Source organism: Vibrio qinghaiensis, from assembly GCF_002257545.1.
Taxonomy (GTDB): Bacteria; Pseudomonadota; Gammaproteobacteria; order Enterobacterales; family Vibrionaceae; genus Vibrio; species Vibrio ordalii.
Genome location: NZ_CP022742.1, coordinates 1,038,089 through 1,095,759, shown reverse-complemented (window position 1 = coordinate 1,095,759; position 57,671 = coordinate 1,038,089). Strand labels below are relative to the sequence as shown.

Sequence of the window (57,671 nt, the reverse complement as noted above, 5' to 3'; positions counted from 1 at the left end):
GGCTCATTTTGGTTGATCGCGACTTGAGCACGCAGGGCATTGAATTCGCCTTGTTCTTTGGTGCTGAGCTGAACATTGAGCGCTTTCATCTCGTTGGTCGATTTAGTCAGCAGATCCCCAACGTCAAAGTAGCGGTGCTGACTTTGAGCCAGCCAAGCTTGTAACATACACAGTTTAGGCTCGCGATAGAGCTGAGTGGGGGAGAGTTGGTTAATGGCCTCTTCGAGAGCCAAAAGCTCGCCTTGGTTGAACATCTTCCAGCCAAATTGCGTCAAGATAGTAGCGAGTAAGTCAGTATCGTTGGCGAGCGTGGCGTGACGCAACGCTTGATGAGGAGTAGCTTCTTGCAACCAAGCGTACGCGGCGGCACGATGCAGATCTTGCTCCTGCTGCGGGATGCGAGCCAAGCGTTCATGAGAGAGGAATTCCGCAAATAAGTTGTGGAACCGGTACCAGTTGTGCTCACCTTCCAATGGATAAATGAATAAACCATAGCGGTTGAGCGACTCAATCATGCTCAGCGCGTCGTCACGTTTGGTGAGTGCAGAGACTAACACGTCATTAAAGTGATCGAGCACTGAGCATTGCATCAAAAATTGGCGCGTTTCTTTATCCAGCAGATCAAACACTTCCTCAACTAAATAATCCCATAAATGTGCATGATTAAATTGCGATACTGACTCCGCTGTTTGCGCCAACGTGCGCTTTTGGTGCTGTGCTTGTAAGGCAATCAATTGCAGTGCGGAGGGCCAGCCTTCGACATAGGTGCACAAGTTGTTGGCAGTATCATCATCCACGCCATCAGAGACCCGTTGATTAAAGAAGCGTGTTGTTTCTTCGGTATCAAAGGCGAGTAGCTCGTTACCAATTTCGATCATCAAATCGCGTACGCGCAAGTTGGCCGTGCCTAATGGTGGAGTGGCACGGCTAGTGACGACCAGCGTTAGGTTGTCTGGCATGTGTTTGAGGAAAAAGCGCATCGCTTCATGGATATCGTCATCGGCGATCAAATGGTAATCATCGAGAACCACATAGCACTCTTTGTTAAAGCCAGACATTTCCGAAAACACTTCACTAAATAGTGAATGTAGAGAAGAGAACTGGCGTCGCTCGGCCAGTTTTTGGGCATTTGGACAACTTTGCTGAGTCGCTTTATTAATCGCTTGCAGTAAGTAGTTGATAAATCGGAACGTATCATTATCGCTTTCATCGATGCTATACCAACCCACATTGGTCTTGTCTGATAACCATTGCGCTGCCATGGTGGTTTTTCCATAACCAGCAGGCGAGCGAAATAGCACGAGTTTGTAGCAAGGTGCTTGGGCAAGCAGCTCTAACACACGTGGGCGAACGATGGCGTTGTGTAGGCGGCCGGGGCGAGTAAGCTTAGAAGGTATCCACATCTTCCAGATTCCATTTATTGTTCTTGTTACTGACTTAAAAGCTGATCGTAGCTTTGGAGGTGCTTAGTAAGAAGAGCATCATTATTTAGGAGTTCACAAGTGAACTATCACTCATTTTGTATGGATGTTACTTGATGTCGTGACGCACGTTTATTGATCCATCCCGAGATTCTTGCAGGATTCACATTTACTTATCATCTACGCCCCATAATTGTGATTTTAATCACTAAAACTTCTTTGTTATGCGCTATATAAAAACTGAGCATGTACAAAATCTCATGTGATTTGTAAATGAAGCTCATTTTTTTGAGAGCCAATTCTCATATTGAGAGATTGATATTCCTGATCGAAACCTGAGCGTCATGAGCAGTATTTAGGCTAGTGAGCAAGGTGATGTGATCACAATCACTGCTTATGAACCGCTATGTGCAACGAATGAGAGATAGATCACTGCGACTCTGGTGCTCGCTCTCTACGCCCTGAGCCCTCCTCCTAAACGAGGTCATTTTTAGGAGGATGCCGACCTTGCGTAGCTGATGCACGATATGCTGAAGATGAATTAAAACGACTAAGTGAGATTTCGCTAATGAAACCTACGCAACAGAAGAAGTTTGATAAAGCCTCGTTCCAAGAAAACGTAAAGAAACACCTGACTGCTACCTATGCAACCACCATTGAAAATGCAGATAGCCGTTCATGGTATCTCGCAATGGGGCGCGCACTGGCTGAACTAACGACGTTTGATCTACTCGAAACTGAGCAAGACCAGCGCATTGTTAACGCTAAGGGTCTGAACTACTTATCACTTGAGTTCTTGATTGGCCGCTTAACTGGCAACAACCTCATCAGCATGGGTCTGTATGAGCAAATCACGGAAGCGATGGCTGGTTTAGGCCAGAATCTAACGGATTTATTAGAAGAAGAACGCGACCCATCCTTAGGCAATGGTGGTTTAGGACGACTTGCGGCATGTTTCATGGATTCGTGCGCTGCGCAAGAGTACCCAACCGTAGGTTATGGTTTACATTATGAATATGGTTTATTTAAGCAATCTTTTAATGAAGGCCACCAACAAGAAGCTCCTGATGCGTGGCGTTGTGTTGAAGGCTACCCGTGGGAAGTGGCACGACCACACCTAGCACAAGAGATTGGTTTTTACGGCCATGTTGATGTTATCAATGATAATGGTGTTGAAAAGCGTCATTGGGTTCCGGGTATGTTTGTCCAAGCAATGCCTTGGGATTTACCCATTGTTGGTTATGAAAGCGATACGGTGTATCCATTGCGTCTATGGGAGTGCCGCGCGATTGCACCTTTCTCACTGGCGGATTTCAACAACGGTAACTACTTTGAAGCGCAGCATGCTTTGATTGATGCGGGCAACATTACCAAAGTGCTTTATCCAAATGATAACCACGAAAAAGGCAAGACGCTGCGTTTGATGCAGCAATATTTCCACAGTGCGGCGTCAATGCGAGACATTTTACGTCGTCATGCGGCGGCGGGTCATGCCATTGCGGATCTTCCTAAATATCAAACCGTTCAGCTAAACGATACTCACCCAACGATTTCCATTCCTGAATTGATGCGTATCTTAATTGATGAGAAAGGCATGGGCTGGGATGAGGCATGGGCGATCAGCTCAAAAACGTTCGCTTATACCAACCATACGTTACTGCCTGAAGCACTCGAAACGTGGAGCGAGTCGTTGATCCAGCGTCTGCTTCCTCGCCATATGGAAATCATTTACGAAATCAACCACCGCTTCTTGCAAGAAGTACGTGCTAAGTGGCCGGGTGATGTGTCGAAACAGCAAAAACTCTCCATCATCCAAGATGGTTTCCACCGCGTAGTGCGCATGGCAAACCTTTCTGTGGTTGGCTCTTACGCTGTTAATGGTGTGGCGGCGCTGCACTCGGAGTTGGTAAAACGCGATCTTTTCCCAGAATTCCACGAGCTTTACCCAACACGTTTGCACAACGTAACAAACGGCATTACGCCGCGTCGCTGGCTGAAATTTTGTAACCCAGGTTTGTCTGCGCTTATTTCGGACAAGATTGGTACTGAGTGGCCAGCGCACCTTGATCAGCTAGAAGAGATTGCTCAATACGCGGACGATGCGAAATTCCAAAAAGAGTTTATGGCGGTCAAGAAACACAACAAGCAGCGTTTGGCTGATTGGGTCGCAGAGCACATGGGTATTGAGCTTGATACCAATGCCATCTTTGATGTGCAGATCAAACGCTTGCATGAATACAAACGTCAGCATTTGAATATGTTACATATTCTTTCTTTGTATCATCGCTTAGTGAATGACCCAACGTTCGATATGACGCCGCGCGTGGTGTTCTTCGCGGCTAAAGCGGCACCGGGTTACCACCTAGCTAAAGAGATCATCTACGCCATCAATAAAATTGCGGAAAAAGTAAATAGCGATCCGCGCATTGGCAACAAGCTAAAAGTGGTTTTCATTCCTGATTACCGTGTGAGCATAGCTGAAATCATCATTCCTGCTGCCGATGTATCCGAGCAAATTTCTACCGCAGGTAAAGAAGCATCTGGTACCGGTAATATGAAAATGGCGCTAAATGGTGCTTTAACCATAGGTACGATGGATGGTGCAAACGTGGAAATTCGTGAGGAAGTGGGTGATGACAACATCTACATCTTCGGTTTGGAAGTGGACGGAGTCGAAGCATTAAAAGCCAGTGGTTATAACCCATATGATTACTACAATGCGGATCCGCTGCTTAAGGCTTCGCTGGATTTGTTGGTGGGTGAAGAGTTTACCCCAGGCGCTCCGGGCAAATTGAAAGCCACGTTCGATAGCTTGCTTGATGGTGGTGATCCATACCTAGTGCTGGCTGATTTCGCCTCGTATGTACAAGCGCATCAGGCGATGGACAAGCAGTACCGTGACCAGGCTGGCTGGGCGAAGAAAGCGATTCTTAACACCGCGTTGGTGGGTAAGTTCAGCTCTGACCGCAGTATCCGTGACTACGTTGACAATATCTGGAAATTAGAAACCGTTAAGCGTTAATTTTCAAGTAAGCCAAGGCCTTAGTGCCTTGGCTCTATGTGACTCATTATAATAAAACCCTACCCATTTGAAGGGGAAAGAAGTCCCTTCGGAGAAAGCGATGAAACAACTAAACGCATTGAAACAAGTAGCGGCAATGGCGAACATTGCCGACAGCTACATAAGCGCGTGGGGCGACGAAGCGAAAGTGGAAGATGAAACCATTATCCGCTTATTGGCGTCTTTGGGCTATGACACAACCAATGATGAAACGCTGCTGAAATCAGCAGAAAAGAAACACAAGAAAGATGTATTAGATCCTGTTCTCGTTATTCGTGAAGGTGAAACGGTAGAAGTGCCACTTTATCTAGGTGCCAGCGCACGTGAAAGCGAATTTAACTGGCGCTTAGAAACCGAGCAAGGAGAGGTACTTGAAGGCTATCTTCAATCGCAAGTCGTTCGTGATGAACGCGCTGAGGGTGGCCCTTTAGTGTTTGCATTGCCAAGCGATTTGGCATGGGGATATCACAAACTGTTGGTGACACGGAAACGCCGTAAAGCACCGTATGAGCTCACGCTGATAGTGACGCCAAAAGCCTGTTACAAACAAGCGCCTATTATCGAAGGTAAAAAGTTATGGGGCCCGAGTGTACAGCTTTACACGCTGCGTACTCAGCACAACTGGGGTATTGGTGATTTTGGTGACTTAAAACAGTTAGTGGCGGATATTGCTTCTCGTGGCGGCGATTTTGTCGGCCTTAACCCGATTCATTCTCTCTTTCCTGCAAACCCGGAAGGGGCGAGTCCTTACAGCCCATCGTCACGCCGTTGGCTTAATATTTTATACATTGACGTGAGTTCAGTGCCTGAATTTGCTTTGAGTGCGGATGCGCAGCAAAAAGTAGGCAGTGCGGAGTTTCAGCAACGTCTGCAGAAAGTACGTGAAGCGCATTGGGTAAACTATACCGAAGTTGCAACATTAAAAATGAGTGTCTTGCCACTCCTGTTCACCGAATTTAAAAAACGCCATTTAGATAAAAATAGCGATCGCGCACAAGCCTTTTTGAATTTCGTTGAAGAAGGTGGTGAGAGCTTAGTGCACCAAGCGGCATTCGATGCGCTGCATGTCGATTTACATGCCCAAGATCCGAATGTATGGGGTTGGCCGGTTTTTCCTGAAAAATATCGTCGGTTTGAAAACAGTGCAGTACAGAAATTTATCGAGGACAATCAAGATAAAGTTCATTTATACATGTACTTGCAGTGGATTGCTGATGGTCAAATTAATGAAGCCCAAGCACTTGCGGAAGAGAAAGGCATGGCGGTCGGCTTATACCGCGACCTTGCGGTGGGTGTGGCTGATTCTGGCTCTGAAACTTGGGCTGATGCCGGTAACTTGATTTTAGACGCCAGCATTGGCGCACCACCGGATATTCTTGGGCCATTGGGGCAAAATTGGGGCTTACCACCGCTTAATCCACAAGTCTTACAAGCAACCGCTTACGATGCTTATATCAAACTGCTGCGCGCCAATATGAAACATTGTGGTGCGCTGCGTATTGACCATGTACTTGGTTTACTGCGCTTATGGTGGGTACCCAAAGGTGAAAATGCCACTAAGGGTGCTTACATCTACTACCCAGTACAAGATATGCTCGCGATTTTAGCGTTGGAATCTCACCGCCATCAATGCAGCGTGATTGGTGAAGATTTGGGCACAGTACCTGATGAAATCATCGATATTTTAGCCGATGCGGGTGTTCACTCTTATAAAGTGTTCTTCTTTGAAACCGCAGAAGATGGCGGCTTTATCTCACCGAAACATTACGCCGCTCAGTCGATGTCGGCACTGTGCACACATGATATGCCAACGTTGCGTGGTTTCTGGCATTGCGATGATCTCAAAATGGGCAGCGAAATTGGTTTGTACCCGGATCAAGCTCAGCTCGAAACCTTGTTTGAGGATCGTTTGAAATGTAAACAAGGCATTTTGGATTCGGTGGCATGGCATGGTTATTTGCCTGAGGGTGTGGGGCGCGACGCAAGCCTTGTTCCAATGGATTCATATTTAAGTGAGGCGCTGCAACTGCACGTTGCATCTGGTGCATCGACCTTGTTAAGTATTCAGTTAGAAGATTGGTTGGAAATGGATAAACCCGTTAATATTCCGGGCACCGTTAATGAGTACCCTAACTGGCGTCGTAAACTTTCAATGAATTTGGATGAAGTATTTGCGCGTGATAATGTCAATCGCATTGCTGCACGTTTAACGGAAGTGCGAGCGAGTGTAAGTAAATAATCACTTACTGAATAAACCTTGATGTGACTTAGTGTTATCTTTCTTAATCATGGCATGAAGAATTTTAGTCTAGGTCACTCAATGTAACAGCAGAGTTCGGTACACTGAACTTCGCTAGTATGCCCGCCATTTTAGCGGGCATTTTTATACGTTTAAAGAAAGTTAGGTTAGGAGTAGGGATATGAAAACAAAAAAGCTTTCAAAGCTAAAGCAGGCATATAGCCAACTTTCCCATGCATCATTTACAGATCCATTCTCATTTTTAGGCCCTTACCTCGCACCCGATCAAGGTTCGCTACGCGTTTGGGTGCCGGGTGCCGAAAAAGTTGAGCTGGTGGTGGAAAATCAACCCCGCATTCTGCTTGAGCGTGAAGATGAGTCGGGTTTCATCCTAAAATCAGATATTGATTTACGTTTTACCCACTACCAATTGGCGGTCGATTGGGCTGGTGTCGAGCAACTCATCGATGACCCATATCAGTACCATGGCTTGTACGCCGAGTATGATGATTTACATACGCCGAAATCGATGTATCACCACATGGGTTCGCAGTTCGTGACCATGGAACGTGGTGGTAAACAAATCTCAGGTATCCGTTTTTTAGTCTACGCACCGCATGCAAAAGCGTGCAGTTTGATTGGCGCATTTAATCAATGGGATGGACGTCGTAATCCAATGCAGCGCCTTGATTACGGTATTTGGGGGATTTTCATGCCCAACTTACCCGAAGGTACGCAATACAAATTTGAATTGAAAGGGCCTCATGGTGAAGGGTTACCGCATAAAGCCGATCCTTGGGGTCACTATGCTGAGCAGTACCCTTCATTTGCCTCGGTAACATACGATCATCGTCGCTATGAATGGCAAGACCGTTCGTGGCAAGCTCGCCCCATCACCGAAAAGCGCAAGCAAGCGCTCTCTTTCTATGAGTTGCACGTAGGCTCTTGGCGTCGTAATTCGGCGGGGGAATTTTTAAATTATCGTGAGCTGGCTGATCAACTGGTGCCTTATTTGGTGGATTTAGGCTATACCCATGTAGAGCTTATGCCCGTGTCTGAGCACCCATTCTATGGCTCTTGGGGTTATCAACCCGTTGGATTATTTGCGCCAACGAGCCGTTTCGGTACGCCCGATGATTTTAAATATTTCGTGGATCAGTGCCACCAAGCTGGCCTTGGTGTGGTGCTCGATTGGGTTCCCGCACATTTTCCTGCCGATAGTCATGGCTTAGCCAATTTTGATGGCACCCCTTTATTCCATGATCCTGATCCGCGCCGTGGTTGGCATCAAGATTGGAGTTCGTATATTTATGACCTTGGCCGCGAACATGTGCGCCGTTTCTTAGTCTCGAATGCGTTATATTGGTTTGAACAGTTCCATATCGATGGCATTCGAGTAGACGCCGTTGCTTCGATGCTCTATCTCGACTACTCACGCAGCCATGATCAATGGATCCCAAATGTGGATGGCGGCAGAGAAAATTACGATGCGATTGCCACCTTAAAGTGGATGAACGAAGAAGTGTACAAACACTTCCCGAATGCTATGACCATTGCTGAAGAATCAACAGCTTTTCCCGGCGTTTCAGCGCCAACCTTTATGGGCGGCTTAGGCTTTGGTTTCAAATGGAATATGGGCTGGATGCACGACAGTTTGGCCTATATAAAAGAAGATCCCGTCCATCGCAAATACCATCACAACGTCATCACCTTCCCGTTAGTCTATGCACACAGTGAAAACTATGTGTTGTCGCTATCGCACGATGAAGTGGTGTACGGCAAGGGTTCGATCCACAACAAAATGCCCGGCGATGAGTGGCAACAAACGGCAAACTTGCGTGCTTATATGGGTTACATGTATGGCCAGCCGGGTAAAAAACTCAACTTCATGGGCACTGAATTTGGTCAAACGGCAGAATGGAATCATGATGACCAACTTCAGTGGTTCTTATTGCAGTTTGAACGCCATCAAGGAGTGCAGAATTTAACGCGAGATCTCAATAAGATGTATCAAGCCGAGCCTGCACTTTTTGAGTTAGACAGTGAACCTCGTGGCTTTGAGTGGCGCTTACAAGATGCGGCCGATGCGAGCATTCTTGCGCATGAGCGCATGAGTGACGGCGGTGAACGTATTTTAATTATCACCAATTTCACCCCTGTTCCTCACCAAGCTTTTCGTTTAGGTATGCCTGCCAAAGGTGAGTATCAATTACTGCTTAATACGGATGATAGACACTATGACGGTAGCGGTTTTGAAGTCAAAAATAGCATAGTGACTGAAAACGTTGAGAGTGAGGGTTTAGACCAATCTATTTTGGTCTGTGTACCGCCACTGGCAACTCTCTTCTATAAGATAGAGACAAGGGTATAGTTGCCAATCCCATTGCAATTTAATGAGTTGAATGGTTTCTTGTGCAGTCTCAATATCAAAATCCCGATTTACAGTGTGAATCGGGATTTTTCCGTCTGTCTGTCTCCGCGTGAGGGTAAGTTTTTACCCATCGAAGCAATATTTTGCTCACTCTGGGCAGGTTTTTGCTCAAGCAAGAGTGCTGGTTTTTTAAGTTGTTGATTTTAAAGGGTGATGAAGTTGGCACTGACTTTGCTGTATGACGAGTGAACTTGTTTCATACCATTCATCATTTAAAGTAAGGAATTTGCAATGCCAACTCCATGTTATATCTCTATTGAAGGCGAAACTCAGGGTCTGATTACTGCAGGCGCTCTTTCTACTGACTCTATCGGCGATGCGTTCGTTGAAGGTCATGAAGATCAAATGTTGGTTCAAATGTTTGACCACGTTGTGACTGTACCGACTGACCCACAATCTGGTCAGCCTTCTGGTCAACGTGTTCACAAACCATTCAAATTTACCGTTGCGCTAAATAAAGCGGTTCCTCTTCTTTATAACGCGTTGGCGTCTGGCGAGAAGATGAAATCGGTTGAGCTAAAATGGTACCGCACTTCTATCGAAGGTAAACAAGAGAACTTCTTCACCACTAAACTTGAAAGTGCCTCTATCGTTGATATCCACTGTGAAATGCCACATTGCCAAGATCCAGCGAACGGCGACTTCACACAAAACGTTACGGTTTCTATGTCTTACCGTAAAATCCTGTGGGATCACGTGAATGCGGGTACTTCAGGCTCTGACGACTGGCGCAAGCCTGTTGAAGCGTAATCACGCTTAGTTTTTGGGTCGCTCACTCGTGTTTCATGTCCTTGGGGTGAGTGACCCACACCAAAACCTTAAGCTCAGTACGTAGCCTAGTTATGTATTGAGCTTAAGGTTTTTCGACATTCAAATGTGGAAGGGAAAAAAATGGCAAGGTTAAGTTTTAGGCTCACCGTGGAGGGTTTGGTAGACGACACGTTAGTGGTGCGTGAATACCAAGGCGTGGAATCGCTGTCTGATAGCGCGCAGGCGGGCCAGCGCTGCTACGGTTTTCGCTATGAGATAAAACTGGCCAGTCGCCAATCTGGCTTAACGGCGCTGGAGCTGGTGGACAAAACCGCTCAGCTTGAGATGCTGCGTGATGGCCTTGTCGTGCAGCGCGTGCACGGCATTGTGCGCCAGTTCAGTAAAGGCGATATTGGCCATCACCACACCTTTTACTCACTGACCTTAGTCCCAGCATTAGAGCGGTTATCACTGCGCCAAAACAGCCGCATCTTCCAGCTCAAAACCGTTCCCGAAATCCTCTCCATCGTACTGCAAGAAATGGGCATTAACGACTACGCCTTCTCGCTGAAGCGTGAGTGTGCTCAGCGTGAATTCTGCGTGCAGTACCGTGAGACGGATATCGACTTCTTGCACCGCTTAGCCGCCGAAGAGGGCTTGGTGTATCACTTCATTCACGAAGAGGGGAAACACACCCTCTTTTTCAGTGACGACAGCCAAAGCCTGATAAAGCGAGAAACGCCTATCCCTTACAACGTCCTTGCGGGTGGCGTGATGGAGAGCCCTTATGTCTCGCAATTAACGCAACACAGCCAAACCGAAGTGAGCCACAGCGCGCTGCAAGATTACAGCTTTAAAAAGCCGAGCTACTCGTTTGCTCAGCAAGCGCAAGGGCGCGATATGGATTACCAGCAAGCGACCTACGAGCACTTTGATGCACCGGGTCGCTTTAAAGACGACGTTAGCGGCAAAGCCTTTAATCAAATTCGCTTAGAGTACCTACGACGAGAAGCGCGTACCGCGAGCGGAAAAAGTAACCATCCTGGCCTGCAAGCGGGCACAAAGTTCGACTTACAAGAGCACCTTGACGACAGCGCGAACCGCGATTGGGTTGTAGTGCAAGTGCATCACCAAGGGCGTCAGCCACAAGCATTGGAAGAAGAGGGCGGCAGTGGCGCGACCACGTACAGCAACCAATTCACGCTCATTCCTGCCGATGTCACGTGGCGTGCTACACCGCAAGCCAAACCTCAAGTGGATGGCCCTTGCATGGCGTTAGTCGTGGGCCCTGATGGCGAAGAAATCTTCTGCGACGAACATGGCCGCGTCAAACTGCATTTCCCGTGGGACAGATATTCCAACGGCGATGAGCACAGCTCGTGCTGGGTGCGCGTCTCACAAGGTTGGGCTGGCAGCCAATATGGCATGATAGCCATTCCGCGCATTGGTCATGAAGTCATCGTCTCGTTTCTTAACGGCGACCCAGACCAACCGATAGTGACAGGCCGTACCTACCATGCCACCAACAAAGCGCCCTACACACTACCGGATAACAAAACCAAAACCGTGCTGCGCAGTGAAACGCACCAAGGGCAAGGGTTTAACGAGCTGAGTTTTGAAGACCAAGCGGCGCAAGAGAAAATCTACCTACACGCGCAAAAAGACTTAGACGCCTTGGTGCTCAATGACGCCACGGCGCACATCAAGCACGACCAGCACCTCACGGTGGATAACGACCAGCTTACGCACGTTAAACATAACCACCACCTCACGGTAGAGGGCGAAAGCCGCGAATCGGTTAAGGGTAGCTGTATATTAATGGTCGATGGTTCCTTGCACGTAAAATCAGGGCAAGTTTGGACTAATGAAAGTGGAGATGAAATCCACATCAAAGCTGGACAAAAAGTGGTGATCGAAGCGGGATCTGAAATTACCGTGACAGCCGGCGGCAGTTTTGTCAAAGTCGATCCTGCTGGTGTTCACCTTTCTGGTGCGGGCGTTAATTTAAACTCAGGCGGCAGTGCGGGCAGTGGCAGTGGCTTTAGTGGTGATTTACCGTTATTACCTGGTGAGCTTGAACTGCAAAAATCCCCCGCGCCACCTCAAACCATCCTTTACCAAGCGCTGCTGCAAGCTGGAGAGGCAAAGTTGCCAGCAGTAAATGTGTGTCCACTTAAAGGGGACGTTTAATGTTAACGTCATGGTTTGAAAAGCAGGTGGATAACCCCTATTGGCTTGTTGATCATAAACTTCACCAGCTTGCTTTAGCGCAAAATGGTGGTTTTGGATTTGAGGAAGCCGTGCCTTTATTTTATGGCTCCATGTTTGACTCAGTTATGCCGCTATCGCCGTGGTTAATTCCTGTAACGGATATGGTTTTGCAGTTGCCTGAATCGCTTCTTGAGCAGGGACTCGTGCTGTCAAGCTCGGTAAATACACAAGAAGTTTTGGATCATCTTAGAAGCTTATTAGTTGCCGCATTAGATGGCGCAGAAGTGATGTTTCATTTTTACGATCGTGATGTGATTATTCCCATACTACGAGCGATGGATGAAGCCGAGGTGAATCACTTTTTAGGCAACATCAACCAATTGGTGGCGATTGATCACCATAAAGAAGACGCTCTCATTACCTTCAGTAATACCTCATGCAGTGAATTTGTGCTTCGTCACGGGACTTGGTGGAAGATGTTACCTCACCACCTAGCGCCTTTGTACAACGTAAATGTTCATGCCAATTCCTTAGAAAGACGTTGGTGGGAGCTACTGCCGCATCTTTTGCAACGCTTAGAATCACCGCAGCAGACGATATTATCAGCCTTGCAATCAGCATTAGAAAAGCAAAATAGCTATGAGGTCGCAGAGCAGCATGCGTTAGTTGCGCTCGTCACTGCAACCGATACCGCGCTTGATGATTTATCCCATCCTTTACATTTAACATTGGATGAATTGAAAGAGTTAAAGGCCATTAAGGAGAGCTGGCAATGAGAAGTACAACAGGAGTTAGCCCTTTTTGTGCGCCGTGTGAAAATCGAACGCATTGGATTGAAATTATCATCCGTGATGAGTTCAATAAGCCATTTGAAGGCATCACTGGTACTATCACTGACTCTGCAAAGCATGAATTTCCCGTCGTATTAGGTGAAGCGCCTATCTTGCTTAAAACGCTTGCCCCCGGCCCGGTGACGCTAACTCTCGATGCTGATCAATGGCTAAGAGAGGCTCAAGGTAAGCGGCGAAAACCCAATAATGAAGCTGACCCCACTTTAGATTTTGCCAAGCAATACCAAGACCATTTAGGAAATAGTGCTAGCTTTGTAAATGTGACTACTGGCGATCTAACCGAATTAGCGCCTGAATATGCTTTGCCAGTAAGACACCAAAAAGGTCAAGCGGATGCTTGTAAATTACTGACAGATAAAAGTTATGTTCTTAAAGTGAGAGGATTTAACTTTATTACTTTGCGGATAGGGATGTTTTTTGATGGCACAGCCAATAATAGCTACAGTGCGCAGTGGGGGAAAACTCAGTTAGAAAATTACTATCAAACATGGAAAATGAAATACAAGGTTGATTGCGACATTATTTCCAGAAAAACAGGGCGGCTTAAAAACGACATTCCTGCTACTCACTTATCGAGCGAGTGTTTTGATTATCCTAAAAAAGACAATTTCTTTATCTCCTTATTTAAAAATGATGAAGGCGAAGTAGAGACAGTGGCAGGCAGCGCTACTAATGAGCTAACCAATGTACAGAAGTTGTTTGAACGCTATATAAATAAAGAATTCTCGAACGATAAAGAAACCTATTTTCTTTCTGAATATATGACCGGAATTGGTACGGGGAATAGTACAAATATTGCTCCGGCTGATGAATCGGAAATTTTTGGGCAGGGGGCTGGGATAGGTAAATATGGTGTGACTGCTAAAGTTAGTACTTCTATAGATCAGCTTTCAACATCAATTATGGAATTGAAATCTACCTTTGCTAACGCACAGTCGAATATCGTTGACGGTTTTAATAAATTGCAGTTTGATGTATTTGGCTTTAGCCGTGGAGCTGCTGCTGCAAGACATTTTATTAATGTGGTTTTGGGTGGCGAGCAGGGCGAGTTTGCTCAGGCGTTTAGCAAGGCGTGCCAAAAGATCGGTATTCCTTTAGCTTATGGGTTTGATTGGAATGAAGCGGATGAGGCTAAAGCCAGCTGTGAGATTACTTTTGCAGGCCTGTTTGATACCGTCGCTTCTGTGGTTGACCTACTCTCTTTTGATTTTTCAACTCATCATGACAATGGTGATGTGAGGTTATGGATTGATCCTCAGCGCGTTCGGCGTGCTGTTCACTTAACCGCCGATCCTACCATTGAGTGCCGCTATAACTTTAGCCTCAACCATCTTAACTCTGTTGATTCGGTGGCGCATTTTCATGAATTTGTCCTTCCTGGAGCCCATTCCGATATTGGTGGCGGTTACCATTCACGCCTGAGCTACAACAAGAGTGATTATCTCTTGCCGATCTTAGAAAAAAAGTTGGTGAAGCGTGCGAGCCGCTCTTTCTCTGACCGCTGGGATAAGGATCGCGCCGAGCAATACGTGAGAAGAAAGCTGGCTGAGTATAAACAGCGTGATTTAGCCACTGGTTGGCAGGAGAATGACTATGTAGAGCCAGAAATTGAGTGTATTAATCATGGTAAAAAAGAGGGCGGAAGAGTGGTCGGTCGCCTTTACATACAGCGAAAAGTGGAAGGTGAACTCTCTCGTTTATACCTCAGATTAATGTATGGTCTAGCTGAGTTTCATGGTGTTCCTCTTGAGGATTATGATGGCAAGATTTGGCATGTTCCGGATCCTTATGCGATTTATTACACAGTAAGAGATTTTCCAGAGCTAACCATAAATGGTTTAGCTGCCAGCTTTAAGGTTTTCAATCAAAAAGTACTGGATATGGCAAAGCAAGGACAGTATGCCAAGTTAGAGAGTGAGTTTGATGAAAAACGTAAACAAGAGTTGATGCAGTTAAACGTATTTCACCACTCGTCAGATGATAGTTTTGCACTTAAACCGCTTTGGGATGAAAGTAAAGGTTGCTATAAGCGCGCCAGCTATCCATGCGAAAAAGGAAAGTAGAATGTATTTGAAAAGTATATCTGTTTTGCTAATTACGGCATTGTTGAATGCTTGCTCATCGTATGCTGGGTCGATACCGGAGACGCCATGGAGTGTTAGTATCTCTATGCCCACTTTTTATCCTGTCAGTGTTACTCAAGCCTATGGGGTGAACGATGCGCAAGATTGGACATCCCCTTTACATACATTTTCTCAGTTTATGAGGATCAGTGCATTTGAAAATATCAAAAAAGAACTTCCTGACTATGATGGTTTTGGATTACCAATACATCCCTTCGCAATGAATCGACGAGGTGATCAGGTCATGCGAATTAAGCTACCACCTGATACTCTTTACTTGTATTGGGTTTCACTTATTAATACCCAGTTTTATGTCACCAAATATACTGTATCTGAAGACGTTAAAAGTTTGATGGCAAGAAAAAGTCTTTACCAAAATCGAGATGGTTCATTGGGTAATGTTTGTTATCGCACCGAATTCGTGTTCGGTTTACTGCCCAATGGACAAGCCAAGGTTTGGCTAAGAGGCTGTGGTGAAATCATCTATTTAGCTGAGCTGGGACCGGATAGAGTATTGGATCGTGATAGTAATGGGTTTGATGAAGAAAGATATAAACAGGGTTCTTTACTAAATGATATACAACAACGCGCAAAAGACGCAGGTGTATTAATTGACCCGATTCCTTGGGATAAAGTAAATAAGGTGTATTCAATGGAAGAGATCAAACCTCTTAATTAACAATCTTTGATCAGAACGTAAAATGTATTTCAAAAATGTATCTGTTTTGTTGATCACGGCATTGTTAAATGCTTGTTCACCGTATGCGGGGCCAATACCAGAGAAGGCATGGAGCGTTAGCGTCTCTATGCCCTCTTTTTACCCTGTTAAAGTTACTCAGGCGTATGGGGTAAATGAAAATGAAAATTGGACATCATTGCTGCATAGTTTTACACCGCAATCTTTTAGTAATAGTGAGTTAAGTAACGCGCGTAAAAAGCTGCCTAACTATGATGGTTTTGGTCTTCCTCTTCATGCCATAAGTATAACAAGTCGATACCAAATAGGTGGTACGAATCACTTGCCAGATAGTGTTTATTTATATTGGGTTTCGCTAGTAAATACTCAATTTTATGTCACGAAATATATTGTGCCAGAGTCTATAAAGCAACTTATGGCAAAACAAGACAGCTATACTCGAGCTAATGGTTTTGTTGTCAATCCCTGCTATCGCACGGACTTTGTCTTTGGGTTACTGCCAAATGGGCAAGCCAAAGTTTGGCTAAGAGGTTGTGGCGAGACCGTATATCTAGCTGAATTAGCACCAGATAAAGTCATGGATCGTGATAGTAATGGTTTTACAGCTGACACATATAAAGAGGCTTCTTATTTAGAGCGTATTCACCAACGCGCAAAAGATGCCGGTGTATTAATTGACCCGATTCCTTGGGATAAAGTAAATAAGGTGTATTCAATGGAAGAGATCAAATCTCTTAATTAACAATCTTTGATCAGAACGTAAAATGTATTTCAAAAGTGTATCTGTTTTGCTGATCACGATATTGTTAAGTGCTTGCTCATCGTATGCTGGGTCGATACCGGAAACGGCATGGAGCGTTAGCGTTTCAATGCCCTCTTTTTACCCTGTCAGAGTGACTCAAGCCTATGGGGTGAACGATACGCAAGATTGGACATCCCCTTTACATACTTTTTCTCAGTTTATGAGGATCAGTGCATTTGAGAATATCAAAAAAGAGCTTCCTAGCTATGATGGTTTTGGATTACCAATACATCCCTTTGCGATGAATCGACGAGGTGATCAGGTCATGCGAATTAAGCTGCCACCCGATACTCTTTATTTGTATTGGGTTTCACTTATTAACACCCAGTTTTATGTCACCAAATATACTGTATCTGAAGACGTGAAAAGTTTGATGGCGCAAAAAAGTCTTTACCAAAATCGAGATGGTTCGTTGGGTAATGTTTGTTATCGAACCGAATTCGTGTTTGGTTTACTGCCCAATGGGCAAGCCAAAGTTTGGTTAAGAGGTTGTGGTGAAATTATCTATTTAACTGAATTAGCACCAGATAAGGTCATGGATCGTGATAGCCATGGTTTTGGGGCAGAGAAGTATAAGCAGTCTGGTTCTTCATTAGAGCGTATACAACAACGCGCAAAAGACGCAGGTGTATCAATTGACCCTATTCCTTGGGATAAAGTAAATAAGGTGTATTCAATGGAAGAGATCAAATCTCTTAATTAGACATTTTTGACCTGAAAGTAGAATGTATTTGAAAAGTATATCTGTTTTGCTAATTACGGCATTGTTGAATGCTTGCTCATCGTATGCTGGGTCGATACCGGAAACGGCATGGAGCGTTAGCGTTTCAATGCCCTCTTTTTACCCTGCTAGAGTTACTCAAGCCTATGGGGTGAACGATGCGCAAGATTGGACATCCCCTTTACATACATTTTCTCAGTTTATGAGGATCAGTGCATTTGAAAATATCAAAAAAGAGCTTCCTAGCTATGATGGCTTCGGGTTACCAATCCAAGATTATGCAATGAACCAGAAAAAGCAGGTAGTACAAATTAAGCTACCACCCGATGCTCTTTACTTGTATTGGGTTTCACTTATTAACACCCAGTTTTATGTCACCAAATATACTGTATCTGAAGACGTTAAAAGTTTGATGGCAAGAAAAAGTCTTTACCAAAATCGAGATGGTTCATTGGGTAATGTTTGCTATCGCACCGAATTCGTGTTTGGTTTACTGCCCAATGGGCAAGCCAAGATTTGGCTAAGAGGCTGTGGTGAAATTATCTATTTAACTGAATTAGCACCAGATAAAGTCATGGATCGCGATAGTAATGGTTTTACAGCTGACACATATAAAGAGGCTTCTTATTTAGGGCGTATTCACCAACGTGCAAAAGATGCCGGTGTATCAATTTACCCGATTCCTTGGGATAAAGTGAATAAGGTGTACTCGGCCCAGGAGATTAAGACACTCCAACAGTAGATAGCGCTTTGAATGATAATAGTGACCTGAATAGCCTTGTCGCATTACAAGATGAATATTCTTTATCTTTCTTTAACCAACTCTTGGGTTTAAGGATACTATTTAAAGCTGAGTGGGGTGATCTTTAGCTGCAGGTAATTTTCTGCGTAACTTTTAAATGTTGCAGAGCGTGTGGTTTACCTGATTTCTAGATTAAGTTCAGAGACGCGAGCAGGAAGATGCCTAGTGTACAAGTAAACAGTGAAAATACGGTCGTCAATGCAATGATGTTGGCCGCTAAGGTTGCATTTCCTCCCATTGCTCTTGCCATAACATAACTGGCCGCAGCGGTAGGGGATGCACTCATCAAAAAGACTAGCCCGAGATCTAACCCGCGAAAGCCAAAAAGTAACGCACCCGATGTGATCAATATCGGGGCGAGAATCAGCTTATGGGCAGTGGCAAACCAAGCCGGTGATTTGTCGCTTCTGAGTGAACCTATATTGAGTGAGCCGCCAGTACACAGTAGTGCTAATGGTAGTGTCATATTGGCAAAGTATTGGCCAGCATCAGTGACCATTTTCGGGATTGGAAGGGATAAGGAATAGCATAAAACACCGAGTAGAATACCAATAATTAGTGGGTTTTTGGTGAGTGTTTTGGCAATCACTCCAGCGGCTTTGAGCCCTGAACTTTCCCCTTTCGGCGTGAGTGTTATCACCGCTTGAATATTATAAAGGATAGTGGTTGCGGCAACGTACATCGCCGCTAATGCTAGCCCTGGTTCGCCATAAGTATTTGCGACATAAGCCAAAGCGATAATGGCGGTATTTGCACGAAACCCGCCTTGGATGATCACGCCGTGATCCAGATGTTGTGGGAACGCTTTTTTGGTGAAAAACGTCGTGAAAAGAAAAAATAGGAAATTAGCGAGTAGTCCATAGCCGACCAGTGCTGCACTGGAAGAAAAATCGTGCTGTGATTTGACGATGCTAAGAAATAGCATGGCTGGTAAGGTGACTTGGAATACGATTCGTGACGCGACATCGATGAAATTGTCGTTGATAACCCCCGTTCGCTTGAGTACAACGCCCAGTACTAACATCAAACAGATAGGCCCTGTAATTGAGGCCGAAAACAAAAGTTGTTCGATAATCGTTGTCATATCAATCCATTGAAGTTGCTCATAGCGTTGCTATTCTTCCACAGTTCCTCATTTTGCAAAATCAAATTTGCAAATTGCAGTATTAGAGCATGCCCATTCTGTGTTTACTGAGCGTGTTATTACGCCGGCTCGCCTGATTGGCGACGAGAAGAACGAGCGCTGCAACAGCGCAGATGCAATTTTATTTAACCAAATAAAATACTTAATAAAATCAAAAACTTTTAATTAGAATTAGTACGAACGTTCTATTTTATTAAGAGGAAGGGCAACTCAGTGAGTGAAAAAATCTATTTCAGCACCTCAAACACATTCAGTGTGAAACGTACATTGGTCAATATGAGCACTCGTCTTCATCACACGCTTGCACCGTCACATGCCAAAAAAGTTGCACGAAATGTATTGTTGACTCCGGCAAGAAGTAAGCCTCAAAATCAGCCGCCAATTGGCCTGAAAACTGGCCGTGTAATGTGTGGCGAAGGGGCACTGACGACTTATCAACTCGGAAGTGGTCCCATTTGGTTATTGACTCATGGTTGGTCTGGCACGGCCAGTCAGTTTTATCCACTGATGGAGCATATTGCGGCACGTGGTTATACGGCATTAGCTTATGATCACCCAGCACATGGCCAAAGTGAGGGCGTGTATGGTCACATTCCTGCGTTTGTTGGAGGGTTGGAAGCGATACTCGATAGTATTGACAATGTTGCTGGTATCGTTGGACACAGTATGGGGACGGCCGCCGCATTAGAGTGCCGACATCATAAAATTGAGCATTGTCCCATGCTATTGGTCGCGCCCGTGCTGGATTATTTGGATAACTTATTCAGCAGTGTGGCAAGATCTGGCTATTCGATGCGCTTATTTGAGGCCGTCGTTGCGGAAGTTGCCGATCAATATCGTTATCCCATTCAATCTATCGATCCTTACCATAAGCTTGCTCAGCGTCAATCTCGCAGCGTCATTGTTCACGATGAGAATGATAAGTTCACCAAATATTCTGTGTCAAAGCGAGCTGCGGAAGAAATCGAGAAAGTGTCACTTATTACCACCCAAAACCAAGGACATGGACGTGTGATGAAAGGTGAACAAGTTAAGTACGGATTTGATTTGTTGGCAGGAATACCATGCTAAGGTGTTCGTTTTAAGCTCATTTGGAGCTCTTAATGGACGGATAGTTATTAACCGATCGTTTTTCATTTATTTCAAAGTGTTAAATTGTTAACTGCAGTTTTGATAAAGTTAACAATTTCGCAATGATTATTATCTCCTTGTTTGAATATGTGTGATCATATTGTTGCCACTAGGCCCTCATAAGGAAAAATAATAATGAATAGAAATGATAGTGTCCCTTTACCCTCTAACACCCGAGAATGGTTATTTAACCGTAACAGCCTTATCATCCTAGCCGATATTGTGTTGTTTTTTGTTTTATACAAAGGCTTACCCGTTGATCCTAATGTTGCTTTAGGTATCAGTATGCTGGCATTCATTGCTGTGCTCTGGCTCACGGAAGCTTTGCATGTAACGGTTACTGCCATTCTTGTGCCTATTATGGCCATCGTTTTTGGTGTTTTTAACACCCAAACGGCGCTGAATAACTTTGCTAACTCGATTATCTTCCTATTTTTAGGTGGTTTTGCATTGGCCGCTGCTATGCATCGGCAGGGTCTGGACAAAGTTATTGCCGATAAAGTTCTTATCATGGCGCGCGGAAAAATGAGCGTTGCGGTATTCATGTTGTTTGGTGTGACTGCCGCGCTTTCAATGTGGATCAGTAACACCGCCACCGCCGCGATGATGCTACCGCTGGTGCTTGGTGTACTCAGCAAAGTGGATAAAGACCGTGGTCATTCGACCTATGTTTTTGTGCTGTTAGGTATTGCTTACAGCGCCAGTATTGGTGGTATTGCCACCATCGTAGGAAGCCCTCCTAACGCGATTGCCGCGGCTGAGGTTGGTCTTTCATTTACAGATTGGATGAAATTTGGTGCTCCAACGGCGGCAATTATGCTGCCGGTTGCGATTACGATTTTATATTTTGCATTGAAACCTGATCTTAACGGTGAATTTGAACTCAATTACGAACCTGTTACTTGGGATAAAGGTAAATTAGTGACGCTTGCTATTTTCGTTTTGACGGTGTTTTGCTGGATCTTCAGCAAACCAGTCAATGCTATGCTAGGTGGTTTTGCGAGCTTTGATACTCTGGTTGCGCTGGGTGCGATTGTTTTGGTCAATTTTGCCCGAGTGGTGCACTGGAAAGATGTAGAAAAAACGGCAGATTGGGGAGTATTACTGCTGTTTGGTGGCGGTATTTGCTTGAGCAACGTACTTAAGCAAACGGGAACCAGCGTTTTCCTAGCCAATGAACTAAGTGCCCTGATCTCTCATTTAGGTCTGTTCTTTATTGTATTCGTGATTGCTGTTTTCGTGGTGTTCCTAACGGAATTCGCGAGTAATACAGCCAGTGCAGCGCTGCTTATTCCGGTGTTTGCCAGTGTTGCTGAAGCCTTTGGTATCTCACCCGTGATTCTATCTGTATTGATTGCTATTGCGGCTTCTTGTGCATTTATGTTGCCCGTTGCGACGCCACCCAATGCGATAGTGTTTGCCTCTGGACACATTAAGCAAAGTGAGATGATGCGAGTGGGTATGATGTTAAATATTGCTTGTATTGGCTTGCTGACCATGATTGCGATGCTGTTCTGGTAAGCTAAGCACAAACCACTTCAATACTAATGAGCTCTCAATTCAGAGAGCTCATATTGAGATGTTATTACTGTTGGTTAACGAATTCTTTAAAGCGTGCTTTCGTTTTCTCATCAGCCTTGTTGTACCAAAAATGCAGCATTTCTTCGGCGGCGTTTTGTACATTTCCTGACTGAGCTAGTTCATTTTGCAGCATAGCAACATCCGTCATGCCAATAGCCGCAATACCCCCTGCACGATTATAGTCATTTGCTTCGCGGATATAGTCACGGCCTACTTGATACCCTTCTTTAAGAAGGCGATCTTGCTTTATCTCTAGTGTTTGGCCTGCTTGGTCAATCAGTGACCATTGCATCGTTTTAATCTCTTTCTCTGCTCGATGCGCATCACGATATTCAGGCATGGCAAAATTCAGTTTTGCATTCTTTGCGGTGAAGGTGGCAATGACGGCATCGCTTTCGATAATCACGCGATCCTTCCCTTGTGTAAAATAGGGCGCGTATTTGAAGACGATTTGTTGTTCACCATCGGCCAGTTCAAGGTTTTTCGCTGAGGAAAATAGGCTACCAGAGGTTTCGGGTTTCTGACCATTCACCGCTAATAAGTTAATGGTGTCTGGAATTTCAAGAGTGATATTAGCCAATACAGAGGCACTAAAGATCATGGTTAATGTACATAAAGTCGGTTTAATTAGGTTCATTATTTTATCCTTGCAAGCAATAGAGTAGAGGTTGCCGATAGTTGGTTGTAAAAGCAAGCTCTCAACGGCATAAGTGACTAATTTTCATTGAAATGTAACATCTTTAGTGCGAGGCATGCGTCATGCATTCGTCAATATTATCAGATCGTTAGTCACGTGATAATGTCATTCTCTTAATTTTAAATTATGCCATTCAGTCTTCTTCAACGGCCTTAATTAGCGTAAAAAATTAAACTTACCTGCTTTGCTTTGTCAAAATTCTGAATTCCTGACTCAGAATTGCTTTTAAGATGTAACACGCTGAATCCCCATAACAATATTTTAATGATGACTCGAAAAGTATTTTTATTTTTTTGTTAAAAAAAATAAGTCGCGTAAATACTGAAATGGATGTTCTTCAATGCCTTATCAGAAGAGCAGCTTGCTTAAATGTAAGTGAAACATTCAGAAATGAGAGATATAGGTATGAATCGTATTACTTTGTGCGCCGCAAGTATTGCAATGGCTCTTTCGGGTACAGCAATAGCAGCTCCCGCAGCTCCCAGCGTCGATGTCTATGGGTCGAATAATCTACAGTTTTCTAAAGTTGAATTAGCCATGGAAAGCACGGCTGGTTATAACCAAATGGTCAAATATTATGATCAAGCGCCGATTGCCGTTAAGTTCAACCAATGGAGTGGTACAACAGGCAACACTTATAAAATCTACTTTGATGGCGCGCAGGTCGCGACAGGCCCAATCACAAGCAGCCAAACCACCGCAAACTTCAGTTATGCACAAGGTGGGGTTTACCAAATGGCAATCGAAGCTTGCGATGCGACTGGTTGCAGCAAAAGTGCACCTGTTGAGATAACGATTGCCGATACCGATGGATCGCATCTCAAACCTTTGGTGATGAATATTGATCCCAATAACAAGACTTACACGACCGATAAAGATACGGTGGTTGGAACCTACTTTGTTGAGTGGGGCATCTATGACCGGAAATATACCGTGGATAACATCCCGGCTGATAATCTGACGCATATTCTATACGGCTTCATTCCAATTTGTGGCCCTAACGAATCATTGAAATCCGTTGGTGGAAACAGCTACAACGCGTTGATGACCGCATGTAATGGGGTGAATGATTACGAAGTGGTGATCCATGACCCTTGGGCGGCCTATCAAAAGAGTTTCCCGCAAGCGGGTCACCAATACAGCTCTCCGATCAAGGGCAACTATGCCATGTTGATGGCGCTCAAACAGCGTAATCCAGACCTCAAGATCCTTCCTTCTATTGGTGGCTGGACACTCTCTGACCCATTTTTTGATTTTACCAACAAGGCCAATCGCGATACTTTTGTTGCTTCAGTGAAGAAATTCCTAACCACTTGGAAATTCTACGACGGTGTTGATATCGACTGGGAATATCCTGGAGGAGGTGGTCAAGCAGCGGATCGCGGTGACCCAGTCAATGATGGCCCTGCGTACATTGCGTTAATGCGTGAACTGCGTGCCATGCTTGATGAATTGCAATCGGAAACTGGTCGTACTTATGAGCTCACGTCAGCAATCGGTGTTGGTCATGACAAGATTGAAGATGTTAATTATGGCGAAGCCATTCAATATATGGATTACATCTTTGCCATGACTTATGACTTTTATGGCGGTTGGAATAACGTATTAGGCCACCAAACCGCGCTTTACTGCGGATCATTCATGCGCCCTGGTCAGTGTGATGGGAAAGGAGTAGATGAAAATGGCGAACCTTATAAAGGCCCAGCTTATACGGCGGATAACGGTATCCAGTTACTGCTAGCACAGGGTGTCCCTGCTAATAAGTTAGTCTTAGGTGGGGCTATGTATGGCCGTGGCTGGGAAGGGGTGATGCCGGCTTCATTAAGTGATCCAACCGATCCGATGACAGGGGTAGGTAACGGAAAATTGAAAGGCACTTCCGCGCAAGGTGTGTGGGAAGCGGGTGTGATTGACTATAAAGGCATCAAATCATTCATGTTAGGGGCTAATAATACCGGTATTAATGGCTTTGAATATGGATACGATGTACAAGCTGAAGCAGCTTGGGTTTGGAATCGTACAACGGGCCAACTGGTTACTTTTGACGATAACCGTTCAATCAAAGCCAAGGGCGCCTATGCTCGAAACCTTGGTTTGGCCGGGTTGTTCTCTTGGGAGATTGACGCTGATAATGGTGACATCCTAAATGCGATGCATGAAAGCTTAGCAGGAGGAGGTACTACACCCCCTGCGAACCGTGTGCCCACTGCAAATGCAGGTGTTGATCAATCGGTGGTCGGTCCGGTGAGTGTTGTTCTTGATGGCGGTGCATCAAAAGACAGTGATGGTACTATTGTCAGTTACGTGTGGCAGCAAACGGCGGGCACGGAAGTGAGCTTAGTAAACGCTAATTCTGCACAAGCCAGTTTTGACGCGGCCGAAGTGACACAAGTACAAACGCTGACGTTCAAGTTGACGGTCACAGATAACAAAGGCGCAACGGCTTCTGATGTCGTTACTGTAACGGTCAAACCTAAAGCAACTGAGCCTGTGAACACGCCACCAGTGGCGGTGATGACTGCGCCAAGCAATGCCAGTGCTGGTGAGGTTGTGGTGGTGGACGCTTCCGCTTCAAGTGATGTCGATCAAGACACCTTAACTTTCGTGTGGGATGTACCTGCAGGCCTAAATGCAACTATTCAAGGTGCGAGTGTTTCGTTTGTTGCTCCTGAGTATACACAAGACACCACGCTAAGCTTCATTGTCACTGTCAGTGATGGTAAAGCGGTAGCCTCTGCAAGTGCATCGGTTATCGTGGCGAAGAAAGATTCTGGTGGTGGTGACATTTGTAGCAACTTGTGGGATAAATCAGCGGTTTATACTGGCGGTCAACAAGTTTCTTGGGCAGGTAAAGTATGGGAAGCCAAGTGGTGGACAACTGGCGAAAACCCATCGACTACGGGTGTGTGGGGAGTATGGAAAGAGATTGGTCCTGCGAGTTGCCCAACAAGCTGATTGCTTTAATAAACCAGCTACCTCAATAAGCTAACGGGTTTAATAAACTTTTTATTGCAAACAATGACTTCAAGCCTCGTTCTAACACGAGGCTTTTTTGTGCGTTTTTCTATGTTTTTTCATTCATCACTTGCAATTCAATATTTTTGCTTTAGTGTTATATATGTGTATAACACTATATCGGTATGAAATTGTGACAGATTGGCAAGATAACCAACCCATATTCCGTCAGCTAGCCGACAAAATTACCGAGCAGATCCTACAAGGTATTTGGCTAGAAGATAGTGCGTTGCCTTCGGTAAGAACCGTTTCGGCAGATATGAAAATCAATCACTTAACTGTCATGAAAGGCTATCAACTGCTTGTTGACGAAGGCATTGTTGAAAAAAGACGAGGTCAAGGTATGTATGTCGCGAAAGGAGCGCTAGCGCAATTACAGGCGAAACAAAAGCAGCACTTTTTAGAGCAACAGATCCCAGAAATTGCACAAACACTCAAGCTATTGGCGATGCCGCTTGAGGATTTTATCAACCAACTACAACAGCATATTGAAGGTGACCAATGAATCCATTCGTCGAAGTCAACGGTGTATCTAAACAGTACGCAAAGCATGCCGAGTCGGAAGCTCTGCAGAATGTGAGCTTTAAGCTCTACGCAGGACAGGTGCTAGGTTTGCTCGGACATAATGGTGCGGGCAAGTCGACCTTAATTAAGTCGTTGCTCGGTGCTCACCACTATCAAGGTGACATTTTGATCCAAGGCTTAAATCCGATTACGGAACATGCGCAAGTGATGGCGCATCTTTCCTACATTTCAGACGTCAATGTGTTACCAGATTGGATGACGGTTAAGCAAATTTTGCGTTATACGTCAGGCGTGCATCCCAGTTTCTCCTTAGACAAGGCCACGCAAGTCCTTGCACAAACCAACATTCGTTTATCAAGTAAAATTCGTACCTTATCAAAAGGGATGAAAGTACAACTGCATTTAGCCATTGTGATTGCCACCGATACCAAAGTGCTGATTTTGGATGAGCCAACTCTTGGCTTGGACCTAATCTACCGTGATACCTTCTATCGTCACTTACTCGAATGGTTTCATGATGGTGAGCGTGCCTTGATTATTGCTAGCCATGAAGTATCGGAAATTGAACATTTGCTAACGGATGTGCTGATCTTGAAGCAAGGTAAGGTCGTGCTGCAAGACTCAATGGAGGCGATTACACAAGAGTATTTTGTTCTAGAGGCCAGTAACGCACATCAAGACGTTATCCAAACCTATCGTCCTTTGGCATCTCAGCCAAGCTTGGGAACAACAAAGTGGTTGTTGACTTCAGAACACCGTCAAGTCGTTGAAGGGCTTGGTTCTATTTACAGTGTAAAACTTGCTGAACTATTTCTTGCCTTGCAGAAGGAGAACGCATAATGCACACCAGTATTTATATGCTTGAAAAAGAGCTGATTGAAAACAAAAATGTTACGCGTATTCCTTTGTTTCTATTGGTATGCGGAACCCTATTGTTCATCAGTTTATTAATGAACAATACACTGCAACATAACTTGTTTTTTGAGATGGAATTTGGTGGCGACATCAGCGATGTCCATATCGAATTTGTGGATGATTTCAACACCTTTATCATCATGCTTGTTGGTTTTATTTCGCTAATGCTCAGTTCACTCTATTTCCCCAGAACATTCCGCAAGGAGCGTAAAGAGGGAAGCTCAATGTTCTGGCGCAGCATGCCAGTGACGAACAATATGACTCACATAGTAAAACTGGGGTTTGGTCTATTTGTAATCCCTGTGATCTGTTCCGTGTTGGTCATTTGTGCGGACGTTCTGCTGTGGGGGCTTAACTTGGCGACAGAAAACCGTTTAGCCCTACTATTTGAACAACGTTCTCTAGGATATGCCGTTCAACACTGGTTGAATTACCTCAGTATCATGTGGGTGATTGCTGTGACGATGCTGCCATTGGCCTGCTTTACTTTAGTTATTTCACAGATATTTAATTCGCCGATCCTTGTGATGTTCGTGGGCGGTTTCGCGCTTAAATGGATCTCGATTGTTATGCTGAATTCTGACATTGTAGGGGAGTTTTACCACGCGATTTTCAATTTGCCGTTGCAGTTAATGACTTCTTCAAACATGTTCACGGCTTTCGAAGGTGCTGGTTGGGGTAATTTATTTGTGTATATCATGATTGGTATCGCCAGCTACTGGATTAGCCACAAGCTCTATAGTACTGATGAACTTTCATTGAAGTCACTGTTGACCCGATAAGTTTCTGGTTAAGCTTAATCAAAAAGAGAGCGTTTGTTCTCTTTTTTTTCGCCTACTTCCTGCGGTTACTATGGTGAGGATAGAAAAGGTTAGACCAGAAAAATTCACTCAAAATTAGAAATTAGTTCCAAAGTGATCAGTAATCAACTCTCATGACTAACATGATATAAATGTGTTAAATGCACCATGCTATTTTGTCGTCCTTTGTGAGCAATGACAAAGACGTGGACCGCTTCAAGTTTTATTTTGAGGCTTGAAATTATAATGTCCAATTGATCGAGAATTCTATCGGTTTGAGTTAAATTACTATTACAAATAGGTCTACCTATCTATGTTTAAAAAACTGTCGTTAAAAAACAAACTGGCGATTTCTGCCAGTGCTGCCATTATTCTTGGAGGACTACTCGTTGAAGCATTGTCGTATCGAGCTGCTCTGGAGCGATTAGATATTGATGTTGAGCAGCGACTGCAAAGTACCACCGCTTCTTATAATCAGTATGTCACGGACTGGTTATTGTCGAAAGAGCGTGCTTTAACCTCGCTGTCGCAAGATGCCGAGAAACAAGCCATCGTGACACATTTAAAACAAGTTCGAGATTCTGCAGCGTTTGACAACGTATTTCTTGCTTACCCCGACGGTTCGCAAAACAACGCTAATGGTGTCATCTTGCCGCCGGGGAACGATGATCCGCGCAAATGGGGCTGGTATACAAACGCTAAAGCAAACCCATCAAAAGTGTTTATGGATAACCCAACCGTTGCGGCGGCAACGGGCGCTAATGTGGTTTCATTAGGTAAAGCACTGAATTTACATGGTCAACAAGTTGTTTTAGGCGCCGACGTAGAAATTACTGACATCCTCAACAGCATGAAACAAGTTATTTTGCCAGGTGAAGGGTATATGTTTATTGCTAACGATAAAGGCAATATTTTTACCCATAGTGATACTAAGTTGCTCAATAAAAGTGTTTCTGATCTGGGTTTAAATTTCGCTGATATCCGCCAAGCGATTGCGAAAAGCAGCGATTTATTGGTGGATATTCGAGGTGAGGAGTATGTTCTCTACGCCCGAAGCATCAGCGGAACGAATCTCAGTACTGTTGTGGTCATCAATCACGATTCGCTCATCGCACCTTTATCTGAAGCTACTTTCAGCCAGCTCATTGTTACTGCCGTTGTGGTCATACTCTGTACCCTGCTGTTTAACTTATTGTGTAATATTTTGTTCCGTCCTTTGAATAATGTTTCTCAAGCGTTGGCACAAATTGCAAACGGTAGTGGTGACTTAACCCAACGCATTAAGGTTGAAAATAGTGATGAAGTTGGCGAACTAGCCAATAATTTCAATACCTTTGTGGAAAGCTTACAACAACTTATTGGCCATATTCGTCACCAGTCTCATCAATTGGAAGCGCAATCAGAACATGGCGCGCATCGCGCTAATCAATCGGCATCAGAGCTTAGTCACCAGCAGCAAGAAATTGTGATGGTTGCTACTGCAGTCACTGAAATGGCGTCGGCAACGCAAGAGATAGCCTCTCACGCAGAGCAAACGGCAAGAGCAGCGCAAGACTCGGCAACCAGCACCAATAATGGCCATGCTTTGGTGATTCATACCAAAGGCTCGATCAATAACTTGGCAAAATCAGTGAGTGAGGCCAGTGGCGTGATTGCCGCACTAAACCAACACGCGCAAGAGATTTCGACCGTACTGGCAACCATTCAAGGCATTGCAGAGCAAACCAACTTACTTGCGTTGAATGCGGCTATTGAAGCTGCGCGAGCCGGTGAGCAAGGCCGAGGTTTCGCAGTAGTAGCAGACGAAGTTCGTGTGCTTTCTCAGCGCACCCATACTTCTACCGAAGAGATAAAATCAACCATTGATACCCTGCAAGAAACCACTAAACGTGCGGTATCGTTGATGCAAAGCAGCTCAACGCTCGCTGAGAACTCAGTGGAAGATGCCGATAAAGCATCCGGTGCGCTTGAAGAAATTAAAGCAGCGGTTGCCTTGATCAGTGATATGGCGACGCAAATTGCGACAGCAGCCGAAGAGCAAACGCATGTGACTAGTGAAATTACACAAAATGTTACTTCTATCAAGGATGTGACGGAGCAACTGGTCATTGGTGCAGAAGATAGCTTGAGCCAATCCAATGAACTCAAGCAGCAAGCGGAAGAGCTGAGTGCAAAAGTGGCGACATTTAAATTAGCCTAACGGTTGTTTCTTTTTTATTCAAAAGGCTCTGCGGAGCCTTTTTTTGATCAGATTGTTATATTTTCTCACTTAGTGAGAAAGCGAGTCTGTTATTAATCTTAAATTCTCGATATATAAGAATCATAGTTGAGGCGTGGAATAAATGAGGCTAAAAAGAAAACATGAACGAAACGAAATTATCGGCCAGCCAAGTTAATGAAAAGTCACTGCAATTATTGATGCAAGTGGCGGTAAATGAAGAGCCAGTATCAGCGAAAACCTTGAGCGAACAATTGCAAGTTCCGCTGAGTAGTTTGTACCGACATCTGAAGATTTTGAAAGAGTGGAACTTGATCGAAGAGAGCCCACACGACAAAACGTTGATCATCGGTTCGGCGGCTCTACTTTTAATGCGCAGTTATGAAACGAGTCAACACAATTTAGATGCAGTCGATGCGGTGTTAAGTCGATTACAAAAACAGACAGGCGAAATGGCGGCATACATGGTTCCGGTGGGATACCGAGCCTTGTGCGTTAGCCAAAAAGAAAGTATGCAGGCACTTCGATGCAGCTTCGTCCAGGGTCAAAGTCAACCCCTGCTTCGAGGTGCCTCATCTAAAGTGATGTTGGCGTATTTACCCGCTCCGCGCTGTGAAAAAATTCTTCGTTATTTTGGTGAAGACCACCAAATGGAAAAATGGCAGACAGAGTTGGAAAAAATACGTCGTAATGGGTACGCCGTGAGCACGTCAGAGATTGATCCTGGTGTTTCCGGAATTAGTGCCCCTGTAATGAAAGGGAGTAAGTTGATCGGCGCAATTTCAGTGATGGCTCCAGCCCATCGTGTTGAAACCAACAAGCAGCGGATCATTTTACATGTATTACAGGCAGCAAGAGCGTTGCCACCAGAAAGGTAATTCATAATGCTAAGTTTATTCAAACGCTACCGTATGAGTCGTACACAGAGCCAACCCGCTTATCCATTAACGTTCATGACACTCTGTGAGCAGATAAAGCCAATGTCTCAAGTAGAGTTTGAATTTGCTCAGCAAAGCCTTGAATTTGCATCAGATTGGCTCTATCAGCGTCAATCCACGCCTTGTTACTCTGATGCGGGACATATAGTCGTCAAAGATAAAAATGCCACCCGTTTTCAAGACACCTTGAGTCATCAATTAGCACTGAGCTCAGTGCCCGTCGTACTAGCGAATTGTCACGAAATGCTGCTCAATGCATTACCAGTGATGGCTTTTGAGAATGACGAAGTTGGTATTGTGAGTATCGGACATCATTTTGAGCTGAAACAAACGCTGGACCTACAAGTTGGCTCTGCATTTCATTTTGCACTCTCTCGCTATAACAATACGCGCCTATTTTGTATTGGGATTGATGAAATGCATCAATCTAATCAAGTGTGGGAGTATGCAGAAGATTTAGGCTGTGATTGGTTAACGCTGAATGAGTGTGGTTTTCGTCATCGTAATCAACTAAAAAGCCAATTAGGTCACTACATAGAGCATTGTGATCAACTGATCGTGACGATTGATTTAGCCTCTTTAGTTCCGGGAGTGGGGGTTGATGAGAATCATGCGTTAGATAACCAGATGGTATTAAGAAGCCTAAGACAATGTGTGTTATCAGGTAAGATAAAACTCATCCAATTGATCGGTGCGAAAGAGAAGTTGATTTATTCTAAGCAGACCAAAGAAATTTTAGATGAGCTATGTGCTTTGTCACCGGATGTGATCCACGCTGCTTAGTTTTAGTGTCACCGTTAAGCAATCTAAATTTAACATATTTGTCACGATAGACCGCTATGCTGCTTGCAAAATCCAATAACAAGACAAGTAAAGTCAAGGAGCAAACATGTGGAAGCGTGATGAGCAAGAGTCTCAATTTAGTGAAATGATCGAAGCGAGACTCTCTCGCCGCCGTTTTATGGCCAGTAGTGCGGCAGTCAGTGCTGGTGCATTTTTATCCTTAAACCCAGTGGCTAAAGCTGTGGCGGCAAAGTCGAGCTCTTCACTGCTCAACTTTGAGGCTATTCCAGCATCAACGGCTGATAAAGTCATTGTGCCTAAAGGGTACAAAGCGACGCCATTGATGTCATGGGGTGACCCAATTTTTGCTGATGCGCCAGCATTTGACCAAAGTGGTAAACAAGATTCGCGAGCACAAGAGCTTCAATTTGGTGATAACACTGATGGCATGAGCTTCTTCCCAATTTCGGATGATCGCGGTGTGCTTGCGATTAATAATGAATACACCAATTACGAATACTTGTTTGATCACAAAGGCAAATCGATGACAGCAGATGATGTGCGTAAAGCACAAGCCGCTCATGGTGTGACGATTGTGGAACTAGTGAAACGCAATAATGCATGGCAGGTTGATCGCCAAGGCAAACGTAACCGCCGCATTACGGCGAATACCGAAATGGTCATAACTGGCCCTGCCGCTGGACATTCGCTGCTTAAAACTAAAGCAGACTCCACAGGTAAACGAGCATTGGGAACCTTGAATAACTGCGCTAATGGACAAACACCGTGGGGCACTTATCTTACCTGTGAAGAGAACTTCAATGGATATTTTGGAACAACCCAAAATGCGGTAACGCTCAGCGCTGATCATAAGCGCTATGGTGTTGAAGCTAAACCCAGTGATTATCAATGGCATCAGCATGATGAGCGTTTTGATGTTGCCAAAAACCCGAATGAGCCAAACCGTTTTGGCTGGGTGGTAGAAATCGACCCTAACGATCCAACATCGATGCCACTCAAACGCACGGCGTTAGGTCGTTTCAAGCATGAAAATGCGGCGCTTACACTCAATAAAGATGGCCATGCTGTGGTCTATCTGGGCGATGATGAACGCGGTGAACATCTATACAAATTCGTTTCAAAAAATCGCTACCAAGCTGGTAACGATGCGGCGAATCGCAACTTATTGGAAGAAGGAACCCTTTTTGTTGCTAAGTTTGATATGAATGAGCAAGAGCTGAAAGGTTCAGGAAAGTGGCTTGAATTGACCTTTGGTAAAAATGGTTTAACACCAGAAAACGGTTTTAATGATCAAGCTGAAGTGATGATTTTTGCTCGCCGTGCGGCTACTCAAGTTGGCGCGACAACAATGGATCGCCCTGAATGGGTTGCTATTCACCCTGATAATAAGCACGTGTTCTGTACGCTGACCAACAATAAAAACCGAGGTAAAGAGGGACAACCTGTTGGTGGTCCTAACCCTCGTGCTAAGAATAACTATGGCCAAATTGTTCGCTGGATGCCAGCCAATGATGATCATACTAGCACCGTGTTCGCATGGGATCTCTACTTGATTGCGGGCAACCCAACGGTACATAAAGGCGATCTCTATGCGGGCAGCGACAATATCTCAGCAGACAACATGTTCAACAGCCCAGATGGTATCGACTTTGACAACGCGGGTCGCTTGTGGATTCAAACCGATGGCAACTATTCCAACAAAGGGGATTTTGCCGGGCAAGGCAACAACCAAATGTTGTGCGGGGATCCAATTACTGGTGAAGTCAAACGTTTCCTAACTGGGCCGATTGCTTGTGAAATAACAGGGTTAACTTTTTCACCGGATCAAAAAACCATGTTTGTTGGCGTTCAACACCCTGGGGAAGATGAAGCGCCATCGCATTTCCCATACGGTGGAACCACCAAGCCGCGTTCGACCATTATGATGATCACTCGTGAAGACGGCGGGGTTATTGGCGCATAAGCCCTGATCATTTACGCTGAAGGGAGCTACGGCTCCCTTTTTAACATTCCTGCTGTCGGTCAACGCTGTTGCCATCATCCATTCACGGTCTTGCCGCCTCCTATCTTGCACGAAAGAAGACGTTGTTTCGGTTGGGCAGTAGATGGTCCTGTTTGCCTTTCCTACACGTTATGCATGAATTCTTTGTGTCAGGAAAATAAGTAAAAAGGGTGAGGTCGGGGCGATTATTTTCCCTCAAATTGACAATCGCTTGATACGTTCTTTGCGTGTCGTCCGTTATTATGTTGATCTTCAATAATCCAGCGGTGTCTATTGAGCGTGAAAAAGCAAATCCAAATCAAAAAATCGGGCTTAGTACTCTTAGCCTTGTTCTCGTTGCTGTTAGTTCCCATCTCATTGGTTGGGTCTTCGATTGATTTGACCACACCAGTGAGCGATGGCGTCGGTGCATTTTTTACCTATTTAACCGATTCGGCTGGTTGGCAAGGTTTTGGCTTTACCTTTGCTTTATTGGCTTTTTTGGCAACACGGACAGCGACTTCCCGCATTGAACTGCTTAACCGCATTATTCAAATTGGCTTGTTATTGGTGATTGGTATGGCTGCCAAAACCGGTTTAAAACATCTGACAGAGAGCCCGCGTCCGTACACCAAATTAATGACGTATGAGTTACTTATCCCAAACCCTGCGCATTTTTATAAATTGAGTGAATTACAAAAAGAAAGTGTGATGACCGACATCGCAACCCAAGTCAGTGACTGGCGTCTACGTCACTGGCAGGGTGAAAAGGACTATTCATTTCCCTCTGGTCATACGATCTTCGCTGCTATTTGTTTGGCTTTTTTTGGTGGCCTGTTTATTGAACAAAAGCGCTATGTTTTTGCAGCGGGTCTACTGCTTTGGGCATGCGGAGTTGCCTTTAGCCGTTTATGGTTAGGGATGCATCGTCCGGTTGATTTATACGGTTCCTTGCTGTTTGTTAGCATGATTTACCTTGTGATACCCAAAGTGTACCCCTTAGATCACCCTAAATTAAAACCACTATTAACGCGTCTTCATCTCTGTTAACCGTTAACGAGCCATCATAAAAAAGCCAGCACATTTAAACGTGCTGGCTTTTTTGTAATCACATTTTACAATCACATAAGTAACGGCAATCAGGCAAAGAAGGAGGAAGCCACACCAATCAAACCACCGAATACTCCACCCCAAACAACCAACCAGCCAAGGTGCTGTTTAATCATCTTCTGTACCATCTCTTTCACCAATTTAGGCGTGAGTTCATTGAGACGTTGATCGATGATGTTTTCGATGTTAGCGGTGATCTCTTCAATCATCTCAGGAGCTTCTAACTGCTCTTTGAGCGCTTGTTTAACGCTATCGCTCTGGCTGATATCAATCATAGATTGCTGCATTTTTTCGACAAACGGTTGCTTGAGTGGTTGTAGCGCGTCGGTTCCACCAAACATCGCCAGCATGCCGCCAAATGGAGAGTTTGCAATCACTTCGACCAAAGAATCAAAGGTTGGGTTGAAGTCAACTTTGGCAATCACAGGCTCAAGATCCAACGTTTTACTGCCCGTCATCTCTTTACTGAGGAAGCGGTCAATATTGGACTGGGTGAAAAATTGCTCCATCATCAGGCTCTTGATTGCGGTTTTGAACTCTTCAAAGCGGGCAGGTATCACCCCCGAGCCATATAGTCCTGGCACTTTTTCAAACAGCATGTGAATCGCAAGCCAGTTGGTGATTGCGCCAGAAAAGGCAAATAAGCCTGCATAAAGTGCAATGGTGTTATCCAGTTGATAGCCCGTTGCAAGGAGCGCTAGTGCAATGATATTAGTGAGTAAGCTCTTGTTCATAATCCTAATCTAGTCAAGTAAAGGGAATGGGCGAATTCTAAGGAAAAAGAGTCAATTGTGGAAGCATCAACGGAGCGCAAACTCCGTTGATAAACCATTAAGCAACTTCAACGTCGTCGCAACCGATAAAGCCACCGGTTTGGTGCGCCCATAGGTGTGCATAAATGCCGTTTTGAGCGATCAACTCCTGGTGTGTGCCTTGCTCAACGACGTTACCTTTATCGAGTACGATCAACCTGTCCATTGCGGCAATGGTTGATAAACGGTGGGCAATGGCAATCACGGTTTTGCCTTGCATCAGCTCATTTAAGCTCTCTTGAATCGCCGCTTCCACTTCGGAGTCGAGTGCGGAGGTGGCTTCGTCGAGTACCAATAGTGGCGCATCTTTTAACAGCACGCGGGAAATAGCAATTCGCTGGCGCTGGCCGCCAGACAGTTTTACGCCGCGCTCGCCCACTTGCGCATCATAGCCTAGGTTACCAAATGGGTCGGTGAGTGTTTCGATAAACTCATGCGCGTGTGCCTGTCGGGTGGCTTGCAGCAGTTGTTCTTCGCTCGCATCAGGGTTGCCATACAAAATGTTATCGCGGATCGAGCGATGCAGCAGTGAAGTATCTTGCGTCACCATACCAATTTTGCTGCGTAATGAATCTTGGGTGACGTCATTGATCGCTTGCCCATCGATGCGAATTTGACCACCTTCAACATCATGAAAACGAAGCAGTAAATTAACTAAAGTCGATTTGCCAGCGCCAGAGCGTCCTACTAAACCCACTTTTTCACCCGGTTTAATGGTCAGGTTTAAATGGTTAATAACGCCTTTATTCTCGCCATAGTGGAAACTCACGTCATCAAATTCGATGCCACCTTGTGCAACCTGCAACGGTTTTGCGTTAGGTTTATCTTCAATGGTGATCGGTTTCGAGAGGGTTTTCATGCCATCCACGACTGTGCCCATGTTTTCAAAGAGTGCACCGACTTCCCACATGATCCATTTCGACATGCCATTAATGCGCAATGAAAGGCTGATCGCAATCGCGATGGCACCAATACTGATGGCACTCTGCATCCATAGATAAATCGAAGTCGCCGCAATCACGAACACCAAAATATAGTTGGCGAGTTCAACGCACAGGTTAAAGCCAGTCACTAAACGCATTTGGCGGTGAACTGTGTCTAAAAAGCTCTCCATGCCTTGTTCGGCATAGTCGGTTTCTCGGCGGGTGTGTGAGAACAATTTGACCGTGGCAATATTGGTGTAGCTATCGACAATGCGCCCCGTCATGGTTGAGCGAGCATCGGCTTGTTCTGATGCCACTTTTTTAAGCTGTGGTACAAAGTGAAGTTGAATGCAAATGTAGGCCGCGAGCCAGACGAGCATCGGCACCATTAAACGCCAGTCTGCTTGCGCCAACATCACCACAATCGCAGTGAAATAGACTGACACATAGACAAACACATCCAAGGTCTTCATCACTGTTTCGCGGATGGATAACGCCGTTTGCATCACTTTAGTGGCAATTCTTCCCGCAAAGTCATCTTGGTAAAAAGAGAGGCTTTGTTTGAGCAGATAACGGTGCGCCAACCAACGGATCGACATGGGATAATTGCCGAGCATAGTTTGGTGGATCAACAGTGAATAGATGCCAATCAAAAGTGGCATGATCACGAGTACCAAAATAGATAAACCGATCAAGGTGTCTCGGTTCTCATTTAGGAAAGTCTCTGGGTTACTGGATGAGAGCCAGTCCACCAGTTGGCCCATAAAACCGAACAGTGATACTTCAACAACGGCAATTAACGTGCTGATTAACGCCATTAACATGAGTGGTTTTTCAAAACCGCGCGTGTAGGAGCGACAAAAGGCCCATAAGGTCGCAGGAGGCTGTTTGGGTTCCTCTTTGGGAAAGGCTTGGGTAAAGCTTTCAAATTTTTTATACATCGAAAATCCTTATGCCAATTCTCGCTAAAGTATGAGAGACCAAAAGCCTAGAACGCGAGAATCTAACGTTGAACTCCTATAAGGGGAGTAAATGATGGAGTAAGCCGAACAGAAGTATAACGAAATCACAACATAAGTGGCGGATTACTTTTCGCGCTTGGCTCTAGAAAATGGCGCCTGATTAATACTGTGGTCAATGCAGCAAGCATCGGCTCGAATGGTCAGTAACGTCCATCGGGTGAAAAAGTGAAGTGAGTTAAATATCGTTATCGACGATAAGAGAACCATCAACGAGTTGCGCTACTTTTAAGTGAGTTTTTACTGTGAATATTTTTTGAATAAGGGTGAATATTTTTAGGTGTGATGGGGATTTTGCCGTAATTTTTAATGTGAAAAGTAGTTTTCTCAGTAATTAATAGGAGTTATTCGATGAAATAACCAAAAATTCAGTCAATGTTATTTTAACATTATGCTTACAATTGGCCTAAAGTGAGTAGAAGGGAAAGTTTCTATGATGTTGCAGGAACAAGTGATCACACAGCCAGCCGTGAATACGGTGCAAAATGCCAATTGTGTCGTAATGGTGCCGCCAAAAGAGTTCAAATTTAACGCTCAAACGGCGCAAGATAATGAATTTCAACACCAAGTTGCATTGAGTACCGAACAAGTTCGCATCCAAGCCATGGCCGAATATCAAAGCATGGTTGAGACACTGCGTCTCGAAGGCGTGCAAGTGGTGGAGTTTGATTACCCATTATCTGAAGTGGAAACGCCAGATGCCGTCTTCCCTAATAACTGGTTTAGCACTACGCCAGAGGGAACCTTGTTTACCTTTCCGATGGCTTGTAAAAATCGACAGCAAGAAGTGCGCCCACAAGCGTTGATCGAAACCCTTACTTTGTCAGGCCGTAAGGTATTTGCGCAAGATTCGTTGCTCGCGTATCAAGACCAGCAGGCTTATCTTGAAAGCACCGGTGTGATGGTGATTGATCACCTTAATCGAACCATCTATTCGGCGTTGTCACAGCGCTGCGACCGTGAAGTGTTAGAGGAGTACGCCAAACGTATCGGTTATGATCGCGTGGTCTCTTTTCAAACGGCGTTGCCTTCAGGCCAACCGGTTTATCACACCAATGTGATGATGGCGGTTGGTGAAGCATTCTGCGTAATTTGCGATGAAGTGATCCCGGAGTTTGAACGTCGTTTTGTGGTTAAATCACTGGCCAAAGATAAGCAGATCATCTCAATTTCACTTGAGCAGATGAACGGTTTCTGCGGCAACATTTTACAATTGGAAACGGCGGCAGGAGATAAAGTGATCGCTATGTCGCAATCGGCGTTTGATGCCTTTTCGCCGGCGCAGCGTGCGCAGCTGGCCAGTCACGGTAAGTTACTGCCGTGTAATGTGAAGACCATTGAGGATATTGGCGGTGGTTCGGTGAGATGTATGCTCGGTGAGATTTTTCTTCCTACGACTGGCTAATATCGAGTGCTTCAAGGGAATGGTTCGGAAACTCTCATTTGGTTTGAATAAATTTGCTGTAGGTACTGACTCTGCCGTTGATGTACTCAATACCGCAGTGAATGCTGTGTTCGTTATTGCCAACAATCTGATATTCGACAATAAATTCACCACTGATCACTTTGATAAATAAGAAACCGTCGATGACTTTCCATAATCCTTGCAGTGTTTTTTCACCAAACAGATCTCGCTCGACCAACGTGCCATTCGGCTTTAAATGCAAGGCAGAAGAAAAACCGTCTACATTCACTTTTACCCAAGTATGCTGGTGGGCCTCAAAGCTTAATATTTTGCGTCGACACTTAACCCACTCTGCCACTGCTTGCTCTTGGGTTGGGGTGAGCGTAGGGAGCGCTTCCATTTCTAAAAGGGTGTGATGCTTTTCATACCAGAAGAGTTGTAAGTGAAGTAATTTCATTGGTTCTCAGAGTGTTATGCATCGGGGCGTTATCAAAAAGCAACTCTGCGCGATTGTGTTGTTGATGTCAATGTTTGCTAAGAAAAGAGACCGCGCTCACGGGGGGGCGGGCGCGGCTTTATCCAAGTTCAGGATAAATAATGCATAAAAGATGCATCGGAGCACGATTTATCGATTGAATAAACGGGCTATAGGTTAAATAAACGAGCTATAGGTTAAATAAACGAGGCAAATCTGCGGCGTCACACGCTTGGTTTAATCGCTGTTGAGCGGTACGAATGTCGCGCTTCCAATCTTCATTTTGTGCCCACATCTCAATCACCAGCGGAGCAACGCAGTGTGTCTTTTTCAAGGTTTGGAAAATGGCGTCGAAATTAACCTCTCCTTCTCCAATCACTAAATCTCGAAATTGGCCAGCGTAGTTTGGGGTGACACAATGGGTATCTTTAAGGTGGATCTGAGTAATGTGAGGCATACCAAGTGCCAATTCAGTACACACATCGTAGTTCCAACCTGAAATGTTGCCTACATCTGGATACGCCATAAAATAGGGTGAGGGTACTTGCCGCTTGAGAATTTCGAACTTGCTCAGTGAGTTAAGATAGCGGGTATCCATGATCTCCACCGCCAGCATCACGCCAGCACGCTCGGCCAGTTTGGCGGCAAGCTGCATGCCTTCAATGAAGCGTTGATGAGTTTCTTCATTAGCGGGTTCGTAATAGACATCATAGCCTGCGAGTTGAATGGTACGAATACCCAGTTTGTAAGCTAAGGTAATCGCTTTCTCCATGTGCAAAATAGCTTGCTCTCTAATGGCGGGGTCTGACGAGCCAAAAGGAAACTTACGGTGCGCACTTAAGCACATCGATTGGAGCGGGATTTGGTATTGCTCACACCATCTTCGTAGCTGATAGATGGTTGCATCATCCCAGTCTAAGCGTTGACGACGTTGATCCGACTCATCGACGGATATCTCTAAAAAATCAAACCCCAGCTCTTTCGTTGTGGCGAGCTTTTCTTCCCAACTGAAATGATTGGGGAGCGCTTTTTCATACAACCCGATACGTTGGCGTGGCAAATGCTGATACATACGGCCTCCTAGCACCAAAAACGATCGATTTGACTGCGCAGTGCTTCGGCAGTGACGCGACCTTTTTCACCGACCAATGCACGCCCCGCAATGAAGGTTTTGGCCTTAATGCCTTCAAATAAATAGAGATCTTCGGGCACGATGCCACCTGTGATGGAAAGCTCAAGCCCCATATCGGATAGAGTTCGCATCTTCTCAACATCTTCGCTTGTCCAACCAATACCGGCCAGTTCGGCATCTCTTGAACGGTGATAAATGGCTTGGGTGATGCCAAGATCAATCCACGCTTGTGCATCAGCAAAGGTCCAGTTGCCGTAAATTTCGATTTGGATTTCGCCATCCAGCTCATCGGCGACTTTCTTACACGCACTGATGGTAGCGATATGCGCTGCGGCAGAAACGGTGATCCAATCCGCGCCAGCTTCAAATGCCATCCGCGCTAAAATAGCGCCGCCATCGGTGGTTTTCATATCGCACACGAGAATATGGTCAGGGTGATTATGGCGTAACGTTTTGACGGCTTTCATGCCTTCAGCAAAGGCGAGGATGGTGCCCACTTCGATGACATCAACAAAGCTTGCTACGTTTTTTGCCACTTCGATGGCAGAAATAAGGTCAGTTTGGTCGAGAGCGATTTGGATCATTGGTTTAGTCATGAGAGTTATCCTTGAATTTTGTCACAGATCAAACGGGCGAGCCCGTCGTGATTGTTATCGGTTGTACAAATCAGTTTGGCGTGGGATTTCACCGTATCGTCGGCATTGAGCATCGCCACACCGAGCCCGGCGTAGTCGAGCATTGAAATGTCGTTATGGTTATCGCCGACAGCCAGCACGTGATTAGCGTGGTAGCCAAGCGATTGCACATATTCAGCCAAGCGCTGACCTTTACTGTTGCCTTTGGCAGCAAAGTCGATGCGATTCGACCATGAACGCTCACCGTTGAATGTCTCTTGTACCCAAGCTTGTTGGGCAAGGCGTTCAACGGAACTCGGTAGCCCTTCAACCACAAATTTCCAAATAAACGTTTCTTGCTCGACACGGTGACGAAACGAGTCAATTTGCTCGATTTTGGGCTGTGCCGTCGGTGGATACTGGTTGGCCCATTTTTCCAACGCTTGCATGTAGGCGATTGGGCTACGCTTGGAATAGGTCATCGCGTCGGTCACATACATCACCAGTTTCATTTGAAACTCTTTAGCCAAAGCGAGAAAGCTCAATGCATCGTGCTTGGCAATAGCATTGTGCTTGAGCACTTTTTCATTTTGGTAGTCATACACATACGTGCCGTTACAGCAGATGATGGGGGTTGTGAGCCCCAACTCTTGATAATAGGGTTTAGCCGCCGTGTGGTGACGGCCGGTCACGATCACCACGTGGCAGTGTTGCTGCGCTTGTTGAATCGCTCGCTTTAGCTGAGGATGAATGGTGTGTTCATCAGTCAACACCGTGCCATCAAGGTCGAGCGCGAGAACTTTATACATAGCTGCTACCTTTGGCCGTAGTAAGCGTTATCACCATGCTTACGTTGATAGTGTTTATCGGATAATTCCGGTTGAATTTTGATGCCACTGTTGAGTGAACGAGTAGCCAGCGCCATGGCAGAAATCTCCTCCAAGACGACGGCGTTATGAACCGCATCTTTAGCATCTTTGCCCCAAGAGAAAGGAGCATGCCCGGCGACAATCACACTTGGCACCGCCATCGGATCAATGCGCCGATGTGTGAACTCTTCGATGATCACAAGGCCGGTGTTTTTCTCATACTGGCCAGCGATTTCATCGCAAGAAAGTTTGCGTGTGCAGGGGATGTCACCGTAAAAATAATCGGCGTGAGTGGTTCCTAAAGCAGGAATGTCAATGCCCGCTTGCGCCCAAATAGTGGCACTGCGCGAATGGGTGTGTACCACGCCGCCAATCTCTGGATAAGCTTTATAGAGTTCGAGGTGAGTGGCGGTATCACTGGATGGATTAAGTGTGCCTTCCACAATCGCGCCGTTAAGGTCAACGATCACCATGTCATCGACTTTCATTACATCGTATTCCACGCCAGAAGGTTTGATGGCGATGACGCCCTTCTCGCGGTCTATTTCTGACACATTACCCCAAGTAAAAGTGACTAAACCGTATTGGGGAAGCTTAAGATTTGCCGCAAATACTCGCTGTTTTAGTTCGCTATACATGACATCCTCACTCGACCAATTGCGCCGCTAACGCTTGATCAATCACTTGGTAAACATCCTGCGCGGTACGACAACGGCGCAGTTTATCGAGATCAACGCCTGTCTCGCTCTCTTCATCATCCAGCACTTGGGTTACTTCCATTAATCCTTCCATATGCTGATCAGACGAGCTGCCCGCTAAGGTGATCAGCACATCGACCGGTTCATCTTCGCCGTCAAAATAGACAGGCGTTTGTAGCGTCACTAAAGCAAAGGCGGTTCTGATCACGCCATTTTCAGGACGAGCATGAGGCAGGGCAAGATTAGGCGCGATGACGATGTACGGGCCTAATTGTTCAACGCTGCTGATGATGGCATCGTGATAACAGGGGTGGATGGCTCCTGATTTTATCAGCCTATCCGTACCGATTTTGATCGCCTCTTGCCAAGTGCTCGCCTGTGCATTTAATTGGATGGAATCATTGTCGATCAGTGATTGTTTCAGTCCCATGGTTCTATCTCCAGAGTGGGTGCCAGTGCGTCTGGCACCTATTGTTGTTTTTGTACTTATCGTTTTGTAGCCAATAGCTATTTCAAAGTGACAAAGTTTTTATCGATGATATCGAGCAGCTCATCACCAAAAGAGTTCGGATTCAGCATGTTTTGTACGCCGAGCACAAATTTGCCTTCTCCGGGCTCCATCTCACCAGAGAGATGTTTTGATGAGACGATGATGTCGGTGGTGGCGAGCTTAGATTTATAATCAGACACTGCGCAGGAATCCATCACGTGTGGAATGCCTTTTTTCTCCAGATACTTACCGATTTTCATCTTCATCATCATTGAGGAGCCTTGCCCATTACCACACACGGCTAAAATGCTGACCGGGCGCACGCCATCACTGACTTTCAGTGCTTGTTCGACGGCGGCGATGACTTCTGGATCGTCACTGATGTTTACTAAACCTTGTGCATCTTCCTCTTCACGCAGTTTTTTAGAGGCGAAGAACATGTACACACCAGCCAATGCAATCAGCACAAAGAAGAACAGTTTTGAGACGGATAAGCCTTGCATGATTGGCGGGAAGACTAGCGCCCAGTCGGCCATGCCCATCCAGCCACTGAATTCGGTGCCGTATTGGTTGAAGATGTGAATGGCCCATGCTGAGCCCACTACTTCGATGATACCCATCACAAAACAGATCTTCATGACCGCGCGCCAGCCGCCAAAGTGGTTGGCAAAAACACCAATGGTCGCGTTGGAGAAGAACATCGGGATAAAGCCGGGAATGATCATGATCGGTGCATCAAAAGCGAGCATGGCCAGCACCGCCGTAAATTGACCAATCGCGCCCCACATAAAACCAAACACCATGGCATTAGGTGAGAACGCGTAGATAGCGGCGCAGTCAATGGCTAACACCGCGTTAGGAATGACGCGCTCTGAGATACCTTTAAAGGCTTCAGACAGTTCGGCAACGAACATACGCACACCCGCTACGATAACTTGAATCGCTACCGCAAATTTAAGGCCAGTTTCCAGAATGTAGATAGACCAATGGGTTTTTCCCGCCATTGCTTGCAGGTTGTCTAAACCAAATGAGAGCAAAATAATGCCGAAAAATAGCGTCATCACAATCGCGGTTGCGGCAATACTGTCGTGGAAAATGTGCAACCATTTAGGCAGCTCAAGGTGGTCGACACTCTCGTTTTTGTCGCCCAATTTTGGGGCAATCTTAACTGCAATCCAAGACGCGACTTGTTGCTGGTGGCCGATGGAGAAACCGGCTCCACCCGTGACGGCTTCGGTGGGTTTGAACATAATGTTGGAGGAGATAGACCAGTAGAGCGCCATCAAAACAGCCGAGTAAAGGATGGTTTCCCACATGCTTGCGCCCAGCACAAGGTAGAACACCGCAATTAACCCTGCCTGTTGGAACATAATATGCCCCGTTAGCATGATGGTGCGAATGCCTGTGTAGCGGCGCAGCAAAACGAGCAAGATGTTGATCGCCAGTGCCAGTAGCACGGTATAGCCGACCCAAGAATAATCATCCCCCATGATTTCCATGGTGGCCATCATTGAGGTGTACGGGTCGATAACCGAGCCAGTTAAACCATGATATTCCGATAATTTCTCAATCACAGGCTTAAAGCCTGCCACTAAGGTCCCTGCACCCACTTGTACCAACATAAAGCCGACGATGGTTTTGATCGACCCTTTAATGATGGTGGTGGTGTCTCTTCTTAATAACCAGTAACCGATAAGGGTGACTAAGCCCAGCAGCAAAGGTGCTTTAGTCATTACTTGGCTATAAAAAATGTAGAAGATATCGTAGATGAACTGCATATCTTTACCCCTTGATTCTCTTATTTATCGTTATGTGTATTCCCGTCTTACTCGAAGCTGGGTGTAGGTCAGAGTGGTTCAGCAAGGTGATGCTGATTTCCATCTTGTTTTGCTCACGAAATAGACTTTACCAATCAAAACTAATCATTCAATGCTCATTTGTGATTATTTTGATTTTTATCAATTTCTCCACCAGCGGGAGACATTATTTGATACTCAAGTCACAGTTGAAATTTTATATCAAATAAAATCAATGACTTATAATTTATTGTGATCGAGAGGGAAGTTTTGTCCGTCCAGTGTTTGACATTGTGATGGATGAGAAATAGAATCAAAACAAATCATAAATAATCACCAAGTAATCACTTGATGAAAAGATAAGGTGATAACCATGAACGAAGTACAAAGACATAACGAGATACTGTCTTTGCTAGACAATATGCGCACCATCAACGTCACGCATATTATTGAGAAATTTAACGTGTCACCAGCAACGGCCCGCCGTGATATTTCTAAGTTAGATGAGCTAGGTAAGCTGAAGAAAGTTCGCAATGGTGCTGAACGCTTAGAGATTAGAAAGCGAGCGTGGACGCCGTTAAATATCGACAGTACGGATCATTTCCATGAAAAATCACAGATTGCCATGGCTGCGGCTAAGCTCTGCAAACCCGGTGACAGTGTGGTAATTAACTGTGGTTCGACTGCCTTCTTGCTCGGTAAAGAGTTGTGTGGCCAAGATGTTCAAATTGTGACTAACTACTTTCCACTGGCCAGTTATCTTATCAATGAAGATCACGACGATGTGATCATCATTGGTGGGCAGTACAACAAAGCACAAAACATTTTTCTCAACCCGGCCCCTGATTCGTTAGGTGGCTACGCCGGGCATTGGATGTTCACCAGTGGTAAAGGGCTGACGGAAAATGGCCTCTACAAAACCGATATGCTTACCGCTGTTGCCGAGCAACAAATGCTAGAGCAAATCGGTAAGTTAGTGGTGGTAGTGGATAGTTCTAAAGTTGGGCAGCGTACGGGGATGCTATTTTGCCCCGCCAGCAAGGTTGATATTGTTATCACTGGCAAAGCCGCCGATCCGCAAGTTATCCAAGCGCTACAGCAGCAGGGGACAGAAGTGATTCTGGTATAAAAAGCACTTCGCTCTACAGATTCTAATAATAAACACAGGCTCAGTGTCTTCACCTTTGGTTAAGACGCTTGGCTCCCTACATCCAACATTTGTCTAACTGATCGTGAAATAAAAGGTGTTGCTATGAGTAAAATTGATGAAATCACACGCGATTCATGGGTTCTAAGTACGTTTCCTGAGTGGGGAACTTGGCTGAATGAAGAGATAGAAAAGACCGAGGTGGAAGCCAACACTTTTGCTATGTGGTGGCTTGGTTGTACAGGCATTTGGCTAAAAAGTGCCGGGAATACCAATCTTTCGATCGATTTTTGGTGTGGGACGGGTAAGAAAACGCAAAAGAATCCGCTTATGAACCCACAACACCAAATGATGCGGATGGGGGGCGTGCGTGAACTGCAACCCAACTTAAGAACGTCTCCTTTTGTGTTGGACCCATTTGGCATCAAAGAGATTGATGCGGTGCTGGCGACGCATGATCACGCTGACCATATCGATATTAATGTCGCAGCGGCTGTGCTGCAAAACTGTGGTGAACATGTGAAATTTATTGGGCCACAAGCTTGCGTCGACCTGTGGCAAGGCTGGGGAGTACCGAGTGAGCGCTGCATTGTGGCGAAAGTGGGTGATTGCATTGAAGTCGGCGATATCAGTATCCGAGTACTGGACTCTTTTGATCGCACTGCGTTGATTACGCTGCCTAAAGGTATCTCATCTTATGATAAGGGGATTCTTGATGGTATGGATGATCGCGCGGTCAACTATCTGATTGAAACCTCAGGTGGTTCAATCTATCACTCGGGTGATTCGCATTATTCGAACTATTATGCAAAACATGGTAACGACTACAAGATTGATGTGGCGCTACTCTCATACGGTGAAAACCCACGTGGTGTGACCGATAAAATGACATCTTCTGACATTTTACGTGCTGGAGAGTCATTAAATTGTGAAGTGGTGATCCCATTCCATCACGATATTTGGGCTAACTTCCAAAATGACCCGCGTGAAATTGAAGTATTGTGGCAAATGAAAAAAGATCGTCTGCAATACGGTTTTGCACCTTTCTTTTGGCAAGTAGGTGGTAAATATACTTATCCAACCGATAAAGGGCGTATGCACTATCAACATTTCAGGGGCTTTAAAGATATTTTTGTCGATGAACCAGAGCTGCCTTTCAAAGCATTCCTGTAATGTTCTGAAAGCAGAAACTAGAGAAGAGAAAGAGGCCAATTGGGCCTCTTTGTTTATCGGTAATCTCTTTGTTTATCGGTAATGATGCGTAGCGCTTGATTTTATACTTCAGGTTGATAGTGCAAAATGGTCATTGAGATGGGCGATTGCAATATTTCTCCCTCTGCATGGCCAGGTTGTACGTTGCGTAAATTGGTATCGCATATCACTTCCCAGTTTTGGTTACGATCTTTGGGGAGCGTAAAACGAGCGGGTGCGTTGGTCTGGTTGATCAAGTAGAGCATTTCAGCCCCATCCGATCCAATGCCCATCTGCAATGCCACAGAACTTAAGCGGTTCCAATCGTCATGCTCCATCAATGTGCCATCCACGCGTCGCCAGAAGATGCGGTTGGCATTACGCTCTTCTCCACTGAACGCGCGAATGAAGGGCACCATATAGGTTTGTCGCGCCGCGATCATTTGACTTAGCCAATGCTTGAAGTAGCTTTTGCGTTCGGTCATGTTCCAGTCAAGCCAACTGATCTCATTGTCTTGGCAGTAAGCATTGTTATTACCTTGCTGAGTATGCGAAAGCACATCCGCGGTGAGAATATGAGGAATGCCAAAAGCAAAAAGTAAGCTCGCCATCATATTGCGTTTTTGCTTTTCGCGGGTTGCTTTTATCACCATGTTCTCGGTTTCGCCTTCGACGCCATAGTTGTCGGAGCGATTGTCACCGTGACCATCTCGGTTTTGTTCACCATTCGCTTCATTGTGCTTATGCTTGTATGACACCAAATCTTGCATGGTGAAGCCATCATGATAAGTGATGTAATTGACGGTCAGTTTGTAGGGCCAGTTGGCGGCACTGTACAAGTCGCGCGAGCCCATTAAGCGTGTGGCGAACTCTTTTAAATAGCCTTGGTCGCCGCGCCAGAAGCTGCGTGTGATATCACGTAATTTGTCGTTACATTCATTCCAACCGAAAGGAAAATTGCCTACTTGGTAACCGTTTGGACCAATATCCCAAGGCTCTGCAATCAATTTGACTCGTTTTAACGTTGGATCTTGCGCCACCGCTTTAAAGAACGCAGCATCGGGGCTGAAATTATCGCCATTTCTTCCAAGCGTTGCGGCCAAATCAAAACGAAAACCATCGATTTGGTATTCGCTAACCCAGTAGCGCAGGGTGTCCATGACTAGGTTAAGGGCGGGTTGATAAGAGAGATCTATGGTATTACCACAACCGGTAAAATTCGCGTAATGTTGACCGTGTTTTAGATAATATTTAGGGTCGAGTGCTTTTAAATTGAAAATAGGCCCATCTTCGCCCCCCTCCGCTGAGTGGTTATAAACCACATCCAGTATCACTTCAATTCCGTGACGATGCAGTTCTCTGATAGCCGTTTTCAGTTCCGTTACCGCATCTTTTTGCGCATAACGTGGATCTGGCACCATAAACAGGTAGGGGTTATATCCCCAATAGTTGACTTTGCCCATATCCAATAGATGTGGCTCATGCATACAAGCCGCGATAGGCAGCAGTTGTAGCGTGTTGATGTGTTGCTTGCGATAAAACTCCAGCATCTCCTCACTGATTAAGCCTAAATAAGTACCTTGTTCTGCTTTAGTCACTCGTGGATTGAGTTTGGTCACCCCTTTGATATGAGTCTCAAACAAAATAGTCTTATCGCGAGGTATGTTTGGCTTTCTAGTTGATTGCCAATCGAATTGATCATCAACCACGATACACTTAGGCAGCTCGAAACTCTTTTTTGAACTAAACGGTGTTGTATAGCCTAAATTTTTATCTATCGCCTTCGCGTAGGGGTCGGAAATATAGTGCGGCTCATCACCATTTAAAATGAGGTAACCGTATTTTTGCCCTGCTTTAATGTTTGGTACATGAGTGTACTTCACGCCCGCATATTCATTCTCTAACACGTGAGTGGTGAAACTTCCCTGTTGGTCAAACAGAGCGAGTAGAAGCTGTTTACTTGCTGGAGCATGAATAGCAAAATTGCAACCTGTGTTGTCAAGGGTTGCACCGAGTGGGTAAGGACTAGAACGAGTACATTTCATATGGGCATCTTTAAGTGTTATTTTGCTGCACGTCATCGCTTTAAGTAAAAAGCTTTGTTGATATTAGGTCAAGCGCCCAATGAATAAAATTTGAATGTAATTTTATTTCATTTTAATGATGTTATTGGTCCTAAATAGTGATCAATAAGGCATTTTGTATTCTATTTTATAACCATTAACGGCTCTCCTCCCCCTAAAATCCGTGATCTGCGTTTTAAAAATGCTATACCGTAAAATTACTCATCCTTTTTCCTCCCCCCTGAATTATTTTGAGGTGGAGGAAGCAAGCCTATTACGCCTTTAGTAACCTTAGCACCGTTGAAACAACTGGGGACTTAGTCCCGTCTTACCTCTTCTTTTAGCGTCTATCTGTCAACTGCCTTGCAGGTTCCAATAGGAGAAGAGTGAAAGTTTTAAATGCTGTCCGTAGTTAAAATTTTCCATAAATATAAATCGTCCTTAATGGAGTTAAGAATGAAAAAAGTAAGTGTAATTGCTGCCGCAGTGGCTGCTACTCTAGCAGCAGGTTCTGCTTTTGCTGTTGATTTTAATGGTTATTTCCGCGCGGGTACCGGAATTAGTGGTCAGGGTAATGGTGACCTTTCTGTCAACAAAAATGGTGTAGGTCGTCTAGGTAACGAGAACGACAACTACTATGAGTTTGGTTTTGCTGAAGAATTAAAGACAGGTGAGCAAACTTGGCGTGTCGAATCAATGATTGCACAAGGTAACGATGGTGCAAAGGGTTGGGAAGATGGCGATTTTAACGTTGCTCAGTTTGCGGTAAAAGCTAAAGGTCTTATTTCTGGTGATGAGTCTGCTGAAATTTGGGCGGGTAAATCTTACTACCAACGTAAAGATATCCACATCACCGATTTTTATTTCTTGAACACTTCTGGTACAGGTGGTGGTATTCAAAACCTATCCGTTGGCAATCAGAAACTGTCACTTGCGTTGATCCAAGATGGTGATAACACTGATTCAACGGGTTATATCTTTGATGCTCGCCTAGCCAATATCGGTCTTTGGGAAAATGCGAACCTAGAACTTGCGTTAGCTTATAACTTTGCAACCGAAAAAGGTGATGCAACAGAGCAAGCTGATGATGGTTTGTTGGCATCAGCCATTCTGCACCAAGGTTTATCAAACGGTTTTAACCAAACAATTCTTCAAGTGGGTACCAATGGTTATGGCGTGCAAGCGGCTAACCTTTGGGGCGCAGGCACTTATTATCACCGTGGTGACGAGGCTCAAAATAGTGCTACAGGCTACCGTCTCTTAAACTGGGGTGTCGTGAGTTTTGGTCAATCGTGGGAAATGGGTCACCAACTTGCTTATTTAGCTGGCTCTGATGTAGGAGGCAGCGATAGTGATGGTAAATTTACAGGTAAAACTTTTGATGTTGACCAATACTCAATTGTTGTGCGCCCAATGTACAAATGGGATAACACAATGCGCACTGTATTTGAAGCTGGCTATAACGCTGGTGAGAAAATTAATAGTGCAGGGACAGCAACAGAAGATTTCGGCAATGCGAAATTGACAGTGGCACAAGCGTGGGCGATGGGAGACAGCTTCTGGGCTCGTCCAGAGTTCCGTGTATACGGCTCATACCTACTTGATACTGAAAACAAAAATGCATTTGCAACTGGTAAAGACACTGAATACGTCGTTGGCATTCAAGTGGAAGCTTGGTGGTAATTTCTCCTTGTCCTTATTAGTCTAAATCCATATGCTGATAGCCGACTGATGTCGGCTATTTTTTTAACGACTCGGAGATGAGCCGTTAAAAAAATACTAAAGGAGCGAAAAATGGTTTTTAAAACACTACTATTAGGTAGTTGCATTGCTTTAACTGGCTGTCAAACAGCTCCTGTTGTTGAGCAAACACAAAGCTCGGCAGTGCAAGCTGTCAATAATATAGAACAGCTACAAGTCACAAAAGTGAAGCTACCGAGTACAACAAAAATGGTGCTCACAGCCAATACTCAGCGCTTGCATAACTCATTGATTCATAGCCCTGTCGCCGTGTTTGAAATACCAGCCGATCGTGGTCAAATGAATTTAACGGTCACCAGCGAAATTCAAGATTCAGTATTTTATCCTTATGTTGTTATCACAGATAAAACAGGAACCGTTTTAGAATCGGACACCGACACTGAGTTCGAATACCGTAAGCCACGTTTAAATTTGGGTAATCGTCTGGTTGCTGATCTGGAGTTTTACCCTCCTCAAGGACATAAGACGTTGTTACTTATTGTTTATACAAAGGAAAAAGATCTGTCAGGCGTAACTTATGTAGCGCATCCCGGACGTATCGATGCCGAAGGCCGTGGTAACTACATGCCGGAATTAAAAGATATTCCGATGCCACATAGTTTGACTGGAACCATTGAGTTGGATGTTTCTGGTCCCAGCTTTCTATCGTTTGTGAAGCCTGAGAATAAAGTAAAGACAGTTTCAACGGATGAAGCAAAACTGACAAAAAAAGTGCAGCCAGATACTGAAACTTACTACAAGGTATCGATTCAGAAAGCGGTAAAAGCGAACGATATCTCTAAAGCACTTAGCCTACTTGATGAAGCCAAAGCGCTAGGTATTGATGGAGCACAAGAAGTCTTTGTTAAAGCTGTGAATGCGAAATAATTAAAGATCGTACGATTGGCGTCCCTATGTGGACGCCTTTCTTTTTCTAGTCTCAAAATTTTGAGCTTCGATTACTAAAGATGACAAGTGAATTATCACTTCACCGGATGGTAGTGCACCGGATGATTCAGCGTCAATTTTTGGTGGAAGTGTTTGGCTATGTGCGCGAGTACCAAGGTGAGCAAATTGTCGTGATCAGTAATTTTTCATCGGCCACGGTTTGTTTAACAATACCCGAAAAGTTTCAATTGAGAGCGGTGGAGTGTTTGAGCTCTAATTATCAAGAGATTGAAAAATTAGAAGAAAATCTAGTACTCGAGCCCTATCAATCCATCGCGGTTTTGATGAGAGAGTAAAGTGAGTGGCTCATTTTTGATCTGGAATGAACGCAGCGATTTGGCTGCGTTTTTTCATTCATTGACTCAAATCGGAATCTATTCCTCAATTAGTGTGATTGTGCGTAACACTCTTGAAAAGAGTACGGTACTATCTTAGTGCTAAGGCTATGTGGCTTAATTAATCCACGAGCATTAGATATAGAGTGGCCTCTCTGTTTTGGATGAACGGATTTGACTGTTTCGTATGCTTTAAATGGTTCGAGACAGAATAAATGTAGTCAGACTTTTTCAAAGATTGAGAAAAATGGTCGATAATGAAGTTAATCAGCTAAATAAGATTTGAATCAATGAGCACTATTGGGATTGCCATAGGCGCAACCGGGTTATCACTTATCCTCATCTTCGTGTGGATGTTTTCGCTCTCTTTGCGCAAAAAACGCTTAGAGGAAGAGAGAAAAGAGAGAGAAATCGCTTACCGCAAAGCGATAGAAAAATCACGTGAACAAGAAAGACAAGATCGCTTATTTAAGGCCGAAACAGGCCATGTACCGACGATTTTGTATTTGGCGAAAGAAGCCGAACGAACCAACCTCAAAGAGGCGATGTATTGGTATGACAAAGCGGCAAATTATGACAATGTTACGGGAATGTATGGTGTTGTTCGGATTTGCCAAAAATTTCGAGATGACCTGATTTTGCGGGAAAAAGAGAAGTTTTGGCAGACTTGTATTGCTGGAATTGAAGGTAACTTAACCGCAAAGTATGAAACTGGCATGGCCTATATTCATGGTCGTGGTGTGGAAGCGAATATTGCGAAAGGAGTCTCGTTAGTTCAAGAGGCTGCGGAAGCGAATTTGCTCGACGCTGTGATTTTCATGGGGGATTGGTGTGTTTCACACGATAATATCGCGCCATCTCCAGTGGATTCAACATTTTGGTATTCCAAAGCCGCGAAGCTAAATAGCCCGATAGGACAGATGAAGCTAGGCTTGAATTACCTCAAGGGTGTCGGTGTAGCAATCGACCACAGTAAAGCTTGTTATTGGTTAGAGCGGGCTGCTGAAAAAGGTCATGTTGAGGCGATGTATCACGCAGGCGAAGCCTGGATAGATAAAGGTTCAAATGGCAATGCTATTGCTTATATCTGGTTATTTTTATCGGCTTATTTTGGTTTTGAACCAGCAAAGATGTTAAGAGATCAAGTGGGTTCGCGCATCGGTGTCGATTCGGTTGTGGGGCTGCAATCGTTGGCTAAACCACTCATCAAGAAGATCGGCGCGGGTACAGTAAGTAAACATTCAATTATTAAGGCGCTGAACAAGCTTTATAAACGTGGGATCCCTATCCCCGAGAAAGGGGAGTTGCTTGACGAAGAGGAACTCTCATTGAGCGTAGTGGCGGATGCCTCCGAAGAGCTTTTGTCATCCAGCTCATCTGATGATCATGAGGTTCTAACGCGATTAGATTTTTCCAATACTTCAATGGACAGGTAATGCTGGATAGATCAGGTAATGCTGGATAGATAAAGTGGCTAAGCACTGTAAATAAAAAATCTCTTAAATAAAAATCCCCAGCGAATCGGCTGGGGATTTTTGTTGGTATCGATTTTAGTATATCGAATGATTATGCTGATTTATTGTGCTCAGCTTGGCAAACCGCAGCAGTGAAGACGACATCTGTTGAGCTATTAAGAGCTGTTTCAGCTGAATCTTGGATCACGCCTATGATAAAGCCAACGGCAACAACCTGCATGGCTACGTCATTTGAAATGCCAAATAACCCACATGCGAGTGGGATCAGCAGTAGTGATCCACCTGCCACACCAGATGCGCCACAGGCAGAAACAGCAGCAACGATGCTCAGTAGCAAGGCTGTCATCAGGTCAATTTCAATACCTACTGTGTTTACTGCCGCTAGGGTGAGAACCGTGATAGTAATGGCGGCACCAGCCATATTAATGGTCGCACCGAGTGGGATCGAGACTGAATAAGTATCTTCATCCAGTTTTAGTTTCTCACACAATGCCATGTTTACTGGGATATTGGCGGCGCTTGAGCGTGTGAAAAATGCGGTGACACCACTTTCACGCAAGCACTGGAATACCAGTGGATATGGGTTTTGGCGAGTTTTCGCGTACACAATGATTGGGTTGACAACCAATGCGATGATCAACATGGCACTCAGCAACACGAATAAAAGGTTGGCATAACCAGCCAAAGATTCAAAGCCAGTTGTGGCAAACGTGGATGCAACCAAGCCGAAAATACCAAACGGTGCTAGGCGAATAATAAAACGCACAATTTGTGAAACACCGTGGCTTAAATCTTCAAATACGGCTTTAGTTGTTGCTGAGGCATGGTGTAAAGCTAAGCCCAACCCAACAGCCCATGCCAGAATGCCAATATAGTTTGCACTCATTAGAGCATTGACTGGGTTATCAACTAACTTAAACAACAGGGTATTAAGCACTTCAGCGATGCCTTGAGGAGGCGTTGCACCTTCTGCTCCTGCAACCAATGTTAGGGTCGTTGGGAAGATAAAGCTTAATACAACGGCAGTAAGAGCGGCTGTGAAGGTACCGAAAAGATAAAGTACCACGATTGGGCGCATATAAGTGTGTTGGTTTTTCTTTTGGTTTGCGATGGACGCCGCGACCAAAATAAACACGAGGATTGGTGCTACAGCCTTCAGTGCGCCAACGAAAAGGTCGCCAAGTAGGCCGGCGTTTTTCGCATCATCGGGTGAAAAGGTTGCTAATAACCCACCGAGAACGATACCGGCGAGTATTTGCAGAACCAAATTGCCACGCGCAAAACGGGCGAAAATATTGTTGCTTTGCATAGTTATCCCTGCAATAAATCGAATTACATCCTGCATGACCTAAATACTACGAAGCATAGTATCGGTTATGGTAGGCAAATAGAGTTATAGTGACATCAGTGAGCTCCACTGAAGGGGGTAATGATATCTACGCGGAATATTGTGTCTAGAATTAATTGATAATCAGCACAAATAATTAATCAATATGTGGAAATGCAATCGATTTTGAGTGAGATGTAAATAAAATGTAGCATTTTTGGTGCTGGAATGATAGGCCACTTGTCGGGATGTCTCGTTCTCGCCATTAGGCTGGTCAATGAGCGGTTAGTGCGATGATAAAAGAGGGTAAGCCAACATCGCTCACCCTCTTCTTTTTAATGGTGTGCCATACCACTCATCACTTTTTTTACTGGTGCAATAATGGTTTGCTGCTCACCATTGGCAAAGGTTAGTTGTACGTCAATCTTTTCACCTTCAACCAATGGTTTCTTCAAATCAAAAAGCATGATGTGCAAGCCGCCCGGTTTGAGTTCGACGTGCCCTTTGGCCGGAATTTTAAATTCAGTGACTTGACGCATTTTCATCACATCTCCTTCGGTGATTACATCATGCAATTCAACTTTCCCTGCCACATCGGTGCTGGCCGATACAATGAAACGGTCCGTCTCACCTTTATTCATGATTTGAGAAAATACTGCGCTGGTGGCGGCGGTTGGTGCGGTGGCACGTGCGTAAGGGTGATGTACCATAATATCTGTGTTGGCAAAAGTAAGCGGGCTAAAGGCAAGGCTTGCTAAAAAAAGAGCATTGAGCTTCATGTTATTTTCCTTGTGATGACGTCATTATTGTTTTGATGGCTTCAACAATGGGAGCCGGTGAAAGCGTATGTGGAACTTTAGTGATTAATGTTCCATCTGGTTGTAAAAAGTAGAAGTAGGAGCTGTGATCTAATGTGTATTTCAGTTCAGATCCCTTTAATTCGGTTTTGCGGAAAATGACGCCATACTGATGCGCCAGTGGTGTTGTAATGTCTAAAGGAGCAGAAAGTCCTTCGATCATAGGGTGGAAATATTGGGCGTATTGATGAGAAGCATCGGCAGCGTCACGCTCTGGATCGAGAGAGATAAATAAAGGGCGCAGCTTTGCTTTGGTTACATCATCCAGTTGATTGAGTGCACCTGCTAACATAGCCAGAGATGTTGGGCAGACATCTGGGCAGCGTGTAAAGCCGAAGTAAACAACACGTATGCGTTCATCTTTAGTATCAAAAATAGAGATGGATTGATTTGCTTTGCCAAATAAAATCACCTCAGAAGATGAGCTATTACCGCTCTCTAAATCCATACTTTGCTGCGTATCAAAATAGGTTTTTATGCCAAAGCCTAATACAAACGCAACCACCAATGCCAGAGACCAATTTTTACTCATCTTTCCATCCTTATTGCCGGAAATACTTGGGTGCGACCATCAGAGAGTTCGCCAATCCATGTCATTTTTTCAGTCGTGCAAACTGGGAGTACAATCTGTGCTGTGTAGAGCCCGTCTTCCTGCTGCGTCAGTACATATTTCGCGGTGCCCATCTCCATCTCTAGCCCATTGAGTGTGAGTGTGAGTTTACTTGCATTGGCTTGCGGCCATTCAACGGTCAGAGTGTTAGCCACCAAAGGTTGAGATTTATCGTGTGCCAATGTCATGACAACATCTCCTTGTCGGCAAGGGGTACTCGACAACTGGCAATATTGATTAATGTCTGAAGAGGAGTGTGCTGAAGAGAGCCAATTGAAAATATCGCTGCTAAAGTAACCCGCCAGCAGGGCTAGAACAAAGACGCCGATTTTGATTGCGTTGTGCATGGTGATAATCCAAGCGGTGATAAAGCGCAAATGTTATCACAGCTATCTTTTTGCAGTGGTGACGAATGGATAAAATGTGCAATAAATCAATATAGAAAAGGTGAGTCTCCCCACCTTTTCTCATTCATGCTATGCGGTGTGATTTACACATCGTGATGTTTTGCATATTGCTCCAAGCCAAGCACGAGGGCAACAGCGCAAAGCATCAATAAAATGGCTACCAGCAGTTGCGAAGGCTGTGAAGTGATGGACTCAAATTCGAATGGAGAAAGGTTTCGCTGTAGCAAAGGAACGAGCTCGCCGTGAGAATTGGTTCGCCAAGTGAGCGTTTCTTTCCAAGGCCAGATTTTGGGTAAGGTGCCGATCATTAATCCAGTAAGAAAAATTAAGGTCAAGTCTCTAAATTGTTTGAGTAACCAAGATAATACGT

The 57,671-nt window shown here is 45.0% G+C and carries 47 protein-coding genes (2 of these 47 running past the window's edge); 29 read left to right on the top strand and 18 right to left on the bottom strand.

All coding sequences use genetic code 11. The features are described 5' to 3' along the window. On the bottom strand, positions 1 to 1,403 hold the 5' portion of the coding sequence (gene malT, locus CCZ37_RS18630; RefSeq protein WP_010319014.1) for an HTH-type transcriptional regulator MalT. The gene continues 1,306 nt to the left of window position 1, outside the view; the window shows 1,403 of its 2,709 coding nt (coding positions 1-1,403); the start codon lies at positions 1,401 to 1,403; its stop codon lies off the left edge, out of view. A gap of 586 nt (positions 1,404 to 1,989) precedes the next feature. Here malT and CCZ37_RS18625 point away from each other — a divergent pair. The 11 genes from CCZ37_RS18625 to CCZ37_RS18575 all read left to right on the top strand — a co-directional run bounded on the left by CCZ37_RS18625 (position 1,990) and on the right by CCZ37_RS18575 (position 18,049). Further along, on the top strand, positions 1,990 to 4,443 hold the full coding sequence (locus tag CCZ37_RS18625; protein ID WP_094502054.1) for a glycogen/starch/alpha-glucan phosphorylase: 2,454 nt from the start codon (positions 1,990 to 1,992) through the stop codon (positions 4,441 to 4,443). Between the two features lie 100 nt (positions 4,444 to 4,543). Next, on the top strand, positions 4,544 to 6,721 hold the full coding sequence (gene malQ / locus CCZ37_RS18620) for a 4-alpha-glucanotransferase (protein WP_094502052.1): 2,178 nt from the start codon (positions 4,544 to 4,546) through the stop codon (positions 6,719 to 6,721). A 181-nt stretch (positions 6,722 to 6,902) separates the two neighbouring features. Next, positions 6,903 to 9,092: a 1,4-alpha-glucan branching protein GlgB gene (gene glgB / locus CCZ37_RS18615; protein ID WP_094502050.1), complete on the top strand. Its 2,190-nt coding sequence runs from the start codon at positions 6,903 to 6,905 to the stop codon at positions 9,090 to 9,092. A gap of 291 nt (positions 9,093 to 9,383) precedes the next feature. Further along, positions 9,384 to 9,902: an Hcp family type VI secretion system effector gene (locus CCZ37_RS18610; RefSeq protein ID WP_013857791.1), complete on the top strand. Its 519-nt coding sequence runs from the start codon at positions 9,384 to 9,386 to the stop codon at positions 9,900 to 9,902. Positions 9,903 to 10,043: 141 nt separating this feature from the next. Then, entirely contained in the window at positions 10,044 to 12,092 is a 2,049-nt protein-coding gene (locus CCZ37_RS18605; protein WP_094502048.1) for a type VI secretion system Vgr family protein, read from the top strand. Continuing rightward, entirely contained in the window at positions 12,092 to 12,889 is a 798-nt protein-coding gene (locus CCZ37_RS18600) for a DUF4123 domain-containing protein (RefSeq protein WP_094502046.1), read from the top strand. The genes CCZ37_RS18605 and CCZ37_RS18600 overlap by 1 nt, the downstream gene beginning before the upstream one ends. Next, on the top strand, positions 12,886 to 15,027 hold the full coding sequence (locus CCZ37_RS18595; RefSeq protein ID WP_094502044.1) for a phospholipase effector Tle1 domain-containing protein: 2,142 nt from the start codon (positions 12,886 to 12,888) through the stop codon (positions 15,025 to 15,027). The genes CCZ37_RS18600 and CCZ37_RS18595 overlap by 4 nt, the downstream gene beginning before the upstream one ends. A 1-nt stretch (position 15,028) precedes the next feature. Next, entirely contained in the window at positions 15,029 to 15,766 is a 738-nt protein-coding gene (locus CCZ37_RS18590) for a DUF2931 family protein (RefSeq protein WP_094502042.1), read from the top strand. Positions 15,767 to 15,788: 22 nt separating this feature from the next. Further along, positions 15,789 to 16,526 carry a DUF2931 family protein gene (locus CCZ37_RS18585; RefSeq protein WP_094502040.1) on the top strand — a complete coding sequence of 246 codons (738 nt, stop codon included), beginning with the start codon at positions 15,789 to 15,791 and terminating at the stop codon, positions 16,524 to 16,526. Between the two features lie 22 nt (positions 16,527 to 16,548). Continuing rightward, on the top strand, positions 16,549 to 17,289 hold the full coding sequence (locus CCZ37_RS18580; RefSeq protein WP_094502038.1) for a DUF2931 family protein: 741 nt from the start codon (positions 16,549 to 16,551) through the stop codon (positions 17,287 to 17,289). Between the two features lie 22 nt (positions 17,290 to 17,311). Then, positions 17,312 to 18,049, top strand: coding sequence for a DUF2931 family protein (locus tag CCZ37_RS18575; protein WP_094502036.1), 738 nt, complete (start codon positions 17,312 to 17,314; stop codon positions 18,047 to 18,049). Between the two features lie 187 nt (positions 18,050 to 18,236). Here CCZ37_RS18575 and CCZ37_RS18570 read toward each other — a convergent pair whose 3' ends face one another. Further along, a complete protein-coding gene (locus CCZ37_RS18570; RefSeq protein WP_094502034.1) occupies positions 18,237 to 19,193 on the bottom strand; it encodes an AEC family transporter in 957 nt (318 codons plus the stop codon). Between the two features lie 273 nt (positions 19,194 to 19,466). Here CCZ37_RS18570 and CCZ37_RS18560 point away from each other — a divergent pair, with 273 nt between their 5' ends. Then, positions 19,467 to 20,324 carry an alpha/beta fold hydrolase gene (locus CCZ37_RS18560; RefSeq protein ID WP_094502032.1) on the top strand — a complete coding sequence of 286 codons (858 nt, stop codon included), beginning with the start codon at positions 19,467 to 19,469 and terminating at the stop codon, positions 20,322 to 20,324. 195 nt (positions 20,325 to 20,519) lie between these two features. Then, positions 20,520 to 21,905 (top strand): SLC13 family permease, encoded by a 1,386-nt coding sequence (locus CCZ37_RS18555; protein ID WP_094502030.1) that lies wholly within the window; start codon positions 20,520 to 20,522, stop codon positions 21,903 to 21,905. A gap of 64 nt (positions 21,906 to 21,969) precedes the next feature. Here CCZ37_RS18555 and CCZ37_RS18550 read toward each other — a convergent pair whose 3' ends face one another. Continuing rightward, entirely contained in the window at positions 21,970 to 22,593 is a 624-nt protein-coding gene (locus CCZ37_RS18550) for a DUF2057 family protein (RefSeq protein ID WP_208613970.1), read from the bottom strand. A 474-nt stretch (positions 22,594 to 23,067) separates the two neighbouring features. Here CCZ37_RS18550 and CCZ37_RS18545 point away from each other — a divergent pair, with 474 nt between their 5' ends. The 9 genes from CCZ37_RS18545 (at position 23,068) to CCZ37_RS18505 (ending at position 34,908) form a co-directional block, all read left to right on the top strand. Further along, the gene (locus CCZ37_RS18545) at positions 23,068 to 25,617 is read left to right on the top strand and encodes a glycosyl hydrolase family 18 protein (RefSeq protein WP_094502026.1); all 2,550 of its coding nucleotides are present in this window, start codon (positions 23,068 to 23,070) and stop codon (positions 25,615 to 25,617) included. Between the two features lie 193 nt (positions 25,618 to 25,810). Continuing rightward, positions 25,811 to 26,182 carry a GntR family transcriptional regulator gene (locus tag CCZ37_RS18540; protein ID WP_026028428.1) on the top strand — a complete coding sequence of 124 codons (372 nt, stop codon included), beginning with the start codon at positions 25,811 to 25,813 and terminating at the stop codon, positions 26,180 to 26,182. Next, complete coding sequence (locus tag CCZ37_RS18535) at positions 26,179 to 27,042, top strand: ABC transporter ATP-binding protein (RefSeq protein ID WP_094502024.1); 864 nt, start codon at positions 26,179 to 26,181, stop codon at positions 27,040 to 27,042. The genes CCZ37_RS18540 and CCZ37_RS18535 overlap by 4 nt, the downstream gene beginning before the upstream one ends. Beyond that, on the top strand, positions 27,042 to 27,899 hold the full coding sequence (locus tag CCZ37_RS18530) for a hypothetical protein (RefSeq protein WP_088733114.1): 858 nt from the start codon (positions 27,042 to 27,044) through the stop codon (positions 27,897 to 27,899). The genes CCZ37_RS18535 and CCZ37_RS18530 overlap by 1 nt, the downstream gene beginning before the upstream one ends. 331 nt (positions 27,900 to 28,230) lie before the next feature. Beyond that, complete coding sequence (locus tag CCZ37_RS18525; RefSeq protein WP_094502022.1) at positions 28,231 to 30,117, top strand: methyl-accepting chemotaxis protein; 1,887 nt, start codon at positions 28,231 to 28,233, stop codon at positions 30,115 to 30,117. A 161-nt stretch (positions 30,118 to 30,278) separates the two neighbouring features. After that, the gene (locus tag CCZ37_RS18520) at positions 30,279 to 31,013 is read left to right on the top strand and encodes an IclR family transcriptional regulator (RefSeq protein WP_010316838.1); all 735 of its coding nucleotides are present in this window, start codon (positions 30,279 to 30,281) and stop codon (positions 31,011 to 31,013) included. Positions 31,014 to 31,019: 6 nt separating this feature from the next. Further along, positions 31,020 to 31,856, top strand: a complete 837-nt coding sequence (locus CCZ37_RS18515) for an arginase family protein (RefSeq protein ID WP_094502020.1) — start codon at positions 31,020 to 31,022, stop codon at positions 31,854 to 31,856. A 106-nt stretch (positions 31,857 to 31,962) separates the two neighbouring features. Continuing rightward, on the top strand, positions 31,963 to 33,840 hold the full coding sequence (locus tag CCZ37_RS18510) for a PhoX family protein (RefSeq protein ID WP_094502018.1): 1,878 nt from the start codon (positions 31,963 to 31,965) through the stop codon (positions 33,838 to 33,840). Between the two features lie 312 nt (positions 33,841 to 34,152). Continuing rightward, positions 34,153 to 34,908 carry a phosphatase PAP2 family protein gene (locus tag CCZ37_RS18505; protein WP_081480661.1) on the top strand — a complete coding sequence of 252 codons (756 nt, stop codon included), beginning with the start codon at positions 34,153 to 34,155 and terminating at the stop codon, positions 34,906 to 34,908. An 89-nt stretch (positions 34,909 to 34,997) separates the two neighbouring features. Here the strand turns inward: CCZ37_RS18505 and CCZ37_RS18500 are convergent, their stop codons facing one another. Beyond that, positions 34,998 to 35,702 (bottom strand): DUF445 domain-containing protein, encoded by a 705-nt coding sequence (locus CCZ37_RS18500; RefSeq protein WP_094502016.1) that lies wholly within the window; start codon positions 35,700 to 35,702, stop codon positions 34,998 to 35,000. Between the two features lie 97 nt (positions 35,703 to 35,799). Next, positions 35,800 to 37,644 (bottom strand): ABC transporter ATP-binding protein, encoded by a 1,845-nt coding sequence (locus CCZ37_RS18495; protein ID WP_094502014.1) that lies wholly within the window; start codon positions 37,642 to 37,644, stop codon positions 35,800 to 35,802. A 511-nt stretch (positions 37,645 to 38,155) separates the two neighbouring features. Here CCZ37_RS18495 and CCZ37_RS18490 point away from each other — a divergent pair. Next, positions 38,156 to 39,127, top strand: coding sequence for an arginine deiminase-related protein (locus CCZ37_RS18490; RefSeq protein ID WP_094502012.1), 972 nt, complete (start codon positions 38,156 to 38,158; stop codon positions 39,125 to 39,127). Between the two features lie 34 nt (positions 39,128 to 39,161). Here the strand turns inward: CCZ37_RS18490 and CCZ37_RS18485 are convergent, their stop codons facing one another. The 7 genes from CCZ37_RS18485 to CCZ37_RS18455 form a co-directional block, all read right to left on the bottom strand. Further along, the gene (locus CCZ37_RS18485) at positions 39,162 to 39,584 is read right to left on the bottom strand and encodes a hypothetical protein (protein WP_094502010.1); all 423 of its coding nucleotides are present in this window, start codon (positions 39,582 to 39,584) and stop codon (positions 39,162 to 39,164) included. 208 nt (positions 39,585 to 39,792) lie between these two features. Continuing rightward, on the bottom strand, positions 39,793 to 40,674 hold the full coding sequence (locus tag CCZ37_RS18480; RefSeq protein ID WP_094502008.1) for an L-ribulose-5-phosphate 3-epimerase: 882 nt from the start codon (positions 40,672 to 40,674) through the stop codon (positions 39,793 to 39,795). Positions 40,675 to 40,682: 8 nt separating this feature from the next. Next, a complete protein-coding gene (locus CCZ37_RS18475; protein ID WP_010316854.1) occupies positions 40,683 to 41,330 on the bottom strand; it encodes a 3-keto-L-gulonate-6-phosphate decarboxylase UlaD in 648 nt (215 codons plus the stop codon). Positions 41,331 to 41,335: 5 nt separating this feature from the next. Further along, entirely contained in the window at positions 41,336 to 42,157 is an 822-nt protein-coding gene (locus CCZ37_RS18470; RefSeq protein WP_094502006.1) for a Cof-type HAD-IIB family hydrolase, read from the bottom strand. 5 nt (positions 42,158 to 42,162) lie between these two features. Beyond that, positions 42,163 to 42,855 carry an L-ribulose-5-phosphate 4-epimerase gene (locus CCZ37_RS18465; RefSeq protein ID WP_010316858.1) on the bottom strand — a complete coding sequence of 231 codons (693 nt, stop codon included), beginning with the start codon at positions 42,853 to 42,855 and terminating at the stop codon, positions 42,163 to 42,165. A gap of 7 nt (positions 42,856 to 42,862) precedes the next feature. After that, on the bottom strand, positions 42,863 to 43,345 hold the full coding sequence (locus tag CCZ37_RS18460) for a PTS sugar transporter subunit IIA (RefSeq protein ID WP_010316860.1): 483 nt from the start codon (positions 43,343 to 43,345) through the stop codon (positions 42,863 to 42,865). 77 nt (positions 43,346 to 43,422) lie between these two features. Beyond that, the gene (locus tag CCZ37_RS18455) at positions 43,423 to 45,183 is read right to left on the bottom strand and encodes a PTS ascorbate-specific subunit IIBC (RefSeq protein ID WP_026028425.1); all 1,761 of its coding nucleotides are present in this window, start codon (positions 45,181 to 45,183) and stop codon (positions 43,423 to 43,425) included. Positions 45,184 to 45,574: 391 nt separating this feature from the next. Between CCZ37_RS18455 and ulaR the strand changes: the two genes are divergently transcribed. Then, positions 45,575 to 46,330 carry an HTH-type transcriptional regulator UlaR gene (gene ulaR / locus CCZ37_RS18450; protein WP_094502004.1) on the top strand — a complete coding sequence of 252 codons (756 nt, stop codon included), beginning with the start codon at positions 45,575 to 45,577 and terminating at the stop codon, positions 46,328 to 46,330. Between the two features lie 123 nt (positions 46,331 to 46,453). Further along, a complete protein-coding gene (ulaG, locus tag CCZ37_RS18445) occupies positions 46,454 to 47,521 on the top strand; it encodes an L-ascorbate 6-phosphate lactonase (RefSeq protein WP_094502002.1) in 1,068 nt (355 codons plus the stop codon). A 101-nt stretch (positions 47,522 to 47,622) separates the two neighbouring features. Here the strand turns inward: ulaG and glgX are convergent, their stop codons facing one another. Beyond that, positions 47,623 to 49,620: a glycogen debranching protein GlgX gene (glgX, locus tag CCZ37_RS18440; RefSeq protein WP_094502000.1), complete on the bottom strand. Its 1,998-nt coding sequence runs from the start codon at positions 49,618 to 49,620 to the stop codon at positions 47,623 to 47,625. A gap of 438 nt (positions 49,621 to 50,058) precedes the next feature. Here glgX and lamB point away from each other — a divergent pair, with 438 nt between their 5' ends. The 4 genes from lamB (at position 50,059) to CCZ37_RS18420 (ending at position 54,061) form a co-directional block, all read left to right on the top strand. Beyond that, positions 50,059 to 51,285, top strand: a complete 1,227-nt coding sequence (gene lamB, locus CCZ37_RS18435; RefSeq protein ID WP_167372456.1) for a maltoporin LamB — start codon at positions 50,059 to 50,061, stop codon at positions 51,283 to 51,285. Positions 51,286 to 51,396: 111 nt separating this feature from the next. Continuing rightward, positions 51,397 to 52,230, top strand: coding sequence for a MalM family protein (locus tag CCZ37_RS18430; RefSeq protein ID WP_094501999.1), 834 nt, complete (start codon positions 51,397 to 51,399; stop codon positions 52,228 to 52,230). An 80-nt stretch (positions 52,231 to 52,310) separates the two neighbouring features. After that, on the top strand, positions 52,311 to 52,586 hold the full coding sequence (locus CCZ37_RS18425) for an alpha-glucosidase C-terminal domain-containing protein (RefSeq protein ID WP_244187303.1): 276 nt from the start codon (positions 52,311 to 52,313) through the stop codon (positions 52,584 to 52,586). 329 nt (positions 52,587 to 52,915) lie between these two features. Beyond that, positions 52,916 to 54,061, top strand: coding sequence for a tetratricopeptide repeat protein (locus CCZ37_RS18420; RefSeq protein WP_010320081.1), 1,146 nt, complete (start codon positions 52,916 to 52,918; stop codon positions 54,059 to 54,061). Between the two features lie 130 nt (positions 54,062 to 54,191). On the opposite strand, the gene sstT is transcribed toward CCZ37_RS18420, so the two are convergent. The 5 genes from sstT to CCZ37_RS18395 all read right to left on the bottom strand — a co-directional run. After that, positions 54,192 to 55,409 (bottom strand): serine/threonine transporter SstT, encoded by a 1,218-nt coding sequence (gene sstT, locus CCZ37_RS18415; RefSeq protein WP_010320082.1) that lies wholly within the window; start codon positions 55,407 to 55,409, stop codon positions 54,192 to 54,194. A 353-nt stretch (positions 55,410 to 55,762) separates the two neighbouring features. Next, complete coding sequence (locus tag CCZ37_RS18410) at positions 55,763 to 56,206, bottom strand: copper chaperone PCu(A)C (protein ID WP_094501997.1); 444 nt, start codon at positions 56,204 to 56,206, stop codon at positions 55,763 to 55,765. 1 nt (position 56,207) lies between these two features. Continuing rightward, positions 56,208 to 56,816 (bottom strand): SCO family protein, encoded by a 609-nt coding sequence (locus CCZ37_RS18405; protein ID WP_094133716.1) that lies wholly within the window; start codon positions 56,814 to 56,816, stop codon positions 56,208 to 56,210. Next, on the bottom strand, positions 56,813 to 57,241 hold the full coding sequence (locus tag CCZ37_RS18400; RefSeq protein ID WP_029627171.1) for a hypothetical protein: 429 nt from the start codon (positions 57,239 to 57,241) through the stop codon (positions 56,813 to 56,815). Before CCZ37_RS18400 ends, CCZ37_RS18405 begins: the two co-directional genes overlap by 4 nt. A gap of 143 nt (positions 57,242 to 57,384) precedes the next feature. Then, positions 57,385 to 57,671, bottom strand: the final stretch of a protein-coding gene (locus CCZ37_RS18395; protein WP_094501995.1) for a polyprenyl-phosphate transporter. 634 nt of this gene lie beyond the right edge of the window; 287 of the gene's 921 nt are visible here — the last part of the coding sequence; its start codon lies beyond the right edge, outside the window; its stop codon occupies positions 57,385 to 57,387.

Excerpts from the sequence above, each read along its gene's own strand:
- CCZ37_RS18625 (WP_094502054.1), top strand. The coding sequence starts at position 1,990 with ATGAAACCTACGCAACAGAAGAAGTTTGATAAAGCCTCGTTCCAAGAA.
- malQ (WP_094502052.1), top strand. The coding sequence starts at position 4,544 with ATGAAACAACTAAACGCATTGAAACAAGTAGCGGCAATGGCGAACATT.
- glgB (WP_094502050.1), top strand. The coding sequence starts at position 6,903 with ATGAAAACAAAAAAGCTTTCAAAGCTAAAGCAGGCATATAGCCAACTT.
- CCZ37_RS18610 (WP_013857791.1), top strand. The coding sequence starts at position 9,384 with ATGCCAACTCCATGTTATATCTCTATTGAAGGCGAAACTCAGGGTCTG.
- CCZ37_RS18605 (WP_094502048.1), top strand. The coding sequence starts at position 10,044 with ATGGCAAGGTTAAGTTTTAGGCTCACCGTGGAGGGTTTGGTAGACGAC.
- CCZ37_RS18600 (WP_094502046.1), top strand. The coding sequence starts at position 12,092 with ATGTTAACGTCATGGTTTGAAAAGCAGGTGGATAACCCCTATTGGCTT.
- CCZ37_RS18595 (WP_094502044.1), top strand. The coding sequence starts at position 12,886 with ATGAGAAGTACAACAGGAGTTAGCCCTTTTTGTGCGCCGTGTGAAAAT.
- CCZ37_RS18590 (WP_094502042.1), top strand. The coding sequence starts at position 15,029 with ATGTATTTGAAAAGTATATCTGTTTTGCTAATTACGGCATTGTTGAAT.
- CCZ37_RS18585 (WP_094502040.1), top strand. The coding sequence starts at position 15,789 with ATGTATTTCAAAAATGTATCTGTTTTGTTGATCACGGCATTGTTAAAT.
- CCZ37_RS18580 (WP_094502038.1), top strand. The coding sequence starts at position 16,549 with ATGTATTTCAAAAGTGTATCTGTTTTGCTGATCACGATATTGTTAAGT.
- CCZ37_RS18575 (WP_094502036.1), top strand. The coding sequence starts at position 17,312 with ATGTATTTGAAAAGTATATCTGTTTTGCTAATTACGGCATTGTTGAAT.
- CCZ37_RS18570 (WP_094502034.1), bottom strand. The coding sequence starts at position 19,193 with ATGACAACGATTATCGAACAACTTTTGTTTTCGGCCTCAATTACAGGG.
- CCZ37_RS18555 (WP_094502030.1), top strand. The coding sequence starts at position 20,520 with ATGAATAGAAATGATAGTGTCCCTTTACCCTCTAACACCCGAGAATGG.
- CCZ37_RS18545 (WP_094502026.1), top strand. The coding sequence starts at position 23,068 with ATGAATCGTATTACTTTGTGCGCCGCAAGTATTGCAATGGCTCTTTCG.
- CCZ37_RS18535 (WP_094502024.1), top strand. The coding sequence starts at position 26,179 with ATGAATCCATTCGTCGAAGTCAACGGTGTATCTAAACAGTACGCAAAG.
- CCZ37_RS18530 (WP_088733114.1), top strand. The coding sequence starts at position 27,042 with ATGCACACCAGTATTTATATGCTTGAAAAAGAGCTGATTGAAAACAAA.
- CCZ37_RS18525 (WP_094502022.1), top strand. The coding sequence starts at position 28,231 with ATGTTTAAAAAACTGTCGTTAAAAAACAAACTGGCGATTTCTGCCAGT.
- CCZ37_RS18520 (WP_010316838.1), top strand. The coding sequence starts at position 30,279 with ATGAACGAAACGAAATTATCGGCCAGCCAAGTTAATGAAAAGTCACTG.
- CCZ37_RS18515 (WP_094502020.1), top strand. The coding sequence starts at position 31,020 with ATGCTAAGTTTATTCAAACGCTACCGTATGAGTCGTACACAGAGCCAA.
- CCZ37_RS18510 (WP_094502018.1), top strand. The coding sequence starts at position 31,963 with ATGTGGAAGCGTGATGAGCAAGAGTCTCAATTTAGTGAAATGATCGAA.
- CCZ37_RS18500 (WP_094502016.1), bottom strand. The coding sequence starts at position 35,702 with ATGAACAAGAGCTTACTCACTAATATCATTGCACTAGCGCTCCTTGCA.
- CCZ37_RS18495 (WP_094502014.1), bottom strand. The coding sequence starts at position 37,644 with ATGTATAAAAAATTTGAAAGCTTTACCCAAGCCTTTCCCAAAGAGGAA.
- CCZ37_RS18490 (WP_094502012.1), top strand. The coding sequence starts at position 38,156 with ATGATGTTGCAGGAACAAGTGATCACACAGCCAGCCGTGAATACGGTG.
- CCZ37_RS18485 (WP_094502010.1), bottom strand. The coding sequence starts at position 39,584 with ATGAAATTACTTCACTTACAACTCTTCTGGTATGAAAAGCATCACACC.
- CCZ37_RS18480 (WP_094502008.1), bottom strand. The coding sequence starts at position 40,674 with ATGTATCAGCATTTGCCACGCCAACGTATCGGGTTGTATGAAAAAGCG.
- CCZ37_RS18475 (WP_010316854.1), bottom strand. The coding sequence starts at position 41,330 with ATGACTAAACCAATGATCCAAATCGCTCTCGACCAAACTGACCTTATT.
- CCZ37_RS18470 (WP_094502006.1), bottom strand. The coding sequence starts at position 42,157 with ATGTATAAAGTTCTCGCGCTCGACCTTGATGGCACGGTGTTGACTGAT.
- CCZ37_RS18465 (WP_010316858.1), bottom strand. The coding sequence starts at position 42,855 with ATGTATAGCGAACTAAAACAGCGAGTATTTGCGGCAAATCTTAAGCTT.
- CCZ37_RS18460 (WP_010316860.1), bottom strand. The coding sequence starts at position 43,345 with ATGGGACTGAAACAATCACTGATCGACAATGATTCCATCCAATTAAAT.
- CCZ37_RS18455 (WP_026028425.1), bottom strand. The coding sequence starts at position 45,183 with ATGCAGTTCATCTACGATATCTTCTACATTTTTTATAGCCAAGTAATG.
- ulaR (WP_094502004.1), top strand. The coding sequence starts at position 45,575 with ATGAACGAAGTACAAAGACATAACGAGATACTGTCTTTGCTAGACAAT.
- ulaG (WP_094502002.1), top strand. The coding sequence starts at position 46,454 with ATGAGTAAAATTGATGAAATCACACGCGATTCATGGGTTCTAAGTACG.
- glgX (WP_094502000.1), bottom strand. The coding sequence starts at position 49,620 with ATGACGTGCAGCAAAATAACACTTAAAGATGCCCATATGAAATGTACT.
- lamB (WP_167372456.1), top strand. The coding sequence starts at position 50,059 with ATGAAAAAAGTAAGTGTAATTGCTGCCGCAGTGGCTGCTACTCTAGCA.
- CCZ37_RS18430 (WP_094501999.1), top strand. The coding sequence starts at position 51,397 with ATGGTTTTTAAAACACTACTATTAGGTAGTTGCATTGCTTTAACTGGC.
- CCZ37_RS18425 (WP_244187303.1), top strand. The coding sequence starts at position 52,311 with ATGACAAGTGAATTATCACTTCACCGGATGGTAGTGCACCGGATGATT.
- CCZ37_RS18420 (WP_010320081.1), top strand. The coding sequence starts at position 52,916 with ATGAGCACTATTGGGATTGCCATAGGCGCAACCGGGTTATCACTTATC.
- sstT (WP_010320082.1), bottom strand. The coding sequence starts at position 55,409 with ATGCAAAGCAACAATATTTTCGCCCGTTTTGCGCGTGGCAATTTGGTT.
- CCZ37_RS18410 (WP_094501997.1), bottom strand. The coding sequence starts at position 56,206 with ATGAAGCTCAATGCTCTTTTTTTAGCAAGCCTTGCCTTTAGCCCGCTT.
- CCZ37_RS18405 (WP_094133716.1), bottom strand. The coding sequence starts at position 56,816 with ATGAGTAAAAATTGGTCTCTGGCATTGGTGGTTGCGTTTGTATTAGGC.
- CCZ37_RS18400 (WP_029627171.1), bottom strand. The coding sequence starts at position 57,241 with ATGCACAACGCAATCAAAATCGGCGTCTTTGTTCTAGCCCTGCTGGCG.